Annotated in this window: 58 protein-coding genes and 1 rRNA gene (1 of these 59 only partly in view); 28 read left to right on the top strand and 31 right to left on the bottom strand. The window is 68.0% G+C overall.

Annotated features, from left to right (window positions below; all coding sequences use genetic code 11):
- A protein-coding gene (locus ACTIF2_RS22295) for an NAD-glutamate dehydrogenase (protein ID WP_439499316.1) crosses the window boundary here: on the bottom strand, positions 1-3,779 show its 5' portion. It extends 1,075 nt beyond the left edge of the window; only the first 3,779 of its 4,854 coding nucleotides appear in the window; its start codon is at positions 3,777-3,779; the stop codon falls past the left edge of the window.
- Between the two features lie 221 nt (positions 3,780-4,000).
- On the opposite strand from ACTIF2_RS22295, the gene ACTIF2_RS22290 reads away from it, so the two are divergent.
- Positions 4,001-4,549, top strand: coding sequence for a peroxidase-related enzyme (locus tag ACTIF2_RS22290; RefSeq protein WP_439499362.1), 549 nt, complete (start codon positions 4,001-4,003; stop codon positions 4,547-4,549).
- Positions 4,550-4,874: 325 nt separating this feature from the next.
- Positions 4,875-5,243, top strand: coding sequence for a DUF2794 domain-containing protein (locus ACTIF2_RS22285; protein ID WP_439499315.1), 369 nt, complete (start codon positions 4,875-4,877; stop codon positions 5,241-5,243).
- A 3-nt stretch (positions 5,244-5,246) separates the two neighbouring features.
- Here ACTIF2_RS22285 and ACTIF2_RS22280 read toward each other — a convergent pair whose 3' ends face one another.
- The 4 genes from ACTIF2_RS22280 to ACTIF2_RS22265 all read right to left on the bottom strand — a co-directional run bounded on the left by ACTIF2_RS22280 (position 5,247) and on the right by ACTIF2_RS22265 (position 10,169).
- Positions 5,247-5,783 carry a GNAT family N-acetyltransferase gene (locus ACTIF2_RS22280; protein ID WP_439499314.1) on the bottom strand — a complete coding sequence of 179 codons (537 nt, stop codon included), beginning with the start codon at positions 5,781-5,783 and terminating at the stop codon, positions 5,247-5,249.
- Between the two features lie 100 nt (positions 5,784-5,883).
- Complete coding sequence (locus ACTIF2_RS22275; RefSeq protein WP_439499313.1) at positions 5,884-6,657, bottom strand: Bax inhibitor-1/YccA family protein; 774 nt, start codon at positions 6,655-6,657, stop codon at positions 5,884-5,886.
- A gap of 218 nt (positions 6,658-6,875) precedes the next feature.
- Complete coding sequence (locus tag ACTIF2_RS22270) at positions 6,876-9,464, bottom strand: ABC transporter permease (protein WP_439499312.1); 2,589 nt, start codon at positions 9,462-9,464, stop codon at positions 6,876-6,878.
- A gap of 3 nt (positions 9,465-9,467) precedes the next feature.
- Positions 9,468-10,169: an ABC transporter ATP-binding protein gene (locus tag ACTIF2_RS22265; RefSeq protein ID WP_439499311.1), complete on the bottom strand. Its 702-nt coding sequence runs from the start codon at positions 10,167-10,169 to the stop codon at positions 9,468-9,470.
- Positions 10,170-10,346: 177 nt separating this feature from the next.
- On the opposite strand from ACTIF2_RS22265, the gene ACTIF2_RS22260 reads away from it, so the two are divergent.
- From ACTIF2_RS22260 to ACTIF2_RS22245, 4 genes are all read left to right on the top strand, one after another.
- A complete protein-coding gene (locus ACTIF2_RS22260; RefSeq protein WP_439499310.1) occupies positions 10,347-10,955 on the top strand; it encodes an arylesterase in 609 nt (202 codons plus the stop codon).
- Positions 10,956-11,043: 88 nt separating this feature from the next.
- Positions 11,044-12,099 carry an aldo/keto reductase gene (locus ACTIF2_RS22255; RefSeq protein WP_439499309.1) on the top strand — a complete coding sequence of 352 codons (1,056 nt, stop codon included), beginning with the start codon at positions 11,044-11,046 and terminating at the stop codon, positions 12,097-12,099.
- A gap of 108 nt (positions 12,100-12,207) precedes the next feature.
- Entirely contained in the window at positions 12,208-12,786 is a 579-nt protein-coding gene (thpR, locus tag ACTIF2_RS22250) for an RNA 2',3'-cyclic phosphodiesterase (RefSeq protein WP_439499308.1), read from the top strand.
- 2 nt (positions 12,787-12,788) lie between these two features.
- Positions 12,789-13,079, top strand: a complete 291-nt coding sequence (locus tag ACTIF2_RS22245; RefSeq protein ID WP_439499307.1) for a 4a-hydroxytetrahydrobiopterin dehydratase — start codon at positions 12,789-12,791, stop codon at positions 13,077-13,079.
- Here the strand turns inward: ACTIF2_RS22245 and ACTIF2_RS22240 are convergent, their stop codons facing one another.
- The 3 genes from ACTIF2_RS22240 to ACTIF2_RS22230 all read right to left on the bottom strand — a co-directional run bounded on the left by ACTIF2_RS22240 (position 13,080) and on the right by ACTIF2_RS22230 (position 15,709).
- Positions 13,080-14,234 carry a GNAT family N-acetyltransferase gene (locus ACTIF2_RS22240; protein ID WP_439499306.1) on the bottom strand — a complete coding sequence of 385 codons (1,155 nt, stop codon included), beginning with the start codon at positions 14,232-14,234 and terminating at the stop codon, positions 13,080-13,082.
- A 2-nt stretch (positions 14,235-14,236) separates the two neighbouring features.
- Positions 14,237-14,890, bottom strand: coding sequence for a DUF6875 domain-containing protein (locus tag ACTIF2_RS22235; RefSeq protein ID WP_439499305.1), 654 nt, complete (start codon positions 14,888-14,890; stop codon positions 14,237-14,239).
- Positions 14,891-14,986: 96 nt separating this feature from the next.
- Entirely contained in the window at positions 14,987-15,709 is a 723-nt protein-coding gene (locus ACTIF2_RS22230; RefSeq protein WP_439499304.1) for an RluA family pseudouridine synthase, read from the bottom strand.
- Between the two features lie 71 nt (positions 15,710-15,780).
- Between ACTIF2_RS22230 and ftsY the strand changes: the two genes are divergently transcribed.
- The 4 genes from ftsY to ACTIF2_RS22210 all read left to right on the top strand — a co-directional run bounded on the left by ftsY (position 15,781) and on the right by ACTIF2_RS22210 (position 18,887).
- Positions 15,781-17,058, top strand: coding sequence for a signal recognition particle-docking protein FtsY (gene ftsY, locus ACTIF2_RS22225; protein ID WP_439499303.1), 1,278 nt, complete (start codon positions 15,781-15,783; stop codon positions 17,056-17,058).
- Entirely contained in the window at positions 17,055-17,681 is a 627-nt protein-coding gene (locus tag ACTIF2_RS22220; protein WP_439499302.1) for a septation protein A, read from the top strand. The genes ftsY and ACTIF2_RS22220 overlap by 4 nt, the downstream gene beginning before the upstream one ends.
- A 64-nt stretch (positions 17,682-17,745) precedes the next feature.
- The gene (locus ACTIF2_RS22215; RefSeq protein ID WP_439499301.1) at positions 17,746-18,174 is read left to right on the top strand and encodes an MbcA/ParS/Xre antitoxin family protein; all 429 of its coding nucleotides are present in this window, start codon (positions 17,746-17,748) and stop codon (positions 18,172-18,174) included.
- Positions 18,171-18,887, top strand: coding sequence for an RES family NAD+ phosphorylase (locus ACTIF2_RS22210; RefSeq protein ID WP_439499300.1), 717 nt, complete (start codon positions 18,171-18,173; stop codon positions 18,885-18,887). The genes ACTIF2_RS22215 and ACTIF2_RS22210 overlap by 4 nt, the downstream gene beginning before the upstream one ends.
- 19 nt (positions 18,888-18,906) lie before the next feature.
- On the opposite strand, the gene ACTIF2_RS22205 is transcribed toward ACTIF2_RS22210, so the two are convergent.
- Positions 18,907-19,692, bottom strand: a complete 786-nt coding sequence (locus tag ACTIF2_RS22205) for an SDR family NAD(P)-dependent oxidoreductase (RefSeq protein WP_439499299.1) — start codon at positions 19,690-19,692, stop codon at positions 18,907-18,909.
- Positions 19,693-19,853: 161 nt separating this feature from the next.
- On the opposite strand from ACTIF2_RS22205, the gene ACTIF2_RS22200 reads away from it, so the two are divergent.
- A complete protein-coding gene (locus tag ACTIF2_RS22200; protein WP_439499298.1) occupies positions 19,854-20,228 on the top strand; it encodes a YkvA family protein in 375 nt (124 codons plus the stop codon).
- Between the two features lie 5 nt (positions 20,229-20,233).
- On the opposite strand, the gene ACTIF2_RS22195 is transcribed toward ACTIF2_RS22200, so the two are convergent.
- Positions 20,234-21,208 carry an NADPH:quinone oxidoreductase family protein gene (locus ACTIF2_RS22195; RefSeq protein WP_439499297.1) on the bottom strand — a complete coding sequence of 325 codons (975 nt, stop codon included), beginning with the start codon at positions 21,206-21,208 and terminating at the stop codon, positions 20,234-20,236.
- A gap of 245 nt (positions 21,209-21,453) precedes the next feature.
- Between ACTIF2_RS22195 and ACTIF2_RS22190 the strand changes: the two genes are divergently transcribed.
- The 3 genes from ACTIF2_RS22190 (at position 21,454) to ACTIF2_RS22180 (ending at position 23,837) form a co-directional block, all read left to right on the top strand.
- Positions 21,454-22,032, top strand: coding sequence for an invasion associated locus B family protein (locus ACTIF2_RS22190; protein WP_439499296.1), 579 nt, complete (start codon positions 21,454-21,456; stop codon positions 22,030-22,032).
- 91 nt (positions 22,033-22,123) lie between these two features.
- Positions 22,124-23,347: a dual-specificity RNA methyltransferase RlmN gene (gene rlmN, locus ACTIF2_RS22185; protein ID WP_439499295.1), complete on the top strand. Its 1,224-nt coding sequence runs from the start codon at positions 22,124-22,126 to the stop codon at positions 23,345-23,347.
- 4 nt (positions 23,348-23,351) lie between these two features.
- A complete protein-coding gene (locus ACTIF2_RS22180; protein WP_439499294.1) occupies positions 23,352-23,837 on the top strand; it encodes a hypothetical protein in 486 nt (161 codons plus the stop codon).
- A 105-nt stretch (positions 23,838-23,942) separates the two neighbouring features.
- Here the strand turns inward: ACTIF2_RS22180 and ggt are convergent, their stop codons facing one another.
- A complete protein-coding gene (gene ggt, locus ACTIF2_RS22175; protein ID WP_439499293.1) occupies positions 23,943-25,715 on the bottom strand; it encodes a gamma-glutamyltransferase in 1,773 nt (590 codons plus the stop codon).
- Positions 25,716-25,892: 177 nt separating this feature from the next.
- Between ggt and ACTIF2_RS22170 the strand changes: the two genes are divergently transcribed.
- From ACTIF2_RS22170 to ACTIF2_RS22160, 3 genes are read left to right on the top strand one after another with little or no spacing between them, the layout of a single operon-like run.
- Positions 25,893-26,501 (top strand): LemA family protein, encoded by a 609-nt coding sequence (locus ACTIF2_RS22170; RefSeq protein WP_439499292.1) that lies wholly within the window; start codon positions 25,893-25,895, stop codon positions 26,499-26,501.
- A gap of 12 nt (positions 26,502-26,513) precedes the next feature.
- Complete coding sequence (locus tag ACTIF2_RS22165) at positions 26,514-27,329, top strand: TPM domain-containing protein (protein WP_439499291.1); 816 nt, start codon at positions 26,514-26,516, stop codon at positions 27,327-27,329.
- Positions 27,329-27,934, top strand: coding sequence for a TPM domain-containing protein (locus ACTIF2_RS22160; RefSeq protein ID WP_439499290.1), 606 nt, complete (start codon positions 27,329-27,331; stop codon positions 27,932-27,934). The genes ACTIF2_RS22165 and ACTIF2_RS22160 overlap by 1 nt, the downstream gene beginning before the upstream one ends.
- Before the next feature lie 101 nt (positions 27,935-28,035).
- Here ACTIF2_RS22160 and ACTIF2_RS22155 read toward each other — a convergent pair whose 3' ends face one another.
- From ACTIF2_RS22155 to acnA, 11 genes are all read right to left on the bottom strand, one after another.
- Complete coding sequence (locus ACTIF2_RS22155) at positions 28,036-28,794, bottom strand: DUF1223 domain-containing protein (protein ID WP_439499289.1); 759 nt, start codon at positions 28,792-28,794, stop codon at positions 28,036-28,038.
- A 67-nt stretch (positions 28,795-28,861) separates the two neighbouring features.
- Entirely contained in the window at positions 28,862-29,842 is a 981-nt protein-coding gene (locus ACTIF2_RS22150; protein ID WP_439499288.1) for a lipid A biosynthesis lauroyl acyltransferase, read from the bottom strand.
- 101 nt (positions 29,843-29,943) lie between these two features.
- A complete protein-coding gene (locus tag ACTIF2_RS22145; protein ID WP_439499287.1) occupies positions 29,944-30,966 on the bottom strand; it encodes a zinc-binding dehydrogenase in 1,023 nt (340 codons plus the stop codon).
- Between the two features lie 15 nt (positions 30,967-30,981).
- Positions 30,982-31,266, bottom strand: coding sequence for a type II toxin-antitoxin system RelE/ParE family toxin (locus tag ACTIF2_RS22140; protein ID WP_439499286.1), 285 nt, complete (start codon positions 31,264-31,266; stop codon positions 30,982-30,984).
- Positions 31,263-31,517: a CopG family ribbon-helix-helix protein gene (locus ACTIF2_RS22135; protein WP_439499285.1), complete on the bottom strand. Its 255-nt coding sequence runs from the start codon at positions 31,515-31,517 to the stop codon at positions 31,263-31,265. The genes ACTIF2_RS22140 and ACTIF2_RS22135 overlap by 4 nt, the downstream gene beginning before the upstream one ends.
- Positions 31,518-31,732: 215 nt before the next feature.
- A complete protein-coding gene (locus ACTIF2_RS22130) occupies positions 31,733-32,479 on the bottom strand; it encodes an SDR family oxidoreductase (RefSeq protein WP_439499284.1) in 747 nt (248 codons plus the stop codon).
- A complete protein-coding gene (locus tag ACTIF2_RS22125; RefSeq protein ID WP_439499283.1) occupies positions 32,476-33,759 on the bottom strand; it encodes a beta-ketoacyl-ACP synthase in 1,284 nt (427 codons plus the stop codon). The genes ACTIF2_RS22130 and ACTIF2_RS22125 overlap by 4 nt, the downstream gene beginning before the upstream one ends.
- Positions 33,760-33,769: 10 nt before the next feature.
- Positions 33,770-34,900: a beta-ketoacyl-ACP synthase gene (locus ACTIF2_RS22120; RefSeq protein ID WP_439499282.1), complete on the bottom strand. Its 1,131-nt coding sequence runs from the start codon at positions 34,898-34,900 to the stop codon at positions 33,770-33,772.
- 3 nt (positions 34,901-34,903) lie between these two features.
- Positions 34,904-35,365: a 3-hydroxyacyl-ACP dehydratase FabZ family protein gene (locus tag ACTIF2_RS22115; RefSeq protein WP_439499281.1), complete on the bottom strand. Its 462-nt coding sequence runs from the start codon at positions 35,363-35,365 to the stop codon at positions 34,904-34,906.
- A gap of 134 nt (positions 35,366-35,499) precedes the next feature.
- Positions 35,500-35,781: an acyl carrier protein gene (locus ACTIF2_RS22110; protein WP_114831854.1), complete on the bottom strand. Its 282-nt coding sequence runs from the start codon at positions 35,779-35,781 to the stop codon at positions 35,500-35,502.
- A 352-nt stretch (positions 35,782-36,133) separates the two neighbouring features.
- Positions 36,134-38,845, bottom strand: a complete 2,712-nt coding sequence (gene acnA / locus ACTIF2_RS22105) for an aconitate hydratase AcnA (protein WP_439499280.1) — start codon at positions 38,843-38,845, stop codon at positions 36,134-36,136.
- 231 nt (positions 38,846-39,076) lie between these two features.
- Between acnA and ccmA the strand changes: the two genes are divergently transcribed.
- Together ccmA and ccmB are read left to right on the top strand one after the other, a co-directional pair.
- The gene (ccmA, locus tag ACTIF2_RS22100) at positions 39,077-39,697 is read left to right on the top strand and encodes a heme ABC exporter ATP-binding protein CcmA (protein ID WP_439499279.1); all 621 of its coding nucleotides are present in this window, start codon (positions 39,077-39,079) and stop codon (positions 39,695-39,697) included.
- On the top strand, positions 39,694-40,362 hold the full coding sequence (gene ccmB, locus ACTIF2_RS22095) for a heme exporter protein CcmB (protein WP_439499278.1): 669 nt from the start codon (positions 39,694-39,696) through the stop codon (positions 40,360-40,362). The genes ccmA and ccmB overlap by 4 nt, the downstream gene beginning before the upstream one ends.
- A 9-nt stretch (positions 40,363-40,371) precedes the next feature.
- On the opposite strand, the gene ACTIF2_RS22090 is transcribed toward ccmB, so the two are convergent.
- Positions 40,372-40,599, bottom strand: a complete 228-nt coding sequence (locus tag ACTIF2_RS22090; RefSeq protein ID WP_439499277.1) for a hypothetical protein — start codon at positions 40,597-40,599, stop codon at positions 40,372-40,374.
- Positions 40,600-40,838: 239 nt separating this feature from the next.
- Between ACTIF2_RS22090 and ACTIF2_RS22085 the strand changes: the two genes are divergently transcribed.
- From ACTIF2_RS22085 to ACTIF2_RS22070, 4 genes are all read left to right on the top strand, one after another.
- Positions 40,839-41,072, top strand: coding sequence for a hypothetical protein (locus ACTIF2_RS22085; RefSeq protein ID WP_439499276.1), 234 nt, complete (start codon positions 40,839-40,841; stop codon positions 41,070-41,072).
- A 155-nt stretch (positions 41,073-41,227) separates the two neighbouring features.
- The gene (locus tag ACTIF2_RS22080) at positions 41,228-41,947 is read left to right on the top strand and encodes a heme ABC transporter permease (RefSeq protein WP_439499275.1); all 720 of its coding nucleotides are present in this window, start codon (positions 41,228-41,230) and stop codon (positions 41,945-41,947) included.
- Entirely contained in the window at positions 41,944-42,111 is a 168-nt protein-coding gene (gene ccmD / locus ACTIF2_RS22075) for a heme exporter protein CcmD (protein ID WP_439499274.1), read from the top strand. Before ACTIF2_RS22080 ends, ccmD begins: the two co-directional genes overlap by 4 nt.
- Complete coding sequence (locus tag ACTIF2_RS22070) at positions 42,108-42,704, top strand: DsbE family thiol:disulfide interchange protein (RefSeq protein ID WP_439499273.1); 597 nt, start codon at positions 42,108-42,110, stop codon at positions 42,702-42,704. Before ccmD ends, ACTIF2_RS22070 begins: the two co-directional genes overlap by 4 nt.
- Before the next feature lie 113 nt (positions 42,705-42,817).
- Here ACTIF2_RS22070 and purQ read toward each other — a convergent pair whose 3' ends face one another.
- The 5 genes from purQ to purC all read right to left on the bottom strand — a co-directional run bounded on the left by purQ (position 42,818) and on the right by purC (position 45,830).
- Complete coding sequence (gene purQ, locus ACTIF2_RS22065) at positions 42,818-43,513, bottom strand: phosphoribosylformylglycinamidine synthase subunit PurQ (RefSeq protein WP_439499272.1); 696 nt, start codon at positions 43,511-43,513, stop codon at positions 42,818-42,820.
- Positions 43,514-43,517: 4 nt separating this feature from the next.
- Positions 43,518-44,075 (bottom strand): hypothetical protein, encoded by a 558-nt coding sequence (locus ACTIF2_RS22060; RefSeq protein WP_439499271.1) that lies wholly within the window; start codon positions 44,073-44,075, stop codon positions 43,518-43,520.
- Positions 44,076-44,105: 30 nt separating this feature from the next.
- Positions 44,106-44,342, bottom strand: a complete 237-nt coding sequence (gene purS, locus ACTIF2_RS22055; RefSeq protein ID WP_439499270.1) for a phosphoribosylformylglycinamidine synthase subunit PurS — start codon at positions 44,340-44,342, stop codon at positions 44,106-44,108.
- 85 nt (positions 44,343-44,427) lie between these two features.
- The gene (locus ACTIF2_RS22050; protein WP_439499269.1) at positions 44,428-44,991 is read right to left on the bottom strand and encodes a hypothetical protein; all 564 of its coding nucleotides are present in this window, start codon (positions 44,989-44,991) and stop codon (positions 44,428-44,430) included.
- 41 nt (positions 44,992-45,032) lie between these two features.
- Positions 45,033-45,830 (bottom strand): phosphoribosylaminoimidazolesuccinocarboxamide synthase, encoded by a 798-nt coding sequence (gene purC, locus ACTIF2_RS22045; RefSeq protein WP_439499268.1) that lies wholly within the window; start codon positions 45,828-45,830, stop codon positions 45,033-45,035.
- A 308-nt stretch (positions 45,831-46,138) separates the two neighbouring features.
- Here purC and ACTIF2_RS22040 point away from each other — a divergent pair, with 308 nt between their 5' ends.
- A complete protein-coding gene (locus ACTIF2_RS22040; protein ID WP_439499267.1) occupies positions 46,139-46,462 on the top strand; it encodes a DUF1476 domain-containing protein in 324 nt (107 codons plus the stop codon).
- Positions 46,463-46,594: 132 nt separating this feature from the next.
- Positions 46,595-47,380 carry an HpcH/HpaI aldolase family protein gene (locus ACTIF2_RS22035; RefSeq protein ID WP_439499266.1) on the top strand — a complete coding sequence of 262 codons (786 nt, stop codon included), beginning with the start codon at positions 46,595-46,597 and terminating at the stop codon, positions 47,378-47,380.
- 163 nt (positions 47,381-47,543) lie between these two features.
- Here the strand turns inward: ACTIF2_RS22035 and ACTIF2_RS22030 are convergent, their stop codons facing one another.
- Positions 47,544-48,185, bottom strand: coding sequence for a DNA-3-methyladenine glycosylase family protein (locus tag ACTIF2_RS22030; protein WP_439499265.1), 642 nt, complete (start codon positions 48,183-48,185; stop codon positions 47,544-47,546).
- 90 nt (positions 48,186-48,275) lie between these two features.
- Here ACTIF2_RS22030 and gluQRS point away from each other — a divergent pair, with 90 nt between their 5' ends.
- Complete coding sequence (gene gluQRS / locus ACTIF2_RS22025; protein WP_439499264.1) at positions 48,276-49,172, top strand: tRNA glutamyl-Q(34) synthetase GluQRS; 897 nt, start codon at positions 48,276-48,278, stop codon at positions 49,170-49,172.
- A 92-nt stretch (positions 49,173-49,264) separates the two neighbouring features.
- Here the strand turns inward: gluQRS and ACTIF2_RS22020 are convergent, their stop codons facing one another.
- Positions 49,265-50,182: an AEC family transporter gene (locus tag ACTIF2_RS22020; protein ID WP_439499263.1), complete on the bottom strand. Its 918-nt coding sequence runs from the start codon at positions 50,180-50,182 to the stop codon at positions 49,265-49,267.
- A gap of 153 nt (positions 50,183-50,335) precedes the next feature.
- Positions 50,336-52,357 (bottom strand): M23 family metallopeptidase, encoded by a 2,022-nt coding sequence (locus ACTIF2_RS22015; protein WP_439499262.1) that lies wholly within the window; start codon positions 52,355-52,357, stop codon positions 50,336-50,338.
- Between the two features lie 51 nt (positions 52,358-52,408).
- Between ACTIF2_RS22015 and ACTIF2_RS22010 the strand changes: the two genes are divergently transcribed.
- Together ACTIF2_RS22010 and ACTIF2_RS22005 are read left to right on the top strand one after the other, a co-directional pair.
- Positions 52,409-52,729, top strand: coding sequence for a hypothetical protein (locus ACTIF2_RS22010; protein WP_439499261.1), 321 nt, complete (start codon positions 52,409-52,411; stop codon positions 52,727-52,729).
- A gap of 237 nt (positions 52,730-52,966) precedes the next feature.
- Positions 52,967-53,316, top strand: a 16S ribosomal RNA gene (locus tag ACTIF2_RS22005); the annotation flags it as partial.

Genomic DNA, 53,316 nt, shown 5'->3' with positions numbered 1-53,316 from the left:
GAGCGGTCGAGCCGGCCTTCCGCTTCCAGCGAGAGCATCAGCCGGCGCAGCCCGGGCGTCGCCGCGGCGCCTTGCGCCTCGGTCAGCGAGAGGGCCAGGCTCTGCAGGTAATTGTTGCGCAGGACGAGCAGGCCGACCTCGTCGGTCATCTCGACCAGGAGGGCATTGCGCTTCTTCTCTGGCAGGGCGCCGGTGCGGACCGGACCCGCCAGCGCGATCTTGATGTTGACCTCGACGTCGGAGGTGTTGACGCCGGCGGAATTGTCGATCGCGTCGGTGTTCAGCTTGACGCCGCCCCGCGCCGCCTCGATGCGGCCGCGTTGGGTCGCGCCGAGATTGGCGCCTTCGCCGACGACGCGGGCGCGCAGGTCGGCGCCGGTGACCCGGATCGCGTCATTGGCGCGGTCGCCGACCTGGGCGTCGGTCTCGTCCGCGGCGCGGATATAGGTGCCGATGCCGCCGAACCAGAGCAAATCGACGCGCGCCTTCAGGATCGCCGTCATGACTTCGGGCGGCGTCGCCTCGGGCTTGTCGAGGTCGAGCAGCGTGCGCAGCGCGGCGCTGAGCGGGATGCTCTTGGCCTGGCGCGAGAAGATGCCACCGCCCTTCGAGATCAGGCTCTTGTCGTAGTCCTGCCAGGAAGAGCGCGGCAGATCGAACAGGCGCTGGCGCTCGGCGAGCGAGCTCTCCGGGTCGGGTTCGGGGTCGAGGAAGATGTCGCGATGGTCGAAGGCGGCGACGAGCTTGATCGCCGGCGAGAGCAGCATGCCGTTGCCGAAGACGTCGCCCGACATGTCGCCGACGCCGGCCACCGTGAAGGGCGTCGTCTGGATGTCGATGTCGATCTCGCGGAAATGGCGTTTCACGGCCTCCCAGGCGCCGCGCGCCGTGATGCCCATCTTCTTGTGGTCGTAGCCCTGCGAGCCGCCCGAGGCGAAGGCGTCGCCGAGCCAGTGGCCCTTCTCGATCGAGAGCGCGTTGGCGATGTCGGAGAAGGTCGCGGTGCCTTTGTCGGCGGCGACGACGAGATAGGGGTCGTCACCGTCATGGCGCACGGTGTCGACCGGTGGGATCACGGTCTCGCCGTCGAGATTGTCGGTGAGCTCGAGCAAGGTGCGCACGAAGATGCGGTAGCTCTCGGTGCCCTCGGCCAGCCAGGCCTGACGGTCGGAAGCCGGCGGCAACTGCTTCGGGAAGAAGCCGCCCTTGGCGCCGACCGGCACGATCACGGCGTTCTTGACCTGCTGCGCCTTGACCAGACCGAGAACTTCCGTGCGGAAATCCTGCGGCCGGTCGGACCAGCGCAGGCCGCCGCGGGCGACCTTGCCGAAGCGCAGATGCACGCCCTCGACGCGCGGTGAATAGACGAAGATCTCATAGAGCGGGCGCGGCAGCGGCAGCTCGTCGAGCCTGGCGCATTCGAATTTCAGCGAGATCGTGCTGCGCGGATGCCCATCGGGCCCGACCTGGAAGAAGTTGGTGCGCAAGGCGGCTTCGATCAGGTTGACGAAGCGACGCAGGATGCGGTCCTCGTCGAGGCTGGTGACGTCGTTGAGCGCGGTCTCGATGCGCTCGCGCTCGACGCTCATCGCCTTGTCGCGCTTGCCGGCGGGCAGGCGCGGATCGAATTTCGCGACGAAATAGGCGATCAGCCCCGAGGCGATGCCGGCATGGCGGGTCAGCACGTCGGCGATATAGCCCTGGGCATAGGGCGCGCCGACCTGCCGCAAATAGCGGCCGAGCGCGCGCAGCAGCGCCGCCTCGCGCCAGGCGAGCCCGGCGGCGAGGACGAGCTGGTCGAAACGATCCGATTCGGCGAGGCCGCGGAACTGCGCCATCAGCGCCGCCTCGATCGTCGGGTCGAGCCGGGCAACGTCGATCTCGCTGTTGTCGGCGCGCTCGAGCGTCATGTCGTGCAGCCAGACGCGCGAGTTCTTCGCGGAGGCCGCGGCAGCTGCGCCCGCTTGCGGCGTCAGGTTGAAGGTGCGCTCGTTGACGACGCGGAAGCCCATGTTCTCCAGCACCGGGACGCGGGCCGAGAGCGAGATCGGGGCGCCGCTGGAGAAGACCTTGAGATTGGCCCGGGTGTCGGGATCGCCCTCGCGCCGGTAGAGATTGACGGCGCGCGGCCGCTCGGCCGAGAGCTTCTGCAGCATGTCGATGTCTTCGAGCGCATCGACCGCGGAGAAGCGTTCGCGATAGGCGGCGCCGAAGGCCTCGACATAGCGCTCGGTCAGGGCGCGCGCGGCAGGGCCGGCCTTCTGCTCGTCGAGCACGTCCTTCAGCCCGTCGGCCCAGGTCCGCACGATGGCGGCGATGCCGGCCTCCAGCGTGGCGCGGTCGATCCTGGGCGTGCGGCCCTCGTCGCGGCCGATGATGTAATGCGTGCGCGCCAGCGGCCCGTCAGGATAGGCCGGATAGGCGGCCGACAGGCGGCCCTGGTAGATGCCGGCGAGGAATTCGCCGACGCGACGGCGAACCTGCGTGTCGTAACGCTCCTTCGGGATGAAGACGAGCACGGAGACGAAGCGGTCGAACTCGTCGACGCGGGCAAGCGCGCGAATGCGCGGTCGCTCGGTCAATTGCAGGATGTCGAGGGCGAAGCGCTCCAGCGTCTCGGTGTCGATCTGGAAGAGCTCGTCGCGCGGGAAGGCGTCGAGCACATTGAGCAAGGCGCGGCCGGAATAGCTCGCGGCGTCGAAGCCGGCGGCCTTGGCGACCCGCGCGACCTTGAGGCGCAGATAGGGGATGGCGCGGGCGCTGCCGGTATAGGCGTTCGAGGTCAAAAGGCCGACGATGCGCATCTCACCGTCGAGCCGCCCGTCCGGCGTGAACAGCTTGACGCCGACATAGTCGAGATGGACGCGGCGATGCACTAGGCTCTTGACGTTGGCCTTGGTGATGATCAGCGCCTGCGGCTTGGCGAGGAAGGCGCGGATCTCCGGCGTCATCACCACCATTTCGCGGTTCTTGCGCAGCACCCGCACCGAAGGGTCGCGCAGGATCCCGAGCCCGGAGCCGTCGATCGGGTCGGCCGCCGCATCGCCGCCCGGGAAGCGATAGGCACGGATGCCGAGCAGCGTGAAATTGTCGCCGGCGATCCATTCGAGGAACTGCAGCGCCTCGTTGACCTCGTCCTCGGGGAGCGGCGGCGGATTGGCGCGATAGGCCTGGATCACCTCGGTGATCCGGCCGCGCATCGCCGCCCAGTCGTCGACGGCGAGCCCGACATCGACATAGACGCGCTCGAGCCCGGCCTTCAGCCGCTCGCGCGCCTCGGGGGTGTCGATGCGGTCGAGATGGATATGGATCAGGCTTTCGCGGCGCGCCCCTTCCGGCGCCCTTCCGGCGGCCTCGCCGGCGAGCGAGACGAAGGCGCCCTTGGCATCGCGCACGACCGCGAGGATCGGGTGGGCGACGAGGCGCGGCTCGTAACCCTGGTCGGTCAGCTCGGCGAGCGTCGAATCGAGCAGGAAGGCGCGGTTGTCGTTGACGACTTCGAGAATGGTGATCTGGCGCTCGCGGCCGTCCTGGGTGAGCGATTCGTCCCGGAAGCGCAGATTGGGCGCGCCGGTGGCGCGCCTGGCGGTCAGGTGCTCATAGGCGGAGGCGGCGGCGCGGGCGAGCAGGTCGGCCGGCAGGGCGACAAGATCCTCGGCGACGACGCGGCCATAGAGCAGGCGCGGAAAATCCGCCGGCATGTCCGTCTTGATCCGGGAGGCTGCGGCCTCGATCGCGGCGATGGCCTCGCCCGTCGCACTCGTCACCCGCTTCGCCATTCCCCGACCCTCTGTTCTTTTGCCGCAGCGATGACATAGGCTGCGGCGCCTTTCAACTTTCGTCGCACCATGCGCCCGAGCAAGCGGATCGTGCCAGCATCCTGGCCGATTCTGTCGCAAGTTCAGGCTCATCGCCACAACGGAAACGGACAATGTCGAACAAGCATGACAAATCGAAGGTGGGGGAGGCTCCGGCCCGGCAGGACGAGCCGCCCAGGGTGATGGCGCTCAACCTGCCCCAGGCCACGCTATCGGCGGAGAATCAGGCCTATTTCGCCAAATGCCAGGAGAAGCTCGGCTTCATCCCCTATGTGCTGCTGGCCTATGCCCATGACGACGCCAAGCTCTCGGCCTTCGCCGCCTTCTATAACGACCTGATGCTCGGCCCGTCCGGCCTGTCGAAGCTGGAGCGCGAGATGATCGCGGTGGCGGTCTCGAGCGTGAACCGCTGCTATTACTGCCTGACCGCGCATGGCGCCGCGGTGCGCCAGCTCTCGGGCGATCCGGTGCTCGGCGAATTGATGGCGATGAACTATCGGGCGGCGGCGCTGTCGCGGCGGCATCGCGCCATGCTCGATTTCGCGGTCAAGCTCAGCGAATCGCCGCATCAGATCGAGGAGGAGGATCGCGAGGCCCTGCGCAAGGCCGGGTTCGGCGAGCGCGACATCTGGGATGTCGGCGCCGTCGCGTCCTTCTTCAACATGTCGAACCGGATGGCGTCGGCTGTCGATATGCGGCCGAACGCCGAATATCACGGGCAAAACCGCTGAAAAGGCCGGCGCGGCCAAAGAAAAACGGCCAGCGGAAACCGCCAGCCGTTAGGTAGCCTCGACTCGATTGGCCCGACCCCATGAGGCCCCGGGGGGCTGGGGGGCTGACGTATCCGGAACTCCATGAGACCGGGCCGTCGAGGCAACGATTGGAGTTGAGGCCTTCAACTTGGCCATGGCTTGACGTGTTCGCGGCGAAATTGCGGCGCGGCTTACGAAGGCGTGATCATCTCGCGGTGCCTTGCCAGCGCAGCATCGCGGGCGCATCATCATCCTTCCAGGAAAGAGCGGTTCGGCCTCGCCGGATCGCCGATCGGGAGGCGCGATGAGCGAAAGCGAAACTCCGCAATCGCAAGTGGCCGGGGCGGTGGTCGCCTTCCCCGGCCCGAGCAAGCCGGCGACGGTCACCTTCGATCGCCGTGAACTCTCCGAGCTCCTGAACCTCTACGGCCGGATGGTCGCCGCGGGCGAATGGCGCGACTACGCCATCGATTTCCTGAAGGACAAGGCGCAGTTCTCGGTCTATCGGCGCACCTCGGAGGTGCCGCTCTACCGGATCGTCAAGGATCCGGCGCTGGCCAAGCGGCAGGGCGCCTATTCGGTCGTGGCGGCGACGGGGCTGATCCTCAAACGCGGCCACGATCTCGCGCGCGTGCTGCGCGTGGTGGACAGGAAGCTGAGCGTCGTGAGCTGAGCCTCAGCGCGACGGCGGCGTGCGGTCGCCCTCGCCCAGATCCTTCTGCATCAGCATCTGGTCGAGCCAGCGGCCGTGCTTGTAGCCGACCGAGCGCGCGACGCCGACGAGATGAAACCCCGCCTGCTCGTGCAGCCGGCGCGATGCGGCCGAGGCGCCGGTGCCGTCACCGATGACCGCAATCATCTGGCGAAAGCCGCGCGCCTCGCAGGCGGCGATCAGCGCAGCGAGCAAGGCGCGGCCGAGGCCCATGCGCTGCGCCTGGCGTGCGAGATAGATCGAATCCTCGACCGTGCTGCGATAGGCCGGGCGCGGACGATAGGCGCCGGCATAGGCATAGCCCAGGATGTCCTCGCCACGGCTCGCGACCAGATAGGGATAACCATCGGCGACGAGGGCCTCGAAACGGCGCAGCATCTCGCCCGGCGAGGGCGGCTCGAGCTCCCAGGAGGCGGTGCCGTGCCGGACGGCGTCGGCATAGATCGCGGTGAGGACCGGGATGTCGTCAGGACGCGCGTCCCGAATTTCAACAGGGTTCATCCCCGAATGATGAACCGCTCCGGCCCCAAAAGAAAAGCCCCGGCCGCGAGGCCGGGGCTCGACCGGCCCACATGGGGCCGATCGCGTCAGGAGACCAGGCTCACTCGCGGTTGCCGAACAGCGAGAGCAGCATCTGGAACATGTTGACGAAGTTCAGATAGAGCGACAGCGCGCCGTTCACCGAGAGCTTCGCGGCCGATTCCGCGTCCAGGTCCGAATAGAGATACATCTCCTTCAGGCGCTGGGTGTCCCAGGCGGTCAGGCCGGCGAAGACGAGCACGCCGATCACCGAGATGCCGAAGGACAGGGCGCTGGAGGCCAGGAACAGGTTGACCACCGAGGCGATGATCAGGCCGATCAGGCCCATGATCAGGAAGGAGCCCATGCCCGAGAGCGACTTCTTCGTCGTGTAGCCGTAAAGGCTGATACCGCCGAAGGTCGCCGCCGTGATGAAGAACACCTTGGCAATCGACTCGCCGGTGAAGACGACGAAGATCGACGACAGCGAGATGCCCATCACCGCCGCGAAGGCGAAGAACATGGCGCGCGCCGAGGACGAGCTCATCTGCTCCGCCCGGAACGAGAAGAACAGGATGAAGGCAAGCGGGGCCAGCATCACCAGCCACTTGAGCGGGCTGGCATACAGGGCGGTGCCGAGCGGGGTCAGCGCGGTGACCTTGCCCGTGTCCGAATAGCCGGCGATGGCGAGAAAGCTGATGCCGATCGCGGCGAGGCCGGTGATGGCCAGGCCGATCGACATGTTGTTGTAGACGCCGAGCATGAACGAGCGCAGGCCCTGATCCATCTCGACGGCGCTGGTCTGCTGTGCGCGGCCGGCACCCCAGACTGGAGCATTGCGGTCGAAGTTGCTCATAGAGCGGTTCCCCTCAAAGGTGGCATCCGAGGCGGGTATCGCCTCCGCGATCCCCACCGTCGCGCAAAATCGTGGCGACAGCGGGAATATGAGGGGGAAGCGCCCGCCTTACAAGAGGCCGCCATGGTTAAGAGGACCGGCTGCATAGAAACGGAAGCCCGCTGCGATGCAATGTCGCGCCGATGTCATGTCTAGAATAGCGTGCCTCAGTGAAGTCGTCATAAATTCCGCAGATGAGAAGCTGGCGCTTTCGATAGTATTTTCAGCGTCCCGGCCAATCCGAACAGGACGGTAACGACAATCGCTGCAGTCGCTGCGAGGATTGCGCCGGTCGGATCGCCGACGAATTCTATCTTCATCACTTGCGTGACGACGCCCCAGCCCGCCAGGGCGCCCGCGACAACACCGAACAAAGCGGAGATGAAGCCTATTCCGGCATATTCGAGGGCGTACGACGAAAGTATAAAGCGGCGCGTCGCGCCGAGCGTTTTCAGGATCATCGCGTCGTAAAGTCGCGCGTGTTGCCCGGCCGCCAGCGCGCCGGCGAGCACCAGCAGGCTCGCGGCGATGGCCAGCGCGGAGGCGCCGCGAATCGCGGTGGCGAGCTGGCCGACGATGGTGTTGACCGCTTCCAGCGCGTCCTTGACCCGCACCGCCGTCACCGAGGGGAACTCGCTGGCGAGGCGTCGCAGCAGCGCCGCATCGGCGCTGGCGGGGTCGTCGTCATGGGCGGTCAGGGTCGCGAGATTGGTGTGCGGCGCACCGGCGAAGGCGTTGGGCGAGAACACCATGACGAAATTGATGCCGAGCGAGCGCCATTCGACCGTGCGCAGATTGGCGACGCGGGCGGTGATGTTGCGGCCGAGCACGTTGACGGTGATCGGGTCGCCGACCTTGAGTCCGAGGCCCGCCGCGATCGGTGCGTCGAAGGAGACGAGCGGCTCGCCGCGATAATCGGCGGGCCACCACTGCCCGGTCGTGATCCTGGAGCCCTCCGGCAGGGCGGCGGCATAGGTGATGCCGCGGTCGCCCTCGAGCACCCAGGCCGCCTGCTCGGAGGCCTTCACCTCCTCGGCCTTGACGCCGTTCAGGCTGACGATGCGCCCGCGCATCATCGGGACGCGCTCCAGCGTCGCGCCCGGTCGGGTCTCGGCGAGGAAGGCGTCGAAGCGTTCGCTCTGGGCATTGGGAATGTCGAGGAAGAAGAAGCTCGGCGCCTTTGCCGGCAAGGCCTGGGTCAATTGCCGGGTCAGGCTGACATCGATGAAGGCGAGCGCCGAGAGCAGGGCGACGCCGAGGCCGAGCGAGAGCACGAGCGAGGGCGTCAGCGCGCCGGGGCGGTGGGCATTGGCGAGCGCCATGCGCAGCGCCGGGTTGCGCGCCCGCGGGCTGCGCCGGGCGAGCGCCATCACGCCCATGGCGACCGTCCGCAGCAGCAGGAAGATGCCGGCGGCGACGCCGATATAGATCAGCGCGATGCGCCGGTCATAGGCGAAGGCGATGGCGACGCCGACGAGCCCGATCAGGGCGGCAGCGAAGACCGCGAGATAGATCGGCCGCGGCCGGCGCAGATCGGGCTCGACCTGGTCGCGGAACAGGGCCGAGACCGGCACGTCATGGGCGCGCCCGAGCGGCAGGATGACGAAGACGAGCGCGGTCAGCAGGCCGTAGAGCGCGGCGACGGCGAGTTCGCCCGGCGCCAAGGTCGGCTCGAAGGGCAAAGGCAGCAGATCGCGCAAGGCGTAGCCCAGCGCGTAGGGCGCGGCCGCGCCGAGCACGAGGCCGATCGCGATGCCGAAAGCCGCGACCAGCATGACCTCGGTCAGATGGATCGCGACGACATGGCCGCCGGTGGCGCCGATCGCCTTCAGGGTGGCGAAGTCGAGCTTCTTGGCCTCGACGAAGCGGCGCACCGCATTGGCGACGCCGACGCCGCCGACCAGCAGCGCGGTCAGGCCGACCAAGGTGAGGAACTGGGTGAAGCGCTCGAGATTGCGCTGGAAGCTCGGCGCTGCATTGGCGCGGGAGCGGATCTCCCAGCCGGCATCGGGCTGCTCGCGGCCGGCCGCCGCGATGAGCGTATCGAGGGCGGCATCGTCCGTCGCCGTCGCCGGCAGGACGACGCGATAGGTCCAGCGCACCAGGCTGCCGGGCTGGAGCAGGCCAGTGGCGCGCAAGGCGTCCTGCGAGAGCAGCAGGCGGGGCCCGAAGCCGACGCCCGCCGCGATCTTGTCCGGCTCCGAGCCGAGGCTGGCGCGCAGCTGGATGCGGGCGGCGCCGACCGAGATGGTGTCGCCGGGCTTCAGGTCGAGGCGGCCGAACAGGACCGGGTCGGCAATCGCGCCATAAGTCCCGTCGCGGAGGGCGAGCAGGTCGGAAACCGGCGCGGCCGGTTCGCTGACGACGTCGCCGATGCTCGGATAGGCGGCATCGACCGCCTTGATCTCGACCAGCGCCGCGCCCTTCTCGCCCGCATTGGCCATGCCGCGCATGGTGGCGATGCTCGAGAGCCTGCCGCGGGTTTCGAGGAAGGCGCGCTCGGCCTGGGTCGCCTCGCGATGGATCAGGCTGAAGGCCGCGTCGCCGCCGAGAATGCGCCGGCCTTCGCGATTGAGCCCCTCGGTCAGGCCGCGCGAGGCGGAGGCGACGGCGGCGATCGCCATGACGCCGAGCGCCAGGCAGGCGATGAAGACGCCGAAGCCGCGCATTCCGCCGCGCAGGTCGCGCCAGGCGAGCCGGAATGCGAGCGCCGGCCCGAAAGCGCGGTTGGACATGGGCGCGGCGGCGGGTCTGACGGGAGCGTGCATGGCTCAGGCCACGGCCATGTCGGCATCGAGCTCGATCCGCCCGGCACGCAGGCGGACGGTGCGGTCGCAGGCGGCGGCGAGCGACAGGTCGTGGGTGACGAGCACCAGCGTCGCACCGCGTTCGCGCCGCAGCGCGAAGATCAGGTCGACGATCGAGCGACCGGTGCTTTCGTCGAGGTTTCCGGTCGGCTCGTCGGCGACGAGGATCGCCGGATCGGGCGCGACGGCGCGGGCGATGGCGACGCGCTGCTGCTCGCCGCCCGAGAGCTGGGCCGGATAATGGTCCATGCGGTCGCCGAGCCCGACATTGCGGAGCTCGGCCTCGGCCCGGGCGAAAGCGTCGTCCGCCCCCGCGAGCTCGAGCGGCAGCGCGACATTTTCACGCGCCGTCATGGTCGGGACGAGGTGGAAGGACTGGAAGACGATGCCGATATTGCGGCCCCGGAAGACGGCGAGGCCGTCCTCTCCGAGCTGGCCGAGATCCTGTCCGGCGACGCGGACCAGTCCGGAATCGGGGCGCTCCAGCCCGGCCATCGTCATCAGCAAGGTCGACTTGCCCGAGCCCGAGGGACCGACCAGTCCGGTCGCCTCGCCCGATGCCAGTGACAAGGAAACGCCCTTCAGGATATGGACGCGGGCGGCTGCACGCCCCAAACTAAGCTGGACATCCCGCAATTCGATAGCCGGGGCAGACTTCTCGCTCATCGCCACATGATCCTGACTTCAAGACAATCGACCACGCCCGCTCGCTTCGCTTCGCGCTCCGAGCGGGACGTCACCTCATCGCGCCCCGCCGCCCGATATGGGCGCGGCCTTGCGCTTGTCCAATCTCTGGCGGCGTTTTTCTGGCTGGCGTTCGCGCCCGCCCTCCTGGTTTCCGTCATGGCCCAAGGTTCCGTCATGGCCCAGACCCCGCCCCAAACGCAGCCGCTCAAGCTCGTCGCGCTCGGCGACAGCCTGAGCGCGGGTTACATGCTGCCGGCCAATGCCGCCTTCCCCGCGGTGCTGGAGCAAGCCTTGCGCCAGAAGGGCATCGCGGTCGAGATCGCCAATGCCGGCGTCTCCGGCGACACCGCCCAGGGCGGGCTGGATCGGCTCGACTGGTCGGTGCCGGACGGGACGGACGGCGTCATCCTCGAGCTCGGCGCCAATGACGCGCTGCGCGGCTTCGACCCGGCCGCGACGGAGAAGGCGCTGGACGAGATCATCACGCGGCTGAAGGCACGCGGCATCAAGGTGCTGCTCGCGGGGATGTACGCGCCGCGCAATCTCGGCCCGGACTATGCCGGCCGCTTCGACGGGCTGTTCAAGGCGCTCGCGGAGAAACACGATCTCGTGTTCTATCCGTTCTTCCTCGACGGCATCGCCGGCGAGCGGGCGCTCAACCAGGCCGACCTGCTGCATCCCACCGCGGAGGGCGTGCGGGTCGTCGTCGAGCGCATCCTGCCGACGGTCGAGCGTTTCCTGGAGACGCTGCGCGCCAAGTCCTGATCGCTCCCGGTCGCGCCGCCAGCCGGCCCGAAAATCGCTTCCCGCTTCATGGGCGCCGCTGCGCGCCGACTTCCGGAGATGCTTCGTCATGCAATACCGCCGTCTCGGGCGCACCGATCTCAAGGTCTCGGTGATCTGCCTCGGAACCATGACCTGGGGCCAGCAGAACAGCGAGGCCGAAGGCCATGAGCAGATGGACTACGCGCTCGACCAGGGCGTGAACTTCTTCGACACGGCCGAGATGTACGCGATCCCGCCCAAGGCGGAGACGCAAGGCTCGACCGAGCGCATCATCGGCAGCTGGTTCAAGGCGAGGGCGAACCGCGACAAGGTGATCCTCGCCTCCAAGGTCGTCGGCCGCTCGGCCAATGACTGGTTCCGCGACGACGGCGGACCGACCCGGGTCAACCGCAAGCAGATCTTCGAGGCCGTCGACAAGAGCCTGAAGCGGCTGCAGACCGATTATATCGACCTCTACCAGCTGCATTTCCCCGAGCGCGCCATGCCCTGGGGTTCGAATCCGACGCGCTTCAGCAAGGCGGCCTATGAGCCGCCGGAGGACGAGACGCCGATCGCCGAGCAGCTCGACGCCTTCGGCGAGATCGTCAAGGCCGGCAAGATCCGCCATCTCGGCCTCTCGAACGAGAGCGCCTGGGGCACGATGAGCTTCCTCGCCGAATCGAAGGTCGCCGGCCGTCCCCGCGTGCAGTCGATCCAGAACGCCTACAGCCTGCTGAACCGCACCTTCGAGACGGCGCTGGCCGAGGTGGCGATGCGCGAGCATGTCGGGCTCTTGGCCTATTCGCCGCTGGCCCAGGGCTATCTCACCGGCAAATATCTCGACGGAGCGCGGCCCGCCGGCGCCCGCACGACGCTGTTCGACCGTGGCCAGCGCTACGAGACGCCGGGTTCGGAGACCGCGATCACGCGCTATGTCGCGCTCGCCCGGGAAGCCGGCCTCGATCCGGCGCAGATGGCGCTCGCCTTCGTCAATTCGCGGCCCTTCGTTACCGCCAACATCATCGGGGCGACGACGATGGAACAATTGAAGACGGATATCGGTTCGATCGGTATCGTCCTGTCGGCGGAGCTGGAGGCGAAGCTCGACGCGATCCACCAGGAAGTCGGAAACCCCTGCCCCTGAAGCCTATGTGCCCGATGGCGCCCGGACGGAGCGAGGGCTGTGGACGATGCGCCACGGCTCTCGGCTACCGTCTCGCCAGAGTCACAAAAACTTGGCACTGATTCGCACATGCCGAGGCTGTTCACAGCTCTGGAGATACCGGCCGAGGTCGCCTCGGCTCTGACGCTGCACCGGGGCGGGCTGGTCGGAGCGCGCTGGATCGAGCCGGCCGACTACCACATCACCCTGCGCTTCGTCGGCGATGTCGACCGCCGCATGGCGCATGACGTCGACAGTTTCCTCGGCGACCTGCAGACCCAGCCGGTCGAGATCACGCTCGACGCGCTGGGCAGCTTCGGCGGCGACCGGCCGCGCGCGGTCTTCGCCCGGGCCCAGCCGAGCCGGCAGCTCACCGAGCTGCAAACCGATATCGAGCGCCTGATGCGGCGGCTCGGCCTGCCGCCGGAGGCTCGCAAGTTCGTGCCGCATGTGACGCTGGCGCGCCTGCGCGACACCTCGCCGATCGAGGTCGCGCAATATCTGGCGTTGCATCCGATCGTGCGGCCGATCAGCTTCACCGCCCGGCGCTTCGCGCTGATGTCGTCGCGCGATTCGATCGGCGGCGGGCCCTATGTCCTGGAGGCGGCCTATCCGCTCGGCCCGAGCTATCCGAACCGGCTGCACCGAACCGATTTCCAGCGGAGATGACCATGCCCAAGCGACTGAGTGCCGAGGCGCGCAATGAGGCGCTCGTGACGCTGACGGGCTGGAAGCTGGTCGATGGGCGCGAGGCCATCGCCAAGCGCTTCGTCTTCCGCGATTTCAACGAGGCTTTCGGCTGGATGAGCCGTGTCGCGCTGCTCGCCGAGAAGATGGACCATCACCCCGAATGGTCGAATGTCTACAAGACCGTCGAGGTCACGCTGGCGACGCATGATGCCGGCGGCCTGACCGAGCTCGACGTCAAGCTCGCCCGCGCCATGGACGCGATGGCGGGCTGATCAGCCGCGCTCGGCCCGGTTCCAGGTGGCGACGCGGCGCGCGATCCCGGGCGGCAGGTGCTTTGCCGCGCTCTTCAGCGCCGGCCGCAGGTGCTGGAAGCCGAGGCCGCAAACGAGGCGGCCCTTCAGCGACAAGGGCAAAAGCAGATCGCCGACGGGGGTCATGCCGTCGGCATGTTCGAGCTTGTAGGCGTCGGCCGGCGCCAGCAGGTCGAAGATCGTGCTGCCGCGGACCCTGGCGCAGGCGAAGCTGTGATGCACCAGGATGCGGCCGACGCCGCCACGCTCATGGTCGGGATGGGTGGCGATGACATGGCCGAAGCTGCGGCCCTTGCAATCGAGCGAGAGGTCGATTGCGATCGTTTGGCCGGCGCAGCGGATCGCCGAGACGCGCAGCGTCGTGCCGCCCTCGGCGTCCGCCGCAAGGTCCTTGAAGAAGGCGCCGAAACGCGGGTCGCCGACCGTCGGCGCGATCGTGCCGTGGCGCAGCAGCGAGGCCTGCTTCATCGCGATCGCCTCGCCGGCCAGTGCCGCGGCCGCCGGGCCGGGCGGCGGCGCCTCGAAGCTGAGCGGGCCACGTTCCTCGAGCCGGCGCAGGCGCCGGCGATGGTTGGAGCGCTCGCGGGAGGGGTAGGCCGTGCTCGGGCCGTTCTCGCCGACGCGCCAGGCGAGATCGGCGAAGGGCGCCTCGTGCTGTTCCTGCCGCATCGCGTGCTCGAGCAGGTCCGAGCGCGCCAGGACCGAATCGGCGCGCAGCTTGCGGGCCTCGAAGAGATCGGCGCCGAGACCGCGGACCGCGCGCCAGCCGGCCTGCAGGAGATTGTCGTCATCGGGGCGCTCGACGAGCACGTCGCTGAACTGGGCCACGGGGATGCCCATGAAGCGAAGCGTGTCGAGGCTGCAGCGGCGCTGCCGGACGAGCGGCCAGACCATCGCGAGCTCGCCGCCCCGCCGGGCGGTGACGATGCTGAGCGTGCTGTTGCGGTCGAGGTAATGCGCGGCCCAGTGCCGCAGGAAGACATGGCTCTGGAAGACCTGCTGCGGCAGGGCGGCGCGCTCGAACAGCGCGTCCCATTCCTCCCGCAGCGCGTGAAACCCGTCGAGGTCGCTGACGAGACCCACCGCGAGCGCGCCGCCGGCCTGTACCCCCGCCATGCTCAACCTCCGGTGCGCAAGTGGGAGATCAGCCGCCGCGCGCCGGCGAGCGGGAAGCGGGCGAGGTAAGGCAGGAGCAGGAGCGGATGCCGCGCGGCGAAGGGCGCGTCATGCTCGACCATGTGGCGGATCGCCAGAACCGGCAGCGGCGCGCGCAGCGGCCGGAAGGCGGGGTTCCAGAGGCCCGGAGCTTCGGAGCCCGCATGCATCAGCCCGATCATGCGGTTGCGCCGCAGCGAATAGAACTTGTGACGCTTCTGGACACGCTGGAGCATGGCGATGCCATCAACCTCGCCGCAGGAGGGGAAGCCGATGATGATCGTGCGGAAATGCTCCATGCCCGGCTTGCAGGGGATGGTTTCGAGCTCGCCGAAGCTGCGGCGGATCAGCGCGAAGGCATCCTCCTCGTCGGCTGGGCCCGCGTCGCAAATGGCGAGGCGGGCGGTGTCGAGCCTGGCGGCCTGGCGGGTGAAGGGACAGACGGCGCCGACGCGTCCGAGATCGGCATGGGCGTTCATCAGGTAGCCCTCGACCCAATCGAGCAGGATGGCGAGCGGCGCTCCGGTGCCGGCGTCGATCGCCGCGCGCCGCGCTGCGCCGAGCGTCATCAGCTCGCGCGGAGCCTTGGCGCCGCCGCTCGTCGCGGTCTCCGACATGAACACACGTCCCGGTTGATCCGCGGCAGCGATAGCAAGCCGGAGTTAGCAAAGCGTTGATGATCGGGAGCGATGCCGGGACAGCGTGTTAGGATTTCAGAAAGCTTCCCGCCAGCCGCACCGGCGCAAGGCTTCCTGCATATGCGGCGGCGGCGGCGCCTCGACGCGGATCGGCTCGCGCTTGCTGTAGAGCGGGACCGCGATGCTGCGGGCGTGGAGCTGCAGGCCCGGGCCCTCGTCGCGCGCCGCGGAGCCGTAGATCTCGTCGCCGAACATCGGCCAGCCCGAGGCGGCGCAATGCACGCGCAGCTGATGCGTGCGGCCGGTGAGCGGCTCGAGCGCGAGCCAGGCGAGCCCCGAGGCGCGGCCCAGCACCCGGTAACGGGTTTGTGAGGGCAGGCCGTCCGGATCGACCTTCATCCACCAGCCGCGCTCGGGCGAGCGCCTGGCGAGGGGCAGGTCGATCAGGCCGGTCTCGTCATCGGGCCCGCCCTCGACGATGGCCCAGTAGGTCTTGCCGATCCGGCCGTCGCGGAACAATTGGTTGAGCTCGGCCATGGCGCGGGGATGGCGGCCGAGCACGAGGCAGCCGGAGGTGTCCTTGTCGAGCCGGTGCGCGGCTTCGGGGCGACGCGGCAGGCCGAAGCGAAAGGCGTCGAGATGGTCGGTGAGGACGGGAATGACCTGGCGCTTTGCCTGCGGGCCGCGATGCGAGGGCAGGCCGGCGGGCTTGTCGATCACGAGCATCATCGCGTCGCGATAGAGCAGCGGCAGCGGCGGCTCCTCGCGCGAAAAGGCTGGTTGATCGGGCTCGGTCATGGCATTGCGCTAGCGAAGCCGGCCCGGTGACGCAAGCCGATCCGCGTAAGCGACAGGACGATCGACGAGCGATGAGCGAGAACGAACCGAAGAAGCGCGGCTTCTTTTCGAGGCTCTTCGGACTGGAGGAGGAGCAGCCCAAACCGGCGCCCGAAAGCCAGGTCGAGCCTTCGCCGGAGCCCGATGCGGCGACGGAGGTTCCGCCGGAAGCCGAGCCTGAGGCGCCCACCGCCCCGGACGTGCTGATGGGCGAAGCCGCGCCCTTGCCGATCGCGATGCCGGAGGTCGAGCCCGAGCCGGAGCCGGAGGCGCAACCGGAACCTGAACCAGAACCGGTCTTCGCTGCGCCAGTTCCTCCGCCCCCGGTTCCCGAACCCCCGGCTCCCGAGCCTCCTGCGCCAGCCGCTCCGGCGGCCCAGCCGAAGCGGAGCTGGTGGCGGCGCCTCACCGAGGGCCTGTCGCGGACCTCCTCGGCGCTGACGACCGGCATCGCCGAGCTCTTCACCAAGCGCAAGCTCGATGCCGGCACGCTGGAGGACCTGGAAGACATCCTGATCCAGGCCGATCTCGGGCTCGCCACCTCGGCCCGCATCGCCAAGGCGGTCGGCGAGGGACGCTACGACAAGCAGATCGAGCCCGAGGAGGTGAAGGCCATCCTGGCGCGCGAGGTCGAGAGCATCCTGGCGCCGGTGGCGCTGCCGCTTTCGGTCGACGCCACGAAAAAGCCGTTCGTGATCCTGATGGTCGGCGTCAATGGCTCAGGCAAGACGACCACGATCGGCAAGCTCGCGGCGAAATTCCGGGCCGAGGGCAAGTCGGTGATGCTGGCGGCCGGCGATACGTTCCGCGCGGCGGCGATCGAGCAGCTCAAGGTCTGGGGCGAACGCACCGGCGCCGAGGTCGTCTCGGGCCAGCAGGGCGCCGACGCCTCCGGCCTCGCCTATGAGGCGCTGCAGAAGGCCAGGGCCAACGGCACCGATATCCTCCTGGTCGACACCGCCGGGCGCCTGCAGAACAAGACCGGGCTGATGGAAGAGCTCGCCAAGGTGGTAAGGGTGATCCGCAAGCTCGATCCGGAGGCGCCCCATGCGGCCTTGCTGGTGCTGGACGCCACCGTGGGTCAGAATGCGCTGTCGCAGGTCGAGGCCTTCCAGGAGACGGCCGGCATCACCGGGCTGGTGATGACCAAGCTCGACGGCACGGCGCGCGGCGGCATCCTGGTGGCGCTGGCGGCGAAGTTCGGGCTGCCGGTGCATTTCATCGGGGTCGGCGAGAGCGTCGAGGATCTGGAACCTTTTTCCGCGCGCGATTTTGCCCGCGCGGTCGCTGGACTGGGAGAAGCGGCGTGAGCGAGAGCGTGGCCGAGGCAACCAAGGGCAAGAGCGTCAATCCGCTGCTCAAGCTCGCGCTCGAATTCGGGCCGCTGGCGATCTTCTTCTTCGCCAATTCCTATGGCGACCGGCTGTTCGGCGTCGCCGAGGACCGGCGCATCTTCGTCGCGACCGGCATCTTCATCGTCGCCTCGCTGGTCGCGCTGGTGCTGTCGCGCATCCTGCTCCACCACCTGCCGCGCATGGCGATCGTCAATGCCGTGGTGGTCACGGTGTTCGGCGGGCTGACGCTGGCGCTCGACGACGCCTTCTTCATCAAGGTCAAGCCGACCATCGTGAACACGCTGTTCGGCTGCGTGCTGCTCGGCGGGCTCCTCTTCGGCCGCTCGCTGCTGGCGCTGGTGCTCGAGACCGTGCTGCAGCTCGACGAGGAGGGCTGGCGCAAGCTCACCTTCCGCTGGGGCCTGTTCTTCTTCGTGCTGGCGGCGCTGAACGAGATCGTCTGGCGCACGCAGACCCAGGATTTCTGGGTGGCGTTCAAGGTCTGGGGGGTGATGCCGCTGACCATGGCCTTCGCGCTCGCCCAGACGCCGCTGATCCTGAAGCACGAGATCAAGCCGGCCGTAGCCGCGGGAGAATAGGCGAACGAGGCAGGTCTTGCCATTTGGCATCAATTTGACTAAATAAGGTCAAATGGAGCCGCAGATGACAACGCCGCATATGTCAGCCTTGCAGCGGATCGACACCGCACCACGCGATTTCGCCCCCTCGCCGATCTCGGATGCCGAGGCGGCGGCGATGTTCCGGGCCGCCGGCAACCTGTTCCGGCTCTGGCGCGTCACCGACGAGGAGGCGGCGACGCTGGTCGACCTGCCGGTGCGGACCTATCGGCGCTGGAAGGCCGGCGAGATCGGCCGCATGGGCCGCGACGGCAAGGCCCGGCTCTCGAACCTGATGGGCATCCACAAGGCGCTGAGGCTGATCTTCCGCGAGCCCCAGCGCGGCTATGCCTGGATCAAGGCGCCGAACGCGGCCTTCGCCGGCCGCTCGGCGCTCGACGTCATGCTCGGCGGCGAACTGACCGACCTGATGCGGGTGCGGCGGTATCTCGACGCCGAGCGGGGCAACTGGTGACAGGCATTGCCGGGCCGGCCGTCGCGGAGATCGCGTGGCGCGGCGCCGTCCGGATCATCCGCAGCGTCTTTCCGCCGATCGACCTGTTCGAGGATATCGCCGACCCGGCCGACTGGCCGCTGATCCTCTCGGCCGAGCAGAAGACCAATCCGCGCCTGATGGAAAGCGTCGGCAATCTCGACCTCGTGCCGCCGGAGCGGCGGGTCGCGGGGCCGGGCGCGAGCTATCTGATGGCGTCGTTCACCCATGTCAGCACCGACCGGCCGAGCCGGTTCAGCGACGGCTCCTTCGGCGTGCTCTATGTCGGCAAGATCTTCGAGGTCGCGCTGTTCGAGACGGTGCATCACCACGGTCGCTTCATGGCAGCGACCGGCCAGGTCGCCGGCTGGACCTCGCAGTTCCGCGAGATCGTCCTCGACGTGACCGCGTCGCTGCACGATCTGCGCGCGGATTCGAGCGAGGAGGCGCGGGAGGCACTCCTGCCGGACGATTACGAGGCGGGCCAGGCGCTGGGCGCCCGGCTGCGGGAGGCGGGCTCGGAGGGCGTCGTCTATCCGAGCGTGCGCTGCGCGGGCGGCGAATGCGCCGGCCTGTTCCATCCCGACCTTGCCGCGAACCCGACCCAGGGGCGCCATCTCGACTATCACTGGGACGGGGCGCGCGTAGATCTCTATCGCGACCTGAGCTCGGGCGAGGTTTTCCGGATCGTTTGAGCCCCTTGGCAGCAGGCTGCTATTTCGGCGCCAGCCGGATCGCGCCGTCGAGGCGGATGGTGACGCCGTTCAGCATGTCGTTCTCGAGGATGCTCTTCACCAGCGCGGCATATTCCTCCGGCTTGCCGAGGCGCGAGGGGAAGGGCACCGAGACCGCCAGCGCCGCACGCGCCTCGTCGGGCAGGCCGGCGAACATCGGCGTCTCGAACAGGCCGGGCAGGATGGCGGCGACGCGGATGCCGAGCTGCGCGAGGTCGCGCGCGATCGGCAGGGTCATGCCGGCGACGCCGGCCTTGGAGGCGGCATAGGCGGCCTGGCCGATCTGGCCGTCCTCGGCCGCGACCGAGGCGGTGGAGATGATCACGCCGCGCCCGCCATCGGCGGTCACCGGCTCCAGCGCTGCGAGTGCCACCGCCGATTTCGCGATCACCCGGAAGGTCCCGACGAGGTTCACCGCCACCGCCTTCTCGAAGGTCACCATGTCATGCGCGACGAGCTCGCCGGTATCCCGCTTCTTCGAGACGACGCGGCGGCCGGGCGCGATGCCGGCGCAATTGACGACGATGCGGGCGACGCCATGCGCCGCGCGCGCCTTGGCCAGCGCGTCCTCGACGGACGCCTCGCTGGTCACGTCACAGCTCGCGAAGACGCCGCCAATCTCCTTCGCCACCTCAACGCCGCGTTCGGCGTTCATGTCGAGGAGCGCGACCTTGACGCCGTGCGAGGCCAGCATACGCGCGGTCGCTTCGCCGAGGCCGGAGGCGCCACCGGTGACGATGGCGGCGAGGGAGGAATCGAGCTTCATGACGCGGACCTGTTCGTAAATGGGCTTGCGACTGCCTTAATGTGCCGCGCCAAGGGCTCCAAGCGCGATTCTTGCTGCAACCCTTGTGCAGGGTTTCGGCCGGGGCCACATTTCGGCGGGATATCGGGTGCCGCATGGGGCGGTGACGGAGAAACGGAAAGATGGGCGAGGGTTTCAGTTCGCGGTTCAGCAGCGAGGAGATGGCGGCGATCCGCCGGAGCCTGCGCGACGAGGCGCGCTTCGGCTCGGACTTCATGGCCCTGCTCAAGCGGGTCGCGAAGCGCATCCCCTTCGCCGAGGATCTGCTGGCGGCCTATCTCTGCGCCCGCGACCCGGCGACGCCGCGGCGCGTGCGGCTGACGCTGCTGGCGGCGCTCGGCTATTTCGTGCTGCCGATCGACGCCCTGCCGGACATCATGCCGCTTCTCGGCTTCAGCGACGATGCGGCGGTGATCGCCGCGGCGCTCGCGGCCGTCGCCGGCTCGATTACGCCGGAGCATCGCGAGACGGCGAAGGAGATGCTGGCCCGGCTCTGAACCGCTCAGGGGGTCAGGACGATCTTGCCCTGCGCCTTGCGGTCGCCGATCAGCGCAAAAGCTTCCGCGGCCCGCTCCAGCGGGAAGGTGGCGTGGACATGGGCGCTGATGCGGCTGGCGGCGGCCCATTCGAGCAGCCGTTCCATGTTGCGGCGATGCGCCGCCGGCTCGCGCGTCACGAACTCGCCCCAGAACACGCCGCGCAGATCGCAGCCCTTCAGCAGCAGCAGGTTGAGCGGGATCTTCGGGATCGAGCCGCCGGCGAAGCCGATGACGAGATAGCGGCCCTCCCAGGCCATGGCGCGCAAAGCCGGTTCCGCCAGTTCGCCTCCGACCGTGTCGTAGAGCACGTCGACGCCGCGGCCCTCGGTCAGGCGGCGCAAGCCGGCCTTCACATCCTCGGTGCTGTAGTTGAGCTCCTCCTGCGCGCCGTGCTCGCTCGCCAAGGCCAGCTTCTCCGGCGAGGAGGCGCAGGCGATGACATGGGCGCCGAGCAGCGCCCCGATCTCGACCGCGGCGAGGCCGGCGCCGCCGCTGGCGCCGAGGATCGCCAGGGTTTCGCCGGCCTTGAGCCCGGCCCGCTGGATCAAGCCGTGCATCGCAGTGCCGTAGGTGACGAAGAGGCCGGCCGCCTGCGCGTCGTCGAGGGTGTCTGGCACGCGCACGACGGCGCGGGCGGGAACCGCGACCTTTTCACGCGCGCCGCCATGTCCGAGCCAGGCGGCGACGCGGTCGCCGACGCGCCAGCCCTCGACCTCGCTGCCGACGGCGCTGATCGTGCCGGCGCATTCGCCGGCCGGCGAGAAGGGCAGGGCGGGCTTGGTCTGGTAGCGGTCCTGGATGATCAGCGTGTCGAAGAAGTTCAGCGCCGCCGCCTTGACGGTGACGACGATCTCGTCCGGCCCCGGGACCGGTTCCGGCAGCTCCCGGATGACGAGGCTTTCGGCCGGTCCGTGCGTTTTGCAGAGCAACGCCTTCATCGCTTCGCGTCATCCTCGCTTCGACCGCGATCCCCGGTCATGGCCGGTGACCCATGGTCCGCGGCGCCACGTTCGGGGGATTGTGACACGGGACGCAGGCCGGCGGAACCTCGCCGTGGGCACCGGCCTATTCGCATTTCCGCCAGGATCGTGGCATCCTATGGTTGATGCACCCCTCTGGGTTTCGGACAAAATGCTCCGAAAATAGAGGTACTGTTAACATTTCTACTGATTGATGGCGGTCGATGATTCTCAGCCACTTCCAAACCTGCGTCGCCGCCTCCCGGCACTTGAAACTGGCTTCCGCGCTCGTCGTGCTGGCCCTGCCGCTGATCGCCGCCACAACCCCGGCCCAGGCGCAGCGCGCCGCGACGGCGGGCCAGGGACAGGCGATGCTGCTCGAGAGCGCCGGCAAATGGCAGGCCTTCTCCTCGCAGCAGGGTCGCTCCAAGATCTGCTATGCGCTCTCGAAGGCGGAAGCGCGCTCCCCGGCCAATCTCAAGGATGTCGACGGGCTGCTCTTCGTCTCGAGCAGGCCGGCCGAGGGCGTGCGCAACGAAATCAGCCTGGTGATGAATTTCGACCTCAAGGAAGATGTCGAGCATCAGGCGATCATCGGCAGCGAGACCTTCGCGCTCGTCGCCAAGGGCCAGAACATGTGGCTCAAGAACCCGGCCGAGGAAGGCCGCATGCTGGACGCGCTGCGCAAGGGCGCGGGACTCGAGATCAAGGGCACCTCGAAGCGCGGCAATCCGACCAGTGACAAGTATTCGCTCGCCGGCCTGACCCAGATCGTCAAGCGCGCCGAAGACGCCTGCAAATAGCGGGCGCTGCGCCCGATTTCTCGCGCGGGCCGGTTTGTGCTATGAGCGCGCCGATCGCGGGCGCATGACGCCCGCTCGAGCCAGAGTTCCGATGTCCCTGTCCGCTATCGCTCCCTCCGCTCCGGCGGCCGAACCCGTTTTGCGACCCGTCTCGCTGGTCGGGCGCACGCGCGCGGGCCTTGCCGAGGCGCTGGCCGAGATCGGCGTTCCCGAGAAGGAGCGGCGCATGCGCGTCGGCCAGCTCTGGAACTGGATCTATCATTACGGCGTCCGCGATTTTTCGACGATGACGACGATCGGCAAGGGCTTGCGCGCGGCGCTGGCCGAGCGCTTCACGCTCGACCTGCCCGAGGTCACGGCCGAGCAGGTCTCCACGGACGGCACCCGCAAATGGCTGATCCGGATGGCGCCGACCGGCCCGCATGATCGCGGCGCCGAGATCGAATGCGTCTATATCCCCGAGGTCGACCGCGGCACGCTTTGCGTCTCGAGCCAGGTCGGCTGCACCTTGACCTGCACATTCTGCCATACCGGGACGCAGCGCCTGGTGCGCAACCTGACGACCGAGGAGATCGTGGCGCAGCTGATGGTGGCGCGCGAGAGGCTCGGCGATTTTCCGAACCGGAGCGCGCCCGAGGGCGCTTTCGTGCCGAATGATGGCGGGCGCTTCGTCTCCAACATCGTCTTCATGGGCATGGGCGAGCCGCTCTATAATTTCGACGGCGTGCGCGACGCGATCGACGTGATCTCGGACAATGAGGGGCTGTCGCTCGGCCGCCGCCGTATCACCGTCTCGACCTCCGGCGTCGTACCGCAGATCGGCCCGCTCGGCGCCGAGATGGGCACGATGCTGGCGATCTCGCTGCATGCGGTGCGCGACGAGCTGCGCAACGAGCTGGTGCCGCTCAACAAGAAATACCCGATCAAGGATCTGCTCGAGGCCTGCCGGACCTATCCCGGCGTCTCGAACGCAAAACGCATCACCTTCGAATACGTGATGCTGAAGGGCGTCAATGACAGCGATTCCGAGGCGCGCGAGCTGGTGCGGCTGCTCAAGGGCATCCCGGCCAAGATCAACCTGATCCCGTTCAATCCCTGGCCCGGCACGCGCTACGAATGCTCGGACTGGGACCGGATCGAGCGTTTCTCCGAGATCGTCTTCCGCGCCGGCTATGCCTCGCCGGTGCGCACGCCGCGCGGACGCGACATCCTCGCCGCCTGCGGCCAGCTCAAGAGCGAGACCGAGAAGCTTTCGGCCCGCGCCCGGCTGATGCTGGAGCAGGGCGAGGCGGACGCCGCGGCGCTGGCGGGCTGAACCGATGCTGCGCTGGCTGCTGCTGATCCCCTTCGCGCTGCTGTTCGCGATCCTGGCGGGCATGGTCGCCCTGCTCGTCGCCAGCGTCGCCTCGCCCGATATCGCGCTCCTGATCGGCGGCGGCTTCGAGCGGCTGCTTGCCGCCCTGTTCGCGCAGGCCGAGAGCGGCTTCGATCCCGGCCCGACGGCGGAAGCCGCCTTCACCCTGCTCGGCCGGCTCGGCTTCGCGATCATGGTGGCGCCGGTCGTGATCATGGCTGTCGCGAGCGAGCTCTTCCGGATCCGCAGCGGGCTGATCCAGAGCGGGTTGACCGGCCTGCTGGCGGCGCTGCTGCCGCTCGCCATGCTGCGCCTGGCGCGCACGCCGAGCGCCGCCGAGATCCAGATCATCTCGGCGCTGTTCCTGGTTGGGGCGGCAACCGGCTTCGTCTACTGGCTGATTGCGGGGCGTGGCGCGGGCGGCGAGCGGGTGGCTCAGCAACAGGGCTAACCACGGCGTCATGCTCGGGCTTGACCCGAGCGTCTCTCGCCGAAGACCCGCTCGTCCCGAGATTCCCGGGTCTGCGCTTCGCTTGGCCCGGGAATGACGTGCCTTTCAATCCCCAATCGCGACGCCTTCCCTTCGCCCGTCCGCACCGCCGAGATAGCCCTCAGGCGTCTTGACGATCGCCTGGATGCCGGAGGTCATCTCCAGCAGCCTGACCTCGTGGCCCTTGGCTTCGAGCGCCGGCTTCCAAGCCTCAGCCTCGCTACCCGCCTCGAGCTCGGTCGGGCCGTTGCGGCTGCCGAAATTGGCGAAATCGACCGCGCGTTGCGGGTCCATCTTCCAGTCGAGCAGCGCGACCAGCGTCTTGGCGACATAGCCGATGATCTGGCTGCCGCCCGGCGAGCCGGTGACGGCGTAGAGCCGGCCGAAGGCATCGAAGACGACGGTCGGCGCCATCGAGGAGCGCGGGCGCTTGCCGCCCTCGACGCGGTTGGCGACCGGCTTGCCGTCCTCCTCGGGCACGAAGGAGAAATCGGTCAGCTCGTTGTTGAGCAGGAAGCCGCTCCTAGTCATCAGTCGCGAGCCGAAGCCGTCCTCGATCGTCGTCGTCATCGAGACGGCGTTGCCGGCGGCGTCGATCACCGAGATATGGCTGGTGCCGTTCTCGATCCCGTCGGAGGGCGCCAGGAGCTGGGCGCGCTTATGCGGCGGATCGCCGGCTTTGGCGCGGCCCATCGATTTGTCGGGGCTGACGAGGCCGGCGCGGGAGCGGATATAATCGCGGTCGATCAGCCCGGGAACCGGGACGCTGATAAAGGCCGGATCGGCGAGATAGAGCGCGCGGTCGGCGAAGGCGAGGCGGCCGGCTTCGCTGAACCAGTGGGCCGCCTCGGCGGAGGGGCCGAGCCGGGCCATGTCCCGGGTCTCGAGCACGCCGAGCATCTGCTGGACCGCGATGGCGCCCGAGCTCGGCGGGCCCATGCCGCAGATCCGCCAGACGCGATAGGCGCCACAGACCGGCTGGCGCTCCTCGACCGTATAGGCGGCGAGGTCCGCCAGCGTGATGTCACCCGGATTGACCTTATGGCCGGTGACGGTCGCGACGATGTCCTCGGCAACGGGGCCCGCATAGAAGGCTTCGGAGCCTTTTTCGGCGATGGCGCGCAGGGTCGCGGCGAAGGCCGGGTTCTTCAGCACGGTGCCGACAGCCTTGGCTGTGCCGTCGGGCTCGTAGAAATAGGCGGCGGCGAGCGGGTCCCTGGCGAGGTTCTTCTCGCCGGAGAGCAGGCCGTTGAGGCGCGGCGAGACGGTGAAACCGTCTTCGGCGAGCTTGATCGCAGGGGCGATCACGGCGGACCAGGAGAGCTTGCCCCAGCGTTTGTGCGCCTCCTCCAGCAGCTTGACTGTGCCTGGCACGCCGACGGAGCGGCCGCCGACCACCGCGTCGACGAATTTCATCGGCTTGCCGTCGGCGCCGATGAAGCGGTCGGGCTTGGCCGCCTGAGGCGCCTTCTCGCGCCCGTCCAGCGTCACCAGTGCCTTGGACGCCTCGTCCCAGTGCAGGAAGAAGGCGCCGCCGCCGATGCCGGAGCTTTGCGGCTCGACCAGGTTCAGGACGAGCTGGATCGCGATCGCTGCATCGGTGGCGCTGCCGCCGGCACGCAGGATGTCGCGGCCGGCGCTCGCGGCGAGCGGGTTCGCCGCCGCGGCCATGAAGCGCTGGGCCGTGCCCAGCGATTTCGCGATGCGCCCGGTCCCGGCCTCGGGAGCCGGAGCGAGGGTCTGGGCCGTTGCCGCGGTCGCAAGCAGCGATGCCGCGGCGAGCAGGGCGAGGCACGGATGCCGGCCGCCTGCGCGCCGGACCGAGAACGAGAGGCTCATGATTGCGGTCTCCTGCCGAACGCGTCGCCTGCCCCGATGACGATCAGATTAGCGCGCAAGACCCGATCCGCGCCACGGCCGATTGCATGAGCGCCTCCCATACACGCGCTTTGACCTGTCACAGCGGAGGATTAAGGTCCGATTCGGTCGTTCGATCATTGCCAAGGGGGTTCCGGCATGTCGTTTGCGCTCTCCACCTTCCGTCGCCGCGGCTTCGCGCTGGCGGCCGTCACTCTTTTCGGCCTGGTGCTCGCCGGCTGCGGCGTCAACAACGTGCCGACGCTCGAGGAGAAGGCCAAGGCCGCCTGGAGCGAGGTCCAGAACCAGTACCAGCGCCGCGCCGACCTGATCCCCAACCTGGTCGAGACGGTGAAGGGCTATGCCACCCAGGAGCGCGAGGTCCTGACGCAGGTGATCGAGGCCCGCGCCAAGGCGACGCAGGTCAAGGTCGACGCCTCGACCATCACCGATCCGGCCAAGTTCAAGGAATACCAGGACGCGCAGAACCAGCTGACGGGCGCGCTGAGCCGCCTGCTGGTCACGGTCGAGCGCTATCCCGAGCTGAAGTCGAACCAGAATTTCCTCGCCCTGCAGTCGCAGCTCGAGGGCACGGAGAACCGCGTCGCCGTCTCGCGCCGCGACTACATCCAGACCGTGCAGGCCTTCAACACCGAGATCCGCACCTTCCCGGGCGTGATCTGGGCCCGGCTGTTCTGGGGCGCAAAGCCGATGGAGACCTTCACGGCGACGGCGGGAGCCGAAAAGCCGCCTGAGGTGAAGTTCTAGGGGCGATCCCCGATGCGCCTTGCCGGGCTCCAGGCCGCGATGCGAGGCATCGTGGCGGCGATCGTGCTGGTCTTCGCCGGCATGGCCGCCGCCGAGCCGACCTATCCGGCGCTCACCGGCCGCATCGTCGACGACGCCAACCTGATCGGCGCGGAGGCCCGCGGCCGCATCGAGCAGAAATTGCAGGCGCATGAGGCGAAGACCAGCGATCAGGTCGTGGTCGCGACGCTGCCCTCGCTGCAGGGCGTCACGATCGAGGACTTCGCCAACGGCCTGTTCCGGCACTGGCAGCTCGGCGAGAAGGCCCGGAACAACGGCGTGCTGCTGCTCGTCGCACCGAACGAGCGCAAGGTCCGGATCGAGGTCGGTTATGGGCTGGAGGGCGCGCTCACCGATGCGCTCTCCAAGGTCATCATCACCACGGCGGTGACGCCGAAATTCAAGAGCGGCGATTTCGCGGGCGGCATCGAAGGCGGCGTCGACGCGATCCTGACGATCCTGGCCGGCGATGCCGAGGAATGGCAGCGCCGCGCCACGATCCGGGACGATGAAAGCTCGACCATCGAGGACATCGCCGTCATCCTGGTGATGTTCTTCATCATCCTGATCATCGTCAGCATCTTGCGCGGCCTGAAGCAGCAAGGTGGAGGCAGCCGGCTGCATCGCACCCGCGACGGCCGCTGGATCAGCCTGCCGCAAACCGGCTCGGGCTGGAGCACGGGATCGGGTTCGGGCTGGAGCGGCGGAGGCTGGAGCTCGGGGTCGGGTGGTGGCTTTTCGGGAGGCGGCGGCTCGTCCGGGGGCGGCGGCGCGTCGGGAGACTGGTGATGGATGACGAAGACCGGGACGCGATCGCCGAGGCGGTCCGCCAGGCCGAGAGCCAGACTGCGGGCGAGATCGTCGTGGTGATCGACCGGGCCGCCAGCAGCTACCGCACGGTGCCTGTGGTCATGGCGCTGGCGCTCGCCCTGTTCGTGCCCTGGCCGCTGCTCTGGCTGACATTGACGAGCGCGCCGCGCATCTTCCTGATCCAGCTGATCTGCGCGGCTTTGCTGCTCGCCGCCCTGCTCTGGTACGGACGTGGCGGGCGGTTCGTGCCGGGCTTCGTCAAGCGCCGGCGGGCGCATGACGTGGCCCTGCGCGAATTCACCGCGCGCGGCCTGACCCGCACCCGCGGGCGCACCGGCGTCCTGCTCTATGTCGCGCTGCAGGAGCGCTATGCCGAGGTCGTGGCGGATCTGGCCATCGAGGACGAGATCGACCCGGCGGTCTGGCGCGGGATCATCGAGCCCCTGCTCGAAGCGGCGCGAGAGGATCGCCTGCGCGCGGGCCTGGTTGATGCGGTCGGGGCGGTCGGAGCCGTCCTCGCCCGCCACGCGCCGCCGGCGGCCGACGATGTCGACGAGCTGCCGAACAAGGTCGTCCTGCTCTAGGACTCGTCATTGCGAGGAGCGCAGCGACGAAGCAATCAGGGGGGACTGCGCGAGACCCCTGGATTGCTTCGCCACGCTCGCAATGACGGGAAATAGTTGGTTCAGCGCTTGGCGCGCGCGGCTCCGAGGATGGCGCCCGGCATCATGCCGTATTTGCTCGGCTGGTCGGCCTGGACCAGCACGACATAGCTGTCCGCGCCGCCTGCCGTGGTCGCCGAGAGCGGCGTGGACAGCGTCGCAGCCGTCCCGCTCCAGTCGCCGACCCTGACGAGCCCGCGCACGACATTGGCATAGGAGACCGAGCGGCCCTTGTTCTCGCCGCGCTCGATCGGCACCATGACGAGACGCGAGATCGGCACCACCCAGACACCGCCGCTGATTTGCTCGCCGGACCGCGCCGGGCTGAGCTGGATACGCAGTGCGCCGGCATCCTCGGTGAGCGCGACCGCGACCGGAAAGGCCTCGCTGGCCTGCTCCTGCACGGCCTGCGCGAGTTCCGCCTTGTTGGAGCCGACCATGTGGGCGGCGCCGTTGATGACCGCCTGCGGCGTGTAGATCTGTCCGTCGCCGCGCGTCTTGGCGTAGAGCTTCTGGCGCTTGCTGAAGGCCTCCTGGCCGAGCGTGTCCTTCCAGCCGAGATAGTCCCAATAGGTCACCGGCATGGTCAGCGTGATCAGGTCCGGATCCTTCGCGAGCTCGACGAACAGGGCGTCGGCGGCCGGGCAGGACGAGCAGCCCTGGCTGGTGAAGAGTTCGAGCACCGCCTTGGGCGGCTGCACCGGATTCTCGGCAAGCGCCGCCGGCGCGCCCAGCAGGATAGCGGCGATGAAGGCGGCGAAAGAGCGTCTCCGGCGGATCATGTCTCGAACTCGGCTGCGGACTGACTGCGTGACGTTAGCAAAGCGCTCAACTTGTCTCACTTGGAAATCACGTTGCCTTGAAAACGGGCTCCGGCCAGGTCGCATTCTCAAAATTGGCAAGCGCGGCGGCGCTTATCATCTTCGGCCGCCAGCGCCGGTGCATCCAGAGCCATTGTTCCGGGTGCTCGCGAACCCAGCCGTCGACGATCGCCGTCATCATCGCCATCGCGCCGGCGACGTCGATTTCGCCCGCCTCGTCGCGCGGCAGATCGAGCGGCGGCGTCAGCTCGAGGCGGAAGCGCTGGTTCGGCAGCCGAATCACGCGCACGCCATGGACCGGGCAGTCGAAGCGCCGGGCGAACTTGCCGAGGATCGGGTTGGTCAACGCCGGCCGGCCGAGAAAGGGAACGACGACGCCGCGGGTAAAATGCTGGTCGATCAGCATGCCGAGATGGCCGCCCTTCTCCAGCACGCCCTGCATGGCGAAGGCCGCGCCCTGCCTGGCCGCCGCCAGCCCGCCCATCGCGCCGGAGCGGATCTCGTGGACGACGCTGGCGATGGCGGGGTCGTTCGGGGCACGGAAGACCGCGGTCGTGTCGAGGTCATAGGCGGCGGCGCAGATCGCCGGCAGCTCCCAATTGGCGAGATGGGCCGAGAAGATCAGGCCGGGCTTGCCGTCGTCCTTGAGCGCGATGAAATGCTCGATGCCGGCGACCTCGACGCGGGAGGGCGCGTCGGGATTGTGATAATCGTAGTCGAAGAGGCTCTTGAGATGGGCGTATTCGGCGGCGGTGCGGCCGAGATTCTCCCAGGCGCCGCGCGCGATCGCCTTGACCTCGGCCTCGCTCTTCTCTGGAAAGACGGCGCGGATATTGGCGAGCGCCACGCGATTGACCGGGATCACCGGGCTGACGCTGCGCAGCAGCCAGCCGCCGAGATCACTCGCCCGCTCCGGCCCGAGCAGGCGCAGGAAGCCGAACAGGCCCCGGATCAGCCCGATCATCACGGCGGCGAACAGCCGGGCGGCGAAATGTTTCAGCTGTCTCAACGCGGCGAAGGCCTCTCCGGATGGCCGGAAGAGCCGGCGCCAGCCGCGCGACTTGCGTCAGGAACGCGCGGCGGTCAAGTCCGGGGCGCGAATCGCACGTTTCAGAAGGTGACGATGACCTTGCCGAAGACCTGGCGGCCCTCGAGCCGGGCGAGGCCCTTCTCGAAATCCGCGAGCGGGAAGACCGAATCGATCACCGGCTTCATGCCGCCCGCCATCTTCTCGAGCGATTGGGCGATGTTCTCGATGCGGCAGCCGAACGACCCGAAGATGCGGTATTGCTGCTGGAAGAGCTGCATCAGGTTCATCGTGGTCGAGGCGCCGGATGTGGCGCCGCAGGTGACGAGCCTGCCGCCGCGCTTCAGGCAGAGCAGCGAGCCGTTCCAGGTATCGGCGCCGACATGCTCGAAGACGACGTCGACGCCCTTGCGCTTGGTGAGCAGGCGAACCTCGCCCTCGAAGCGCTCGGTCTTGTAGTTGACGACGAAATCGGCGCCCAGTGCCTTGGCCTTGGCGCCCTTCTCGTCGTCGCCGACGGTCGTGTAGACCGTGCAGCCGATCGCCTTGGCCATCTTGATCGCGGCGGTGCCGATGCCCGAGCCACCGGCATGGACGAGGATCGACTCGCCGGGCTCGAGCTTCGCGTTGTCGAACAGCATGTGCTGGACGGTGCCGAAGCCGATCGGCGCGCAGGCGGCGTCCTCGAAGGAGACGCCCGCGGGCGCCTTGATGACGAGCCGCTCCGGCCGGTTGACCAGCTCGCGGGCAAAGCCGTCGATATGGAAGCCCATAATGCCGGCGACGTTCTCGCAGAGATTGTCGCAGCCTTCGCGGCAGGCCTTACAGTGGCCGCAGGTCTCGGCGCCGTACATCGTGACGGTGTCGCCCTCGCGGAAGCGCGAGACGCCCTCGCCCACCGCGACGACCTCGCCCGCCGCCTCGACGCCGGCCGCCTGCGGCATCTTGCGCTTGGCGAAGGCCATGCCGCGAAAACCCCAGACGTCGAGATAGTTCAGCCCGACGGCGCGGACGCGGATCTGGACCTCCCCGGCGGCGGGCGGCGGTGGCGGCTCGATCTCGGTCAGGCGCAGGTCGCGGTCGCCGAAGAGCTGGAGGGAACGCATGGGGAGAGAAGCCTTTCAGAGCCGGTCAGGCCATTGCCGCGAGGCATGCAGGGCCGCCAGGATTTCGACGCGTCCATCGCGGACGCGGTAAGGGAGGACATAGTTGGTGCCCGTTACCACGAGTTCGCGGGTTTCTTCCACTCGGCCTGCACGACCCATCTCGGGATAGTCATCCAATGATATCGCAGCCGCTCGGAGACGGCGTACGAGTACGAGCGCTGCACGAGCGTCGAACTGGCCGATATAGCGGGCAATGTCGTGAAGGTCGGCGCGGGCTCCAGGAGTCCAGATGGCTTTCACTTGCGTGAGGCTTCGATCTGGGCCTGAAGCTCCTGCTCAATCGCATCCAGTTCTTCCTCGGTCGCGAACTCGCCGCGATCGGCCTGAGCGATGCCCTCCTTGATCTTGGCGATCTGCCAGGCATTGAGCTCGACATAGCTCTCGATCGCCTTGGCGGCGAGCCAGCTGCGCGAGCGGTCGGTGTCATTGGCCAGCGCATCGAGCTTGGCCAGCGTCTCGTCGTCGAGGCGAATGGTGAAAGCTGCGGTCATCGCGGTTCACTCCGGTTCGGAGAGAATGTAGGCGGTTTATCGAAATGCGCCAAGCGGCGCATGCCCTGCTTCACGTGAAACGACTGCGACAGCCTAGAGCCGGATGCTTTGAGATGGAATCGCGCAGCGATCCCATCTCAAAGCATCCGGCTCTCACCAATGAGTTAGAGCAGGATCAACGCGAAAAACCGGTGCCCACTTTTTCGCATCCTGCTCTAGCGATGGACGCCGAGCTGCGCCGTCACGCCGCCGTCGACCGGCAGCACGGTGCCGGTGACATAGGCCGCGGGCTCGCTCATCAGGAACGCCGCGACGCCCGCGACCTCTTCCGGCCTGGCGAAGCGGCCGGCCGGGATCTGGGCTTCCATCTTCTCGCGATAGGCGGCGTAGGGCGCCATCATGTCGGTGTCGACGAAGCCCGGCGCGATGACATTGACGGTGACGCCGCGCTTGGCGGTCTCGACGGCCAGCGTCTTGGCATAGGAGATCAGCGCGCCCTTGGAGGCGGCATAGGCGGCGTTGCCGGGATTGCCGCGCAAAGCCGCGACCGAGCCGATCGCGACGAGGCGGCCGCTGCGGGCCCGCAGCATCCCGCGCATCAGGCTCTTGGCGAGGCGGGTAAAGGCCCAGAAATTGACCTGCATCGCCGCTTCGGCCTTGTCCTGCGCCATCATCGCGGCGAGCGCGTCATAGGGCTGGCCGGCATTGTGAATGAAGCCGAAATAGCTTTCGCCCTCGATCGTCTCGCAAAAGGCGTCGAGCGCCGGCTTGTCGGAGAGATCGAGCGACAGGGCGCGGATCGCCTGGCCGGGATGCGCCGCGGCGATCTCGCCGGCCAGCGCCTGGGCCTGGTCGCCGGAGGAGCGATAAGTGAAATCGACATCATGGCCGGCGGCGGCCAGTGCCCGCACGATCGCGGCGCCGACGCCCTTGGCGCCGCCGGTGACGAGGATGCGGCTCATGCAGCCTCCGGCGGCGCCGTCAGGACGAGGCAGGTGTTCTGGCCGCCGAAGCCAAAGGAATTCGAGAGCACCGTCTTGACCTTGGCGTCGCGCGCCGTGTTCGGCACGACGTCGAGCGGGATCGCCGCATCGGGCTGGTTGTAGTTGATCGTCGGCGGGATCCGGCCATTGGCGATGGTCAAGAAGGAGAACACCGCCTCGACCGCGCCGGCGGCGGTCAGCGTATGGCCGATCATCGACTTGTTCGAGGAGATCGGCAGGCTCGTCATACGCTCGCCGAAGACGGCGGTGCAGCTCATCGCCTCCATCTTGTCGTTCTCGGGCGTCGAGGTGCCGTGGGCGTTGATGTAATCGACATCCTCGGGGCTCAGCCCGGCATCGTCGAGCGCGTCCTGCATAGCGAGGATCGCCGGCTTGCCGTCCGGGCTGGAGCGCGTGCGGTGAAAACCGTCGCCGCGCTCGCCGCAGCCGGCGACGAGGCCGAGAATGGTCGCGCCGCGCGCCAGGGCGTGGTCGTAATCCTCGAGCACCAGCGCGCCCGCGCCCTCGCCCATGACGAAGCCGTCGCGGTTCTTGGAGAAGGGCTTGGCGGCTCCTTCCGGCGGGTCGTTCTGTGTCGAGAGCGCCGAAAGCAGCGAGAAGCGGATCAGCGCCTCGGCATGGACCGAGCCGTCGGTGCCGATGCAGAGTGCGGCCGAGGTCTCGCCGCGGCGGATCGCCTCGACGCCCATCTGAATCGCGGTCGCGCCGGACGAGCAGGCGGTCGAGAGCGAGATCGGCGAGCCCGTGGTGCCGAAGCGGTCGGCGATGTGGTCGGCGACGCCGCCGAACAGGAAGAGCTCGTGCATCGCCTTGAATTTCTGCGTCGCGGCGGCGCGCAGCAGCCCGTCATAATCGGCTTCGCCATCGATCTCGCGCGCCAGCTCCTGGCGCTGCGGCCATTCGATTTCGACCGGCGGCACGGCCATGAAGAGCTCGCCGGGAAAGGCGCCGTCCTGGCCGAGCCCGCTTTGCGCCACGGCCTCTTCGGCGGCCAGCGTCGCGAGCTTCTCGGAGAGCTGCGGCGCGGCGAAAGGCTCGTCGAACAGGAAATCGACCGTGCCGGCGATGGTGGTGCGCAGGCCTTCGACCGGAAAGCGCTCGATGCGGTGGATGCCGGAACGCCCGGCGGTCAGGGCGTCCCAGTTCGCCGCCTTGCCCTGGCCGAGCGAGGTGACGACGCCGAGGCCGGTGACGGCGACGAGCGGGCGCCCCTTGGCGTCGCGATGCTGTGCGCTCATGAGACTGTCCTCACGCTTTCACCAGGCGCGCCGCGCCCTCGCCGCGCCAATGGCCGACCCCGGTCACGATCGCCTCATTCGCCTGGCCGGCCGCGAGTGCGGCGGCTGCGAGCGCGACCGAGACGGGAAAGGCGGCCTCGACGGGGTGGCCAAGCAGGTCGCCGGTCGCAATCCGCCTCGCCTGCGGAAGTCCGGCGAGGACGGCGGCCTCCTCGGCGGTGATCCCGGCGACGCCGGTGGCGGCGGAGACCGACAGCACGCCGGGCGCAATCGCTCCCAGCTCAGTGATGAGGCCGCGCAGCGAGGCTTCGACCGCGCCCGCCTCGCGGCGCTTCGAGCGCCCCGCGGCGACGGCGTCGAGCCGCGCAAAGATTCTGGCCCCGCGCGCGGCGGCGCGTTCGGCCGATTCGAGCACGAGGAAGGCGGCGGCGCTGCCGGTGATCAGGCCCGGATTGCCGTCGCGGGCGAAGACCGGTGCGAAATCGCCCCTGCGCAGGAAGCCGCCGAGCTCGAAGAGCAGCAGCATGTCGCGCCGCTCGGCATTATAGGCGCCGCCGGCCAGCATGATCTCGGCCTGGCCGCTGGCGATGCGGGCATGGGCGGTGCGGATCGCGTCGACGCCGGCCTGCTCCTCGCCCATGAAGGTGCGCGAGGCGCCGGTGATGCCGTGAACGATCGAGATATTGCCGGCGAGAAGATTGGAGAGCTGCGCCAGGAAGAGGGTCGGGCGCAGGTCGCCCATCAGCCGCTCGTTCAGAAAGGTGCCGGGCTCGTTCATGCCGCGCAGGCCGGTCAGGATGGCGCTGTCGACGGCATGGTCGCGCTCGCCGCCGCCAGCGGCGACGATGACCTGGAGCTCGCTCTTGGTCTGCGCATCCTCCTTGAGGCCGGCGGAATCGAGGGCGAGGCCGGCGGTATAGACGCCGAGCCGCTGCCAGGGCTCCATCTGGCGCTGGTCGGACTTCTTCGGAATCTGGCGATCGAGTTCGAGCGGCTTCAGGGGATGGACCGGATAGGGCGCGAAACCCTGCGTGTCGACGACCGGCGCCGCGCCCGAAGCGAGCGCCGCCGCGTGCGCCTCTGCGCCCTCGCCGAGGCTGGAGGCGAGGCCGATGCCGGTGATGACGACGTCACGCTTCATGGCTCAGTTCCGCACCGGCTCGAGGCCGATCGCCGCGATCCTGGTTTCCATCAGTTGGCGCATATCGGCGGGGAAGGGCATCAGCCGGAAGCGCAGTTCGGCATCGCAGATCGGCTTGCCGGCGATCGCGATCCTGGCCTTGGTCGCGGCATAGCCGGAGCCTTCATGGACGAGCTCGGCGCTGACCTCGAGCACGGCGTCGGGCTCGACGAAGGTGCGGAAGCGCGCCTTGTCGACCATCATCAGGAAGGGCATCTGCGTCAGCCCGTTGAGGGCCAGCAGCAGATAGCCCGAGGCCTGCGCCATGGTTTCGGTAAGGAGCACGCCCGGCACCAGCGGGTGGCCGGGGAAATGGCCCTCGAAGACCGGGCTCGCATTCGGCACGGTCGAACGCGTGACGATGCGCTTCTCCGACGGATCGAAGGTCGCGACCGTGTCGATCATGTCGAAATATTCGAGGCGCATGCGATCCTGATCGGCTGGCGAGCAATATATGCGAGGAACCGGCCGGGTTCACGACCGGCACGACAGCGTCATGCTCTATCGGGAGAGGATGTCCGGCTCAAGGCCGGGCTTGCGACCCGGATCCCGGAGCTGGATCAGGCCTTCTTGGCGGCGACGAGGTCGTCGATGCGCTGGCACAGGTTCTCGAGCACGAAATACTGCTCGGCCGGCGCCTTGCCCTCGTTGACCTCCTGCGTCCACTGCTCGAGCGGCAGCTTGATGCCGAAGGCCTTGTCGATCGCGAAGGCGATGTCGAGGAAGGCGAGCGAGTCGATGCCGAGATCGTCGATGGCGTGGCTCTGGGGCGTGATCTTCTCGCGCGGAATATCGCAGGTCTCCGAAATAATGCCGGCGACCGTCTCGAACGTGGCGGACATGCGGGTGCTCCCGTCGTCATGGATGGTGGCGGCGGACATCCGGGCGCGCTGGCGCGCGCCTGCCCCAAGCCCCCCGCCAAGGATGGCTGTGACGCCCCATTACACCTCAGTGCCGAATAGGACAACTACGGGGTGTTTCCTTCCCCCCTTGCGGGGGAAGGTGGCTCGGCGAAGCCGAGACGGATGAGGGACGAGTAGACCGGGTGAGGGGTGCGCCGAGATGACCCGGCGCTTCCCTCATCCGTCTCCGCTTCGCGGAGCCACCTTCTCCCCACTGATGTCGGATGTTTCCGACATCAGCTTACGTCGTCCCATCTCGGGCAAGCCCGAGATGGGTGGGGAGAAGGAAGAGTTACGCCGCGATGCCGCGCAGCACGTAGTGCAGGATGCCGGCGTTCTTGAAGTAGTCGAGCTCGTCCAGCGTATCGATGCGGCAGAGCACCGGCACTGTCTTCACCTTGCCGTCGGCCGAGGTGATCTCGGCTTGAAGCGTCTGGCGCGGCTTCACCGTGGCGAGGCCCTTGATGGTGACGGTCTCGTCGCCCTTGAGGTCGAGCGAAGCCCAGCTCGTGCCTTCCGGCAGCGTGAAGGGCACGACACCCATGCCGACCAGGTTCGAGCGGTGGATGCGCTCGAAGCTCTGGGCGATCACGGCCTTGACGCCGAGCAGGTTGGTGCCCTTCGCGGCCCAGTCACGCGAGGAGCCGTTGCCGTATTCGACGCCGGCGAAGACGACGAGCGGCACCTTCTCATGCTGGTAGCGCATCGCCGCGTCGTAGATCGGCAGCTCTTCCTTGCTCGGATAATGGATGGTGTAGCCGCCCTCGCGCCCGTTCGGCCCCATCATGTGGTTGCGGATGCGGATATTGGCGAAGGTGCCGCGCATCATCACCTCGTGATTGCCGCGCCGCGTGCCGTACTGGTTGAAGTCGGCGACGGCGACGCCATGCTCGGTGAGATAGGCGCCCGCCGGCGAGGCGGCCTTGATCGAGCCGGCCGGGGAGATGTGGTCGGTGGTGATCTTGTCGCCGAACAGGCCGAGGATGCGCGCGCCGACGACATCGGTGACCGGCGCTGGCTGCTTGCCCATGCCCTGGAAATAGGGCGGGTTCTGCACATAGGTCGACTTGTCGTCCCAGGCATAGGTCTGGCTCGCCGGGGTCTTGACCTTCTGCCAGTTGGCGTCGCCCTTGAAGACGTCGGCATATTTCGCCTTGAAGATCGCCTTGGTGACGTTCTTGGCGATGAAGGCCTGGATTTCCTTGTTGCTCGGCCAGATGTCCTTGAGGAAGACCGGCTTGCCGGCCTTGTCCATGCCGAGCGGCTCGGTCGTCAGGTCCTTCTGGACGGTGCCGGCCAGCGCATAGGCGACGACCAGCGGCGGCGAGGCGAGATAGTTCGCCTGCACGTCCGGCGAGACGCGGCCCTCGAAATTGCGGTTGCCGGAGATCACGGCGGCCGCGATCAGGCCCTGGTCGTTGATCGCCTTCGAGATCGGCGCCGGCAACGGGCCGGAATTGCCGATGCAGGTGGTGCAGCCGAAGCCGACCAGGTTGAAGCCGAGCTTGTCGAGGTCCTTCTGCAGGCCGGACTTGGCGAGATATTCGGCAACGACCTGCGAACCCGGCGCCAGCGAGGTCTTGACCCAGGGATGGACCTTCAGGCCCTTCGCCACCGCGTTGCGGGCGAGCAGGCCCGCGCCCATCAGCACCGAGGGGTTGGAGGTGTTGGTGCAGGAGGTGATGGCGGCGATGACGACGTCGCCATGGCCGAGATCGAAGTTCTGGCCCTCGACCTTGACCCGGCGGGAGAGCTCGGCGGCCTTCTTGTATTCGGTGTCCATGGCGGCGGCGAAGCCGGCCTTGATCGCACCGAGATCGGCGCGGCCTTCGGGCCGCTTGGGGCCGGCCATCGAGGACTGGACAGTGGTGAGGTCGAGCTCGAGGGTATCGGTGAAGACCGGATCGGGTGTCGAACGCGTGGCGAAGAGGCCCTGCGCCTTGGTGTATTTCTCGACCAGCGCGACACGGGCGGTCTTGCGGCCGGTCGTGGTCAGGTAGTCGAGCGTCTCGGCATCGACCGGGAAGAAGCCGCAGGTCGCGCCGTATTCCGGGCCCATATTGGCGATGGTGGCGCGGTCGGCCAGCGTCAACGCGTAGAGGCCGGGGCCGAAGAACTCGACGAACTTGCCGACGACGCCCTTCTTGCGCAGCATCTGGGTGACGGTCAGCACGAGGTCGGTCGCGGTGATGCCCTCGCGCAGCTTGCCGGTGAGCTTGAAGCCGATCACCTCGGGCAGTAGCATCGATTGCGGCTGGCCGAGCATGGCGGCCTCGGCCTCGATGCCGCCGACGCCCCAGCCGAGCACGGAGAGGCCGTTGACCATGGTGGTGTGCGAATCGGTGCCGACCACGGTGTCGGGATAGGCGACCTCGACGGTCTCCGTCTTCTTGCCCTTCTTCACCTTCTCCTTCTTGGTCCAGACGGTCTGGGCGAGGTATTCGAGATTGACCTGGTGGCAGATGCCGGTGCCGGGCGGGACGACGCGGAAATTGTCGAAGGCGCCCTGGCCCCATTTCAGGAAGCGGTAGCGCTCGCCATTGCGCTGGTACTCGAGATCGACGTTCTGCTTCAGCGCCTTGGGCGTGCCGAACTCGTCGACGATCACCGAGTGGTCGATGACGAGATCGACGGGAACCAGCGGGTTGATCTTCTTGGGATCGCCGCCGAGCGCCTTGACGCCGTCGCGCATCGCGGCGAGGTCGACCACGGCCGGAACGCCGGTGAAATCCTGCATCAGCACGCGGGCCGGACGGAAGCCGATCTCCTTGCCGGCCTTGCCCTTGTCCTTCAGCCAGGCGACGAAGGACTGGATATCGGTCTTGGTGACGGAGCGGCCATCCTCGAAGCGCAGCAGGTTCTCGAGCAGCACCTTCATCGAGAAGGGCAGCTTCGAGATGCCGGGCAGGCCGTTCTTCTCGGCGCTCTTGAGGGAGTAATAGACGTATTTCTTGGTGCCGACGGTGAGCGTCTTGCGGCACTTGAAGGAGTCGAGCGAAGCCATCTGGCTGAAATCCTGATCAAGGGGTTGCGGTCACGGTCCGCCTGGCCTTGCCGGCCGAACGGATCGAAGGCCTAATGCGCATGACGCGCGCGCCGCCTCGGGAGTGCCCGAGCCCCGCGCCGGATCGGCGTGCGGCGTAGCCATGGGTTCTATAGATCAATTCCAAGAAGCCCGCTACATGAACGAAACGCGTGCGTCGAGGGTTCTGACGCTCGGAAAGACGCCCTGGCCTTGTCGCAGATCCCATTCCCGAAGCTTGCCCTGAGTGCCGAGAACCTCGCCTGCCGTCGCGGCGGCCGGCTGATCTTCGACGGGCTCTCCTTCGCGCTGGCGAGCGGGGAGGCGATCGCGCTCACCGGCCGCAACGGCGCCGGCAAGTCGAGCCTGATCGCGATGATCAGCGGGCGCTTGCGTCCGGAGGCCGGGAGCCTGCGGATCGCGGGCGCGGACGAGACGCCCTTGCCCGAGCTGATCCATCTCGTCGGCCATCGCGACGGCCTCAAGACGGCGCTGACGGCGCGGGAGAACCTCGATTTCGCGCAGGCGCTGCTCGGCGAGCCCGGCTCTTCGCCGGACGAGGCGCTGGCCGCAATCGGCCTGCCGCATGTCGCGGCCCTGCCCGTCGGCTATCTCTCGGCCGGGCAGCGGCGACGCGTCGCGCTGGCGCGGCTCCTGGTCTCGCGGCGGCCGCTCTGGCTGCTCGACGAGCCGGCTTCGGCGCTCGACACGGCCGCGCAGGTGATGCTGATCGGGCTGATGCGCGGCCATCTCGCGCTGGGCGGGGCGATCCTGGCCGCGACGCATGGGCCGCTCGGGCTCGACGGCGCGCGCGAACTGAGGATCGGGCCGTGAGACGCGCCTTCCTCGCGATCCTGAAGCGCGACCTGGCGTTGGCGGCCCGCGCCGGGGGTGGCGGCGAGCTCGCGCTGGTGTTCTTCCTGACGCTGGTCGTGCTGGTGCCCTTCGCGCTCGGGCCCGACCTCAACCTGCTGTCGCGGATCGGGCCGGCGATCCTCTGGCTGGGGGCGCTGCTGGCGACGCTGATCGGGCTCGACCGGCTGTTCCAGGGCGACGAGGAGGACGGCTCGCTCGACCTGATCCGCGCCTCGGCGCTGCCGCTCGAGCTTGCCGTGCTGGCCAAGGGGCTGGCGCATTGGCTGACGACCGGGCTGCCATTGGCGATCTGCGCGCCCCTGCTCGGCCTGCTCGTGGCCCTGCCAGCCGAGGCGATGCTGCCGATCGCCGGGACATTGCTCGCCGGCACGCCGGCGCTGAGCTTCATCGGCGCGGCTGGCGCGGCCCTGACGGCGAGTTTGAAACGTGGCGGGCTGATCCTGCCGATCCTGGTCGCGCCGCTGACGGTGCCGGTGCTGATCTTCGGGGTCTCGGCTGCGAACAGCGCGCTTGGCGGCACCGTTCCCTTTCTGACGCCCTTCCTGATCCTGTGCGCGCTTTCACTCGCGGCGATCGTGGTCGGGACGATCGCGGCGGCGGCGGCGTTGCGGCAGGCCGACTGAGACGATCCGTCAGTTGATCGTCAGCGCGCCTTCGCCGAGCTCCAGCGCGCAGCCGGATTGAACCGCGACCTTCGCGACGACGGTCGCGATGTCCTCGAGCGCGACATTCTGGTCAACGAAGCGCAGCCGAACCTGTTCGGCGATTCCCGCGACATCGATAATCCGCAACTCATGCGCTTTTACGCGGACCATCAATTCGATGTCGTGCCTCATCTCGTCCGAAAGCGTGATCAACATGGCGATGCTCCTCCGGGGAGCCAGCCCACTGGCCGAGCGGCTTCGGCACGATAGGAGCGCCTCTTCGGGGGGTCAAGAAATTTATTTTATTTTACAATAGGTTAGCAAGTTAGGCCGATATGTGTTGAGCCCATTCGCCTGCGAATCCGCTGGATGAAAATCATGAGCCAAAGGTTGCTTCCAGGCGGAGTTGTCATACATAGTTCTTTACTCATTCGACCGACGCGGCGAGCATCACGATGGCTGAACTGGAACGGGGCGAGCGCCTTCAGATCATGCTGAACGCCGAGGAGTTGCGGGCGCTGGAAAACTGGCGATTCGAGAAGCGGATGCCGAGCCGCGCGGCGGCCGTCCGCGAGCTGTTGCGGCGGGGGCTGGCGGCGGAGGGCTTCACGCTGGCGGCCGAAGGCGCGAAGTCCGAAAGCTTCGGCCTCCTCGATGAGGACGCGCCGCATCCGCCCGACAAGAGCTGAGCGACGGTGCGGCGTTGTCGCAGGCGGGGCCAGCAGATTGCCGGCAGCCGGCCGCATTGCTAGATCAGGCGTCTCGAGGCTTCGGACGAGCCGGCAGCCCGATCTGACGCGGTGACATGGCCAGCCTGATAGATCTAGCGAATCCGACGCGCTTCATGCGCCTGTCCGCGGCGCTGCTGCCCTGGGGTCTGGGCGCGGCCGTGCTGCTGCTCGTCGTCGGGCTCTATCTCGCCTTCTTCGTCGCCCCCGCCGATTACCAGCAGGGCGAGACGATCCGGATCATGTTCGTGCATGTGCCGGCCGCCTGGCTGGCGCTGATGTTCTACACGATGATGGCAATCTCGGCGCTCGGCACCCTGGTCTGGCGGCATCCGCTGGCCGATGTCGCGCAAAAGGCGGCCGCGCCGATCGGCGCCTGCTTCGCGCTGATCTGCCTGATCACCGGCGCGCTCTGGGGCAAGCCGATGTGGGGGACCTATTGGGTCTGGGACGCGCGGCTGACCTCGGTGCTCGTGCTCTTCCTGATCTATCTCGGCATCATCGCGCTCTGGCGCACGCTCGACGATCCGTCGCGCGCCGGGCGCGCTGTGGCGATCCTGACGCTGGTCGGCTTCGTCAACGTGCCGATCATCAAGTTCTCGGTCGACTGGTGGAACACGCTGCACCAGCCGGCCTCGGTCTTCCGCGCCGGGGGGCCGACGATCCACCCGGCCATGCTCTGGCCGCTGCTGATCCTGGCGCTCGGCTTCACCTTGCTGGCGCTTTGCCTGCATCTCGTCGCGATGCGCGCCGAGATCATGCGCCGCCGCGTCCGGACCCTGACCATTTTCGAGGCCGAGCGGCTCGACCGGCTGGCGGCCGAGGTGCCGGCATGAGCGGGCTTGGGCCGCATACCGGCTTCATCGTCGCGGCCTATGCCGCAGTCGTCGTCATCCTCGGCGGGCTGATCCTCGCGACCTGGCGCGACCATCGCGCCCAGAGGCAGGAACTGGACGCGCTCGAACGGCGCGGCGCCGGCCGCCGGCGAGGTGCGCCATGAGCGACGCCGAAAGCCTGCCGCGCCGGCGCTCGCCGCTGGTCTTCCTCGTGCCGCTGATCCTGTTCGCCGGGCTTGCGCTGGTCTTCCTGGCCGGGTTGTTCTCCGGCGATGCCAGCAAGGTTCCCTCGGCGCTGATCGGCAAGCCGGCGCCGGCAGTCGCGCTGACGGCGCTCGAAGGCCTGCAGCAGGACGGGCGGCCGGTGCCGAGCTTCTCCGTCGCCGATCTCGCCAAGGGCAAGGCGACGCTGGTCAACGTCTTCGCGAGCTGGTGCGCGCCCTGCCGCGTCGAGCATCCCTATCTCGTCGCGATGGCGGAATCGCCGGCCGTCAAGCAGGGCAAGGTCGCGGTCGTCGGGATGAACTACAAGGACGAGGCTGAGAATGCGCGCCGCTTCCTCGGCGCTCTCGGCAATCCCTACTCCGCCGTCGGCGTCGACCGGCCCGGCCGGGCCGCGATCGAATGGGGCGTCTACGGGGTGCCCGAGACCTTCCTGATCGGGCCGGACGGAAAGATCGTCGAAAAGCATGTCGGGCCGCTCGACGCGGCCAGCGCGCAGCGGCTCCTGGCGAGGGCGGCGGCGCTGGCGAAGTGACGCAGTCGCGTCATGCTCGGGCTTGACCCGAGCATCTCTGGACGAGCTGGCGCCTTATCTTGCGAGAGATTCTCGGGTCTGCGCTGCGCTTCGCCCGAGAATGACGGGAGGGCTCACGCCGCCTTCTTGCCGCCCATCAGGCTCTCGAACATGCCGCGCCCGTCGGTGCCGCCGGTCAGCGAATCGATCAGGTTCTCGGGATGCGGCATCAGGCCGAGCACATTGAGCCCGGGCGAATAGATCCCGGCGATGCCGTTCAGCGAGCCGTTGGGATCGGCCTCGGGCGTGACCCGGCCGTCGACATCGGCATAGCGGAAGGCGACCAGCCCCTCGCCCTCGAGCCGCGCCAGCGTCTCGGGATCGGCGATGTAGTTGCCCTCGCCATGGGCGATGCAGACATCGATGACCTGGCCCTTGGCATAGGCATTGGTGAAGGCGGTGTCGGCGCGCTCGACGGTGAGGTGCTGGCGGCGGCAGACGAATTTCAGATTGGCGTTGCGGGCCAGAACGCCCGGCAGCAGCCCGGCCTCGCAGGCGATCTGGAAGCCGTTGCAGATGCCGAGCACGTAGCCGCCGCGCGCCGCATGGGCCCGCGTCGCATCCATGATATGGGCGCGGCCGGCAATGGCGCCACAGCGCAGATAGTCGCCATAGGAAAAGCCGCCGGGCAGCACGACGAGGTCGGTGCCGGTAGGGAGCTCGGTATCGGCGTGCCAGACATGGCTGACCGAGGCGCCGGCCTGGCGCAATGCGGTCGCGACATCGCCGTCGCGATTGGAGCCGGGGAAGGTGACGACGGCGGCTTTCATGAGATCAGTGTCCTGACAATAGCGAAAGACCGCGGGCGGCAACGCTGCGATTCGTGGAAACGACGGCGTCCAAAGTCGCGGTGTTGTCTTTCACCAAGGTGCGTCCCGCGGCGTAGACTGGCGTCCCGTCTTTGGCGCGCCCTGTGGCCTCGACGTCCAAGCCCACCAGACCTCCCCTTGAAAACTGGGCGAATCTGGTCACGCGCCCGGCGCCGTGTTGGGTTTTCATGGAAGCCTCCATGATGTCCTGCAATGTCGCGTCCTTGTACTGGCGGCGTCGAATAGCTTCCTCCGCCGTGATTCCCCCGATTCCGGGCGATGCGATCGCAGTCGCGCGAAGGGCGGTCGAGGCATGACCGCAGCGCTCCTTCTTGCAAACGTAAAGCCCGTTCACGACGAAGTTTTGGCCCGCAGGCGCCGAGGGTGTCTCCGCACTGCGCTCATAGCCCGCCGCTTCGAGCTTCGCTTCGACAGTTGCAGGCAATCGGTTTGCCGCTGTCTGGCAACCTCCGGCCAGAGCCGTCAGGCCAACAAGCAGCACCAAATTTTTCAAGCAATGCACGCTGGCCTCCCCCAAAGGCAAATACGGGCCTCAAATCTCGATGCGATAATTCTCGATCACCGTATTGGCGAGCAGCTTCTCGCAGGCGTCCTTGAGCGCGGTCTCGGCTGCCGCCTTGTCGCCGGCCGCGAGCTCGATGTCGAAGACCTTGCCCTGTCGGACCGAGCCTACGCCGTCGACGCCGAGCGATTTCAGCGCGCCTTCGATCGCCTTGCCCTGCGGGTCGAGCACGCCGGTCTTGAGGGTGACGGTGACGCGGGCTTTCATTGGGCTCTCCGGAAGGGGGCTGCTGCGGGGTGCCTTAGCGGCGAATCGGCTCGGGCTCAACCGATTGTGTGGGTTGCGGGACGAATCAGCGGCTGTGCCAGGCGGCGCTGGCATAGTCGCGGGCGGCGTCGGTATCGTTGCTGACGGCGATGGCGAGGACGAGCTTGCCGGCGTCGCGGCCATAGAGGATCGCGGTCGCGGCAAGGCGGCCGGTCTCACCCTCGCCGCGAATCGTGACGAGCAGGCCGCTGGTGCCGGCCTCGCTGAAGCGGGTGACGTTCGTCCTGCTCTTCACGCCGGGCTTCGCTGGCTTCGCCGCTTTCTTGGTCTTGTCGGGCTTGGCCGCCGGCTTGGCGAATTCGCGGGCGAGGCGGGCGGGATCGGCTGCGAGCGCGCGCTCGAGCTCGTCAGCCTTGCCGCCCTCGGCGACGATCAGCGCAGCCATGGCCGGGCGCAGGCAGGGCTCGCCCGGGCAATAGACGATGCTGCGCGGCTCCAGCCCGTCATTGACGACCCAGGAGCCGATCGGCAGCGGCCGCCAGCCGCGATCGGCGGCGAGCTTGGCGAGGCCGGGGCCGAAATGGCTGGTGCAGGCGCCGAGCAGGCAGAGCGCGCCGGCCAGCGCGACCAAAAGCAAACGGGAGCGCATGCGCTCCCGTTTGCCTGTCGATAGCGGAGAGGCGGCGGCGCTCACTGCACCAGGCGCGGCCCGGCGGCGGCGGTCGCCTTCTCGTTCTCGCCCATGATGCCGAGGCGGCGCGCCACCTCGGTATAGGCCTCGATCAGCCCGCCCATGTCGCGGCGGAAGCGGTCCTTGTCCATCTTGTCCTTCGACTTGATGTCCCAGAGCCGGCAGGAATCCGGGCTGATCTCGTCGGCGACGACGATGCGCATCATCTCGCCTTCCCAGAGCCGTCCGCATTCCATCTTGAAGTCGACGAGGCGGATGCCGGCGCCGAGGAAGAGGCCGGAGAGGAAATCATTGACGCGAATGGCGAGCGCCATGATGTCGTCGATCTCCTGCGGCGTGGCCCAGCCAAAGGCGGTGATGTGCTCCTCGGAGACCATCGGGTCGTTCAGCGCGTCGTTCTTGTAGTAGAACTCGATGATCGAGCGCGGCAGCTGCGTGCCTTCCTCGAGCCCGAGCTTGGTCGAGAGCGAGCCGGCGGCGACGTTGCGCACCACGACCTCGAGCGGAATGATCTCGACCTCGCGGATCAGCTGCTCGCGCATGTTCAGCCGGCGGATGAAATGCGTCGGCACACCGATATCGTTGAGGTTCGAGAAGATGTGCTCGGAGATCCTGTTGTTCAGGACGCCCTTGCCGTCGATCACCTCGTGTTTCTTGGCGTTGAAGGCGGTCGCGTCGTCCTTGAAATGCTGGATCAGCGTACCGGGCTCTGGTCCTTCATAGAGGACCTTCGCCTTGCCTTCGTAGATGCGACGGCGGCGATTCATTGGGATGTACCGTGGCTTGAGGAAATCCAAAGGTCGGCCTTTCTCTGGTCGCAGGTCGCCCCGCGGCGGGATCGTGGCCCCTGTTCAGCCCGCCCTTCGCAGCTTGCGTTGATCCGCGGCAGAGCGGACCAGCCTAGACTGCTGAATGGTCCGGCTCAATGCGTCGGAGGCCGTTCCGGCCGCCTTCGCGACCGCTATATGGCGCTTCTGCACTGCAAACGCAACAAACCGGCCGGCGCGGCGCCGGGCGGCCGCAATCGGCGCTGGCCCTGAGCGCTGCGCCATCCTATATGGCTTGGATGACGTCGCCCGGAGCAGCGTGAGAGGACCGAGATCGCATGAGCACCTTCGATCAGCGCAAGGACGCTTTCGAGAACAAGTTCGCCCTCGACGAGGAGCTGCGTTTCAAGGCCACGGCAAGGCGCAACAAGCTGCTTGGATTGTGGGCCGCGGAGAAGCTCGGCAAGAGCGGCGCTGAGGCCGACGCCTATGCCAAGTCGGTGGTGCTCGCCGATTTCGAGGAAGCCGGCGACGAGGACGTGCTGCGCAAGGTCAGGTCCGATTTCGCGACTGGCAGCGTCGCGGTGGCCCACGAGGAGATCCGCCGGGTGATGACCGAGCTGCTGATCACGGCGGCCGAGGAAATCCAGGCGGGGCGCTAGCAGCGCCGGTTCGCCAGACGCAGGACGTGGTTGAGACGGGCGCATGAGCGCCCGTTTGCTTTTGTGCGAGGCTCCGGTCCACCTTGCTCCACCCGCCGCGATCCAAGAGCGGGCAACCGGATGAACGCGCCCATGGCTTCCGCTAGACCGACCGTCCTCTCCTCGCTCGCCGACCGCCTCGCGAAGGGCGACACGATCCTTTCCGCCTGGTGCGGCATCGCCGATCCCAGCGTCGCGGGCATCCTGGCGCATGAGGGCTTCGACGCGGTCACGCTCGACATGCAGCACGGGCCGATCACGCTGAACGAGGTCATTCGCGCGATTCCGCTGATCAACGCCGCCGGCAAGCCGGCCATGGCGCGCATCCCCGTCGGGGAGTTCCAGAACGTCTCGAAGCTGTTCGATGCCGGCGTCTCGGGTGTGATCGCGCCGATGATCAACACCATGGACGACGCGCGGACCTTCGCGGCCTACTCCAAGTACCCACCGCTCGGCGAGCGCAGCTGGGGCAGCTATGGCGGGCTCGCCGCCTCGGGGCTCGACCAGAACGCCTATCTCAAGGAGGCCAACCGCTTCTCGCTCTCCTTCGCGATGATCGAGACGCGAGAGGCGATGGCGATCCTCGACGACATCCTGGCGCTGGACGGCATCGATGCGGTCTTCGTCGGGCCTTCCGACCTCTCGATCGCGCTCTCGGGCGGCAAGCAGGTCGACGCGCTGTCGAAGGAGGTCGACGAGGCGATCCGCCATATCGTGGCGCGGGCCTCGGCCGCGAAGAAGCCGGTGGCGATCTACGCGCAATCGGCCGAGCGGGCGAAAGCCTTCGTCGAAATGGGGGCGAAATTCGTCGCCGTGATGGGTGACGCGGTTTTCCTGCGCGTCGCGGCCCAAAGCGCGCTGAAAGTGATCCGCACCTAGAGCATCGGCTCGAAAAGTGGATTCCGGCTTTCTCATGTCATCCCGGGCAACCGAAGGGAGACCCGGGATCCATGCCTGGCCTTTTGAGCAATACGTTCCGGCATGGACCCCGGCTCGGCGCCGCTGACGCGGCTTGGCCGGGATGACGGGGGTGTGGCCGCCCTCAGGCATTGATCCCTTCGCGGTTCTTCAGCGCGGCGTAATAGGCCCAGAGCAGCCGTGCGGCGACGCCGCGCCAGGGGCGCCAGGCCTCGGCGAGGGCGGCCAGCTCGCGCGTGCTCGGCCGGGCGGCGAGCCCGAAGCCGACGCGGGCGGCCTCCTGCAGGGCGAGGTCGCCGGCGGCGAAGCCGTCGCGATGGCCGAGGCAGAACATCAGGTAGACATCCGCCGTCCAGGGGCCGATGCCGGGCACCGCCGTCATGTGCTCGTGGATGCGCTCGGGCGAGGCGTCCTCGAGCAGGGAGAAATCGAGGCTGCCCGCAGCGATCGCCCCGGCGACGGCGCGCAGGCTGCGCTGCTTCGGGCGCGAGAGTCCCGACAGGCGCATCTCCTCGTCGCTTGCCGCCAGCACGCGCTCCGGCGTCAGCGGCGCCAGCACCGTCTCGACCCGGGCGAGGATGGCGCGGGCACTGGCGACCGAGACCTGCTGCGAGACGATGATCGCGACGAGCCCGCGGAAGCCGCCCTCGCGCCGCCGCAGCGGGGGCAAGCCGGTCCGCTCGATGATGGCGGTCCAGCCGGGATGGAGCGGGCGCAGCGCGGCCATGCCCTCCTCGAGATCGGCGTCGCAGGTGATTCTGTTCATGCGTCCATCTTGATCGCAGGCGCGGCCAGATCCGTCAGCAGGGTTGCGGCGGGACTTGGCCGGGCACGGGCGAGACCATAGACAGGGGCGATGGCGACGTCCTCCTCCGATCGCGATAAACTGGTGCTTCGTTTCGCGCCCAGTCCGAACGGGCGGCTGCATCTCGGGCATGCCTTCTCGGCCCTGACGAACGAGCGGATCGCAGCGCGGCTCGGTGGGCGCCTGCTGCTGCGCATCGAGGATATCGACGTGACGCGCTGCCGGCCGGAATTCGAGCAGGCGATCCATGAAGACCTGGCCTGGCTCGGGCTGCGCTTCGACGATGCCGTCCGCCGGCAATCGGAGCATTTCGACGATTACCGCGCGGCGCTGGACCTCTTGCGGGGGCGGGGGCTGGTCTATCCCTGCTTCTGCTCGCGCCAGCAGATCGGGCGGGCGGTCGGGGCGAAGGAGGCCGAAACCGGCGGGGCCTGGCCGCGTGATCCGGACGGGTCGCCGCTCTATCCCGGCACTTGCCGCAAGCTCTCCGAGGCCGAGGCGCAGGCGCGCATCGCCGCTGGCGAGCCGCATGTCCTGCGTCTCGCCATGGATCGCGCCCTGTCGGAGATCGGCGGAGAGGCCGTCTATCAACGCTTCGACGAGGCGGGCACCGAGTGCATGGTCAGGGCGGAGCCGGAGCGCTGGGGCGATGTCGTGCTGGCGCGCAAGGACGTGCCGACCAGCTACCATTTGTCCGTCGTTGTCGACGACGCGCTCCAGGGCGTCACACATGTCGTGCGCGGGCGCGATCTCGAGGCCGCGACCGACATCCACGCCGTGCTGCAGCGCCTGCTCGGATTGGCAAGCCCGCGCTACCATTTCCACCGGCTGCTGCAGGACGAGACCGGCCAGAAACTGGCGAAGAGCCGGATGTCGGAAAGCCTGGCGGATCTCAGGGTGCGCGGGGTGACGGCGGCGGAGATACGGGAGCGGCTCGGTTTCCCATAGCCGTCATTGCGAGGAGCGTAGCGACGAAGCAATCCAGAAGGGCTCGCGCAGCCCTCTGGATTGCTTCGCTTCGCTCGCAATGACGGGTCGCGTCACCCGACGCCGAGCCAGGTCAGCCAGGCGGCGGTGGTGAAGAGCGAGACCATGGTCGAGAGCGCGATGGCGCTGGAGGCGTCGGCGACGCCCTGCCGGTAGCGCTCGGCGAAGAGATAGGCGTTGATCCCGCAGGGACAGGCCGCGAAGAGCACCGCGACGCCCGACCAATGTGCCGGCATCGCGAAGACCTGCGTCGCCAGCACATAGACGATCAGCGGATGCAGGCCGAGCTTGAGGCCGCTCAGCACGACCGGCAGGCCGAGCCCGGACGCGAGACCATAGCGCCGCATCGCGATACCGAGGCTGATCAGGGCGCAAGGCACGGCCGCGCCGGCGAGCAGGTCGACGATGGTCCAGAGCGGGGCCGGAATCAGGTCGATGATCGGGCGCGCGGCCGAGCCGAGCAGGATGCCGATGATGATCGGATGGGTGAACAGGCGCCGGACCAGCATGGTCACGGACGCCGAGCGGCCTTCGGCGAGAAGGGTCGCGATCGTCATGGTCACCGGCAGATGGACGGCCAAGAGCAGGCCGAGCGGCACGGCGCCGGCGTCGCCATAGGCCTTCAGGATCATCGGCACGCCGACGAAGACGGTGTTCGATTGCGCCGCGGCGAAGCCGGAGACCACCAGCTCGGGACCCTTCCGGCTGAAGACCCGATGCGCGACGAGGGTCGCCAGGGCCCAGACGATGGCGAGGCCGGCGAAATAGGAGATCCAGTAGCCCCAGGGCTGGCTCGACGGGATGTCGGCCCTGGCCAGCGTCTTGAAGAGCAGGCAGGGCACGGCGAGCACGAAGACGAAATCGGAGAGGCCCTCGCCGGTGGTCTCGCGCACGAGCCGGACCCAGCGCGCGAGATAGCCGAGCGCGATCAGGCCGAAGACGGGCAGGACGACGAGGAGGGAGGAGAGCATCGCGAGGATCGGGGAAGGTCGTCGGTGAAGATCACGGGGATCGGCGTCCCGTCGCGATCCTCCCTCACGGCGGCAAAGTCAAGGAAGCGGCCTCTCAAAGAGCGGTCGGGCCTGCCACATTTGCGATCAGCGGAGGCTGGTCAGCCTGCCCGATCAGCGTGCCTGGGCGAGCGTGCCGCCGGCGCGGACGATCAGGCCCTGGACCTCGTCGCGCTGGCGCTTGAACTCGGCCAGCGTGCGGCCCTCGAGCTCGCGGCCGCGCGGGACGCGGATCTTCATCGGGTTGACGAAGTTGCCGTTGACCATGACCTCGTAGTGCAGATGTGGCCCGGTCGAGAGGCCGGTATTGCCGAGATAGCCGATGACCTGACCCTGCCGCACCTTGACGCCCGCCGCGATGCCCTTGGCGAAGCCGGACTGGTGCGAATAGGTGGTGACATAGCCGTTGGCGTGCTGGATCTCGATGCGCCGGCCGTAGCCGGAGGCCCAGTCGGCTTTGATCACGGTGCCGTTGCCGGCGGCCAGGATCGGCGTGCCGATGCGGTTGGCCCAGTCGACGCCGGTATGCATCTTCGAATAGCGCATGACCGGGTGGTAGCGCATGCCGAAGCCCGAGCGCATCTCGGCATCGGTGATCGGCTTGCGCAGCAGGAACTTCTTCAGCGAGCGGCCATCCTCGTCGAAATAGTCGATCAGCCCGTCTTCCGGCGCCTGGTAGCGGAAGACGCGCCGCGTCTCGCCGCCGATGGTCAGGGCAGCCGAGAGGATCTCGCCGCGCTCGCCTTCGTCGTCCTCGGTGAAGATGACCTCGAGATTGTCGCCGCCGCGCACGCGCTGCTGGAAGTCGAGGTCATAGGAGAAGATGCGGACGAGCTCGTCGATCAGCGGGCGCGGCAACTCATGTCGCAAGCCCGTCTCGTAGAGGCTCTCGTAGAGCCGCGCGCCGCCCGTGCCCTCCTCCTCGTCCTCCTCCTCGTCATTGCCCCGGCGCTGCGGGCCGGCGATCTCCTGCTTGGGCAGCGTGACCGGCACGAAGACGCCCTTGTCATTGGCGGCGATGGTCGCCTCCGGCTGGCCATTGGTCAGCAATGACACGCGCATGATCTGGCGCGGGTCGCCGGGGCGCGGGCCCGGCGCGAACAGCGCCTGCAGGACCTGGCCTTCCGGCAGCGCCGAGACGCGGATCTTGCCGCCGAAGGCCTGGATCATCGCCCTGATCTGCTCGGGCGGGGCGCCGGCGGCGCGCAGCACCTGCTCGAAATTCTCGCCGCGCCGGGTGATCAGCAGCTTGTCCTCGACGAGCGGCTCGCGCGATGCCGCGATTGGTGTCTTGAGGGCGTTGGTGACATTCTCCGGCACGACGCGCACCTCGATGCCGGAAAAGCGCGTATCGGTCGCCGGGGCATAGGCGAGAAGGTCGTTGCCCCTCGCGGCGTTGCCATTGCCGAGCGTGCGGCTGAGCATCAGCTGCGGCGGTATCGGCAGTGGCCTCTGCCGGCCCGCCGCGGCGAGATTGGCGCGCTCCTCCTCGATCTGCGCGACCACCTCGGCATCGCCGAGCCGGGGCTTGCCCGGCTTGACCACGACCTCGGCGAGATCGCGCTTGACGATAGTGACGTCGGCATCCGGCATGTCGCCGGCCGGCTCGGCATAGCGCTCGGCCGGCTGGCCGCCCTCGGCGAAGAGCCGAAGCGGATTGAAGGGTGGGATGTTGGTGGCATAGACGCCGGTCGTCAGCGAGAGGTTCGAGGCCAGGCGCACGAAGGGGCGGACCCGGATCACCTCGCGCTCGCCGACGCGCTGGGACATCGGCGCGCGCGCGCTGTGCCGCGCCGACATCACCGGCTGGTCGGCGACGAGCTTGTCGGCCTTGCGCGCCCCGCCGCCGGCACCGGCCGCGGAGGCAGCCCGCACGGTGACCGCTTCCGGCTGCTCGGGCAGGCCGGCATCGCCCTGCACCGCAACCAGGATCGCGCCGCCGAGCAGGGCCGCGCCGCAAGAGCCGACCAGCGCGCAGGCGGCAAGCCAGCGCAGCGAGACGCCACGCCGGTCGAGCGCCTGGTGCGGCGCGCCGTCCGGCCGGATCGCCGGCTCGATGCCGAGATCGACCAGGAGGGCCGCGGCTTCCGGCGACAGCGGTTCTGCTGGCGTGCTGAGCTCGGGGTGGGCGTTCATCGTCTGGGGTCTGAGAGCCTTGCTTCCGATCCGGACTCCGGCGGGAGCCGCGTGCTGAAGATGACGCGATCCTCACGCTCGCGCGTCGGATCGACCATGCCCGCGTCGCTGCCCGGAATCAATCCGGACGGTGCGGTCGCCGCGTGCGGGAGTGAGCCAGTGACCGCTGATTGCGGCTGTTTGCAGGCGTTCCTCGCGCGCGCGCGCGATTTACAAAGTCGCTGCTGCCGAAAACGGCGAAGCCGCCTAAGAAAAATGCGCTTTGTCGAAAAAACTTCAAAATCCGTGTTGACACCCGAAGCGGCCGTCCCCTATAAACCGCCCATCGAGACGGCGACGCCGCTGGCGGCGCCACTCACTGCGCTTCACTAGAAACGCTAGGCCTTGTAGCCGACAACCTCGGCCCAAACGCCTGTCTTCTGTGACGCCACGCTGTTTGAAAACTGAAGACAGAAAGAGAAACGTGGACGGCGGAGTTCTTGCGGACTTGCCTTCGGGCAAGTCAAACGAGACTTCGGTGTGCTGCGTTACAAGAGCTCATCGCTTGGTTGCTTAGGTAATCAAGTAATGGCTCCGTCAATACGCAGCGATGCCGGAACAAACTCACTCAAATCTGAGAGTTTGATCCTGGCTCAGAGCGAACGCTGGCGGCAGGCTTAACACATGCAAGTCGAACGGGCACTTCGGTGCTAGTGGCAGACGGGTGAGTAACACGTGGGAACGTACCTTTCGGTTCGGAATAATTCAGGGAAACTTGGACTAATACCGGATAAGCCCTTCGGGGGAAAGATTCATCGCCGATAGATCGGCCCGCGTCTGATTAGCTAGTTGGTGAGGTAATGGCTCACCAAGGCGACGATCAGTAGCTGGTCTGAGAGGATGATCAGCCACATTGGGACTGAGACACGGCCCAAACTCCTACGGGAGGCAGCAGTGGGGAATATTGGACAATGGGCGAA

Source organism: Allobosea sp., from assembly GCF_051860145.1.
In the GTDB taxonomy this organism is placed as follows: domain Bacteria; phylum Pseudomonadota; class Alphaproteobacteria; order Rhizobiales; family Beijerinckiaceae; genus Allobosea.
The sequence above is the reverse complement of the archived record's forward strand: the minus strand, read 5'-3'. Positions and strand labels throughout refer to the sequence as shown.

Coding starts and splice junctions, on each gene's coding strand:
- ACTIF2_RS22290 (WP_439499362.1), top strand. CDS start 4,001: ATGGCGCTCAACCTGCCCCAGGCCACGCTATCGGCGGAGAATCAGGCC.
- ACTIF2_RS22285 (WP_439499315.1), top strand. CDS start 4,875: ATGAGCGAAAGCGAAACTCCGCAATCGCAAGTGGCCGGGGCGGTGGTC.
- ACTIF2_RS22280 (WP_439499314.1), bottom strand. CDS start 5,783: ATGAACCCTGTTGAAATTCGGGACGCGCGTCCTGACGACATCCCGGTC.
- ACTIF2_RS22275 (WP_439499313.1), bottom strand. CDS start 6,657: ATGAGCAACTTCGACCGCAATGCTCCAGTCTGGGGTGCCGGCCGCGCA.
- ACTIF2_RS22270 (WP_439499312.1), bottom strand. CDS start 9,464: ATGCACGCTCCCGTCAGACCCGCCGCCGCGCCCATGTCCAACCGCGCT.
- ACTIF2_RS22265 (WP_439499311.1), bottom strand. CDS start 10,169: ATGAGCGAGAAGTCTGCCCCGGCTATCGAATTGCGGGATGTCCAGCTT.
- ACTIF2_RS22260 (WP_439499310.1), top strand. CDS start 10,347: ATGGCCCAAGGTTCCGTCATGGCCCAGACCCCGCCCCAAACGCAGCCG.
- ACTIF2_RS22255 (WP_439499309.1), top strand. CDS start 11,044: ATGCAATACCGCCGTCTCGGGCGCACCGATCTCAAGGTCTCGGTGATC.
- thpR (WP_439499308.1), top strand. CDS start 12,208: ATGCCGAGGCTGTTCACAGCTCTGGAGATACCGGCCGAGGTCGCCTCG.
- ACTIF2_RS22245 (WP_439499307.1), top strand. CDS start 12,789: ATGCCCAAGCGACTGAGTGCCGAGGCGCGCAATGAGGCGCTCGTGACG.
- ACTIF2_RS22240 (WP_439499306.1), bottom strand. CDS start 14,234: ATGGCGGGGGTACAGGCCGGCGGCGCGCTCGCGGTGGGTCTCGTCAGC.
- ACTIF2_RS22235 (WP_439499305.1), bottom strand. CDS start 14,890: ATGTCGGAGACCGCGACGAGCGGCGGCGCCAAGGCTCCGCGCGAGCTG.
- ACTIF2_RS22230 (WP_439499304.1), bottom strand. CDS start 15,709: ATGACCGAGCCCGATCAACCAGCCTTTTCGCGCGAGGAGCCGCCGCTG.
- ftsY (WP_439499303.1), top strand. CDS start 15,781: ATGAGCGAGAACGAACCGAAGAAGCGCGGCTTCTTTTCGAGGCTCTTC.
- ACTIF2_RS22215 (WP_439499301.1), top strand. CDS start 17,746: ATGACAACGCCGCATATGTCAGCCTTGCAGCGGATCGACACCGCACCA.
- ACTIF2_RS22205 (WP_439499299.1), bottom strand. CDS start 19,692: ATGAAGCTCGATTCCTCCCTCGCCGCCATCGTCACCGGTGGCGCCTCC.
- ACTIF2_RS22200 (WP_439499298.1), top strand. CDS start 19,854: ATGGGCGAGGGTTTCAGTTCGCGGTTCAGCAGCGAGGAGATGGCGGCG.
- ACTIF2_RS22195 (WP_439499297.1), bottom strand. CDS start 21,208: ATGAAGGCGTTGCTCTGCAAAACGCACGGACCGGCCGAAAGCCTCGTC.
- ACTIF2_RS22190 (WP_439499296.1), top strand. CDS start 21,454: ATGATTCTCAGCCACTTCCAAACCTGCGTCGCCGCCTCCCGGCACTTG.
- rlmN (WP_439499295.1), top strand. CDS start 22,124: ATGTCCCTGTCCGCTATCGCTCCCTCCGCTCCGGCGGCCGAACCCGTT.
- ACTIF2_RS22180 (WP_439499294.1), top strand. CDS start 23,352: ATGCTGCGCTGGCTGCTGCTGATCCCCTTCGCGCTGCTGTTCGCGATC.
- ggt (WP_439499293.1), bottom strand. CDS start 25,715: ATGAGCCTCTCGTTCTCGGTCCGGCGCGCAGGCGGCCGGCATCCGTGC.
- ACTIF2_RS22170 (WP_439499292.1), top strand. CDS start 25,893: ATGTCGTTTGCGCTCTCCACCTTCCGTCGCCGCGGCTTCGCGCTGGCG.
- ACTIF2_RS22165 (WP_439499291.1), top strand. CDS start 26,514: ATGCGCCTTGCCGGGCTCCAGGCCGCGATGCGAGGCATCGTGGCGGCG.
- ACTIF2_RS22160 (WP_439499290.1), top strand. CDS start 27,329: ATGGATGACGAAGACCGGGACGCGATCGCCGAGGCGGTCCGCCAGGCC.
- ACTIF2_RS22155 (WP_439499289.1), bottom strand. CDS start 28,794: ATGATCCGCCGGAGACGCTCTTTCGCCGCCTTCATCGCCGCTATCCTG.
- ACTIF2_RS22145 (WP_439499287.1), bottom strand. CDS start 30,966: ATGCGTTCCCTCCAGCTCTTCGGCGACCGCGACCTGCGCCTGACCGAG.
- ACTIF2_RS22135 (WP_439499285.1), bottom strand. CDS start 31,517: ATGACCGCAGCTTTCACCATTCGCCTCGACGACGAGACGCTGGCCAAG.
- ACTIF2_RS22130 (WP_439499284.1), bottom strand. CDS start 32,479: ATGAGCCGCATCCTCGTCACCGGCGGCGCCAAGGGCGTCGGCGCCGCG.
- ACTIF2_RS22125 (WP_439499283.1), bottom strand. CDS start 33,759: ATGAGCGCACAGCATCGCGACGCCAAGGGGCGCCCGCTCGTCGCCGTC.
- ACTIF2_RS22120 (WP_439499282.1), bottom strand. CDS start 34,900: ATGAAGCGTGACGTCGTCATCACCGGCATCGGCCTCGCCTCCAGCCTC.
- ACTIF2_RS22115 (WP_439499281.1), bottom strand. CDS start 35,365: ATGCGCCTCGAATATTTCGACATGATCGACACGGTCGCGACCTTCGAT.
- ACTIF2_RS22110 (WP_114831854.1), bottom strand. CDS start 35,781: ATGTCCGCCACGTTCGAGACGGTCGCCGGCATTATTTCGGAGACCTGC.
- acnA (WP_439499280.1), bottom strand. CDS start 38,845: ATGGCTTCGCTCGACTCCTTCAAGTGCCGCAAGACGCTCACCGTCGGC.
- ACTIF2_RS22090 (WP_439499277.1), bottom strand. CDS start 40,599: ATGTTGATCACGCTTTCGGACGAGATGAGGCACGACATCGAATTGATG.
- ACTIF2_RS22085 (WP_439499276.1), top strand. CDS start 40,839: ATGGCTGAACTGGAACGGGGCGAGCGCCTTCAGATCATGCTGAACGCC.
- ACTIF2_RS22080 (WP_439499275.1), top strand. CDS start 41,228: ATGCGCCTGTCCGCGGCGCTGCTGCCCTGGGGTCTGGGCGCGGCCGTG.
- ccmD (WP_439499274.1), top strand. CDS start 41,944: ATGAGCGGGCTTGGGCCGCATACCGGCTTCATCGTCGCGGCCTATGCC.
- ACTIF2_RS22070 (WP_439499273.1), top strand. CDS start 42,108: ATGAGCGACGCCGAAAGCCTGCCGCGCCGGCGCTCGCCGCTGGTCTTC.
- purQ (WP_439499272.1), bottom strand. CDS start 43,513: ATGAAAGCCGCCGTCGTCACCTTCCCCGGCTCCAATCGCGACGGCGAT.
- purS (WP_439499270.1), bottom strand. CDS start 44,342: ATGAAAGCCCGCGTCACCGTCACCCTCAAGACCGGCGTGCTCGACCCG.
- ACTIF2_RS22050 (WP_439499269.1), bottom strand. CDS start 44,991: ATGCGCTCCCGTTTGCTTTTGGTCGCGCTGGCCGGCGCGCTCTGCCTG.
- ACTIF2_RS22040 (WP_439499267.1), top strand. CDS start 46,139: ATGAGCACCTTCGATCAGCGCAAGGACGCTTTCGAGAACAAGTTCGCC.
- ACTIF2_RS22035 (WP_439499266.1), top strand. CDS start 46,595: ATGGCTTCCGCTAGACCGACCGTCCTCTCCTCGCTCGCCGACCGCCTC.
- ACTIF2_RS22030 (WP_439499265.1), bottom strand. CDS start 48,185: ATGAACAGAATCACCTGCGACGCCGATCTCGAGGAGGGCATGGCCGCG.
- gluQRS (WP_439499264.1), top strand. CDS start 48,276: ATGGCGACGTCCTCCTCCGATCGCGATAAACTGGTGCTTCGTTTCGCG.
- ACTIF2_RS22020 (WP_439499263.1), bottom strand. CDS start 50,182: ATGCTCTCCTCCCTCCTCGTCGTCCTGCCCGTCTTCGGCCTGATCGCG.
- ACTIF2_RS22015 (WP_439499262.1), bottom strand. CDS start 52,357: ATGAACGCCCACCCCGAGCTCAGCACGCCAGCAGAACCGCTGTCGCCG.